This is a genomic window from Amycolatopsis alkalitolerans, from assembly GCF_006152065.1.
In the GTDB taxonomy this organism is placed as follows: Bacteria; Actinomycetota; Actinomycetes; order Mycobacteriales; family Pseudonocardiaceae; genus Amycolatopsis_E; species Amycolatopsis_E alkalitolerans.
Map to the genome: position 1 here is coordinate 1 of NZ_VDFW01000047.1, position 40,878 is coordinate 40,878.

Sequence of the window (40,878 nt, forward strand, 5' to 3'; positions counted from 1 at the left end):
TTGAGTTGGCTCGGGGCGTTATCGAGTTGGCCGGCTGCTGTCGCCGGGGGCACAGTCAGCGACCGGACCAGCCAACTCGACACCGCCGCAGGCAAACCCACCGACCCTACGGGCAAACACGGCAACGTAAACCGGACAGGATCACACGACACTAGTCTTGCAGGCCACTGACCAGCCGAAACCGCGGTCTTCCGCGTCCGTCCGGTCGGTGTCCATAATCGCGCATGGGACGCCCCGTCGCCAGCCGCCTCAGGTTTGGCGGGGGAGTAGTTCCGCCACGAAGGCATCGAGGAACTCGTCGAAGGGCTGCGGTCCGCGGTGGTAGACGACGAACTTCGTCAGGCCCGCCTCGAGGTACCCGTCCAGCAGGCGATGCAGGTCGGGCCAGCTCGCGGCCAGCAGGTCGGCGGGATCGGCGCCGGGGCGGCGGGAGCGAGCCGCCGCGGCCATTTCGTCGGTGATCCCGCCGTCCGCGAGGAGCAGGCTCAGGCCGTAGTGATCCGGCTCGATCTCGCGGCCCGCTTCGGCCGCGGCGGCCTCGATCGCGAGGCGAGCGGCGCGCGCGTCCGGGGCGGGGATGAAGCTGCCGAGCCAGCCATCGCCGTACCGGCCGACCCTGCGGAAAGCCGCGGGCGCCGCGCCACCGAGCCAGATGTCCAGCGGGGTAACAGGCAACGGCCCGACCCGCACGTCGTCGAGCTTGAAGAACTCGCCCGCGAAGTCACCGCCGCCTGTCAGCGCGGAGCGCAGCAGCCGCAGGGATTCGTCGAACACGTCGGCTCGGCGTCCGTCCGGCACGTCGAACAGTTCCCATTCGGCGCGCCGCGCTGGTCGTAGGCCGAACACCGGCAACACCCGCTTGGGCGCGAGCGCGGCCAGCGACGCGAGTTGTTTGGCCACCAGCACCGGCTGCCGTCCCGGCAGCACCGCCACCGAGGTGCCGACCTTCAGCCGAGTCGTCCTGGCGAGCGCGTGCGCCATGCCGATGAACGGGTCGACGGCGCCGGAATACACGTGCTCCGACAGCCAGAGCGAGTCGACCCCGGCCGTCTCCAGCCGGCCGACGATCCCGGTGAGGTCCTCCGGCGAGGTTTCCGCCCCCAGCCCGATCCCGATGCGGATTTTCATACCGCTCACGATACGTACCGAAAGCCGAACTCGGCGTCCCGAACGGAGATCTCAGGCGGCGGGGGCTAGGGCCGAGTGGTAGCGCGCGAGGACCAGGTCCGCCAGTCGCGGGTCCGGCGCGAGCGAGCCCGCGATCGCGACCGGGGGCTCAGCGGCCCGGGCCAGCGAGGCGATGCGGTCCGGCAGCAGGCCCGGCGCGAGGAACCACGAAGCGACCGCGAACCGCCGCGCGCCGCGGGCGCGGAGTTTCGCGATCGCGGCCGGAACGTCCGGCTTCGCCGTGGCGAAGGCCGGCGTGACGAGCATCGGATACCGCGAGTTCCACCGCCGGGCCAAGGCGACCACCGCGTTGTTCGCGGGGGCGTGCGACGAGCCGACCGCCGCGAAAACCACGCCCAGCGAAGGATCGTCCGGATCCGCACCGGCCTCGCGCAGGCGGTCCAGCGCGACGGCCTCCAGTAACGGATCCTGGCCGAGAACGTCCGCAATGGACACCCGCAGCCGCGGCACCTCGCGTACCAGGGAAGGCAGGTCGACCCGTGCGTGATAAGCGCGGCCGAGCAGCAACGGCACCACGACCGCCTCGCGATGCCCCTGGGCGGACAGCGAACGCAGCACATCGGTCAGCAGCGGTTCGGAAAGGTCCAAGAAGGACACCTGAGCGTCCAGAGGCAGCGCACGGATCGTCTCGGCGGACCGGGGATCCCGGCTGCCGTGTGCGACCACCACCAGCGGCGCGTCCACTACGCCGCCCCGCTCAGCCCGCGCGTGCGCAGCACCGCCCGTTCGAGCGGGCGGAACACCGCGAGCTCGATACCCACGCCCACCAGCAGGATCAGCACGATCGCCGAGATCACTGTCGGCATGTCCGACAGCGTGCGCCCGTCGTCGAGATACGCGCCGAGGCCCTTGCCCAGCAAAGGAGACGTCGCGATGATCTCCGCCGCCATCAGCGACCGCCAGGAGAACGCCCAGCCCTGCTTCAGCCCCGCCAGATACCCCGGCAGCGCGGCGGGCAGCAGGATATGCCACGAAGCCTGCAACCGGCCCGCGCCCATCACCTTGCCGACGCGCGGGAGAATGGGTGGCACCTGGTCGATCCCGGCGACGAGCCCGTTCGCGATCGACGGCACGCTCCCCAGCAGTAGCACGGCGTACATGCTCGTCGGGGTGACGCCGAACCACAGCACCGCGGCGGGCACCCACGCCACGGACGGCAGGCTCTGCAGCCCCGACAGGAACGGCCCGATGGCCGAGCGGACCACGCGGACCTTCGCCACCAGCAGGCCCAGCGGGGTCGCGAGCACGATCGCGATGAGGAAACCCAGTACCGCGCGGTGCACCGAGGTCCAGATGAACCCGAACGCCTCCGCGTCGCTGATCCGTGCCCACAGCTCATGCCAGACCGCGAGCGGTGCGGGCAGCTGGTACTCCGGCCAGAACGCGGCGGCCCACAGTGCCTGCCAGACCGCGATGAGGACGATCAGGAACCCGGCCGGCGGCAGCACCGACCACAGGATCCGCTTCCCCCGGCCGGTTTCCCGCTCCTGAGGGGTGTCGAGCGCGTCGAGACCCGCCTCGACCGCGGCATCGAGGTCGTCAAGCCGCGGCATGACTCGAAATCACCTCGCGCAGGCGCTCGTTGATGACGGCGACGGTCTCGGCTTCCTCCGCCGCGGGCAGGTCGCCGACCTGCCACTCCTCGACGACGCGGCCCGGCCGCGACGAGAGCAGCACGACCCGCTGCCCCAGCCTGACGGCCTCGCGCACGTCATGGGTCACGAACACGACCGCCGCGCCCGTCGAGCGCCACACACGCAGCAGTTCGGCCTGCAGCACATCGCGCGTGATCGCGTCGAGCGCCGAAAACGGCTCGTCCATCAACAGGAGAGAAGGAGCGGAGGATCCGGCCGTGTCGTTGCCTGTGTGCAGCGCCGAAGCCAGCGCCCGCGCGAGCGCCACTCGCTGCCGCATCCCGCCGGACAGCTCGTGCGGACGCTTGCCGCCGACGCCGGAAAGCCGCACGAGGTCCAGCAGTTCGACCGTGCGGTGCTTGCGTTCCTTCCGTGAAACCCCGGCCAGCCGCAAGGGAAGTTCGACGTTCGCGGCCGCGGTCAGCCACGGCATCAGCGCCGCTTCCTGGAACATCACGGCCGGGCGCCCGCTGCTGAGCTCGAGCTCGCCCGCCGAGGGCTCGTCCAGGCCCGCGATGATGTTCAGCAGCGTCGTCTTGCCGCAGCCGGACGCGCCGAGCAGGCAGACGAACTCGCCCGGGGCGACGTCGAGGTCGACGCCGCGGAGTGCGGTCACCGCGCCGAACGTCTTGTGCACCCCGGCCAGCCGCACGGCGCTGCCGGTCGCGGGGCGCACGGTCGATTCGTCCAGCGTGGCGGTCATCGGCTTCGCTCCTTGGTCATTGCTGATCGAGCCCAGCCGCCGAGACGGTCGGCCGGCCCGCTTCGGTGAGCACGGCGTTGAGCGGGGTCAGGTCGAAGAGTCCGCTGAGCTTCGGCGCGGTCGTGGTGACCCCGGCGGTCACCTGGTCGGCTGCCAGCTGCGGGAACCGCGAGGCGAGCGGATCGGTGGTCAGCTCGATGTTCGCGAACGAACGGTCCAGCGCCGGCTGGCTGAGCGTCGCTCCGGTCAGTGCCTTCAGCTGGCGGTTCACCGCGGCCTTGGCCTCGCCCGGATCCGAGGACGCGAGGTTTTCCGCGTCGAGGATCGCCTGCAGCACCGCCTGGACGGTCCGCGGGTGCTCGTTGAGGAACTGCGTGCGCACCACCAGGACCGTCGCCGGGAACTGCCCGTCCGGCCACAGGGTTTTCTCGTCCACCAGTACTTTCGCCCCGGCTTCGGCCACCAGCCGCGAGGACCACGGCTCGGGCAGCCACGCCCCGGCGATCGCGCCCTTGCGGAACTGATCGAGGGTGACCGCGTTGTCCTCGCTCTGCACGTTGACGCCCGTGAGCTTCTGGTTCGCGAGCCACTTCTTGAGCGCCACGTCCTGCGTGTTACCCGCCTGCGGATCGGCGACGATCTTGCCCTGCAGCTGCCGCGGGGTGCTGATCCCGGGCTGCACCACGAGTTGCGCACCGCCGGAGGTCGCGCCCGAGATGAGCCGGACCGTGTCGCCGCCTGATTTGGCGAACGCGTTGATCGCCGGGCCCGAACCGATGAACCCCATGTCGAGGGATCCGCCCAGCAGCGCGGAAACCTCGTCCGGGCCCGCGTTGAACATCGTCGGCACGACCTTGGTGCCGCTGCCCGGTTCCTGGGTGAAGTAGCCCTTGTCCAGCCCGATCAGCGCCGAAGCGTGCGTGACGTTGGGGAAGTAGCCCAGCCGCACTTCGGACGCGGGGCCCTGATCGGTCGCGCTCGCACCACTGGTGCCGCGATCCGCGCGGGAACACCCGGCCACCACGGCCAGCGACAGCAGCACCGCCAGGACGCGCACGGTTCTCACGGACAGAGGGCCTTTCGAGTCAGGAGGACAGCACGGACAGAGGGGCGCCGACGAGACCGGCGGCGAGCGTGGTGCCGTCGCCCGCGTCGATCACCAGGAAGGATCCGGTGCGGCGGTTGACGGCGTAGTCGTCGACCGGCAGCGGCTCCGCCGTGCGGATCCGGACCTGGCCGATCTCGTTGAGCTGTAACGCGTCCGGAGCATCCACAGTGGACAGCTTCTGCTCGTCGAAGCGGGCCGACAGCTCCTCGACGAACGCCTGCACCGTGCGGGTGCCGTGCTTGAGGAGTACCCGCGCGCCCGGCCGCAGCGGCTTCTCCGACAGCCAGGCCACCGTAGCGGCGAGTTCGTCCGTCGGCACCGGGGCTTCGCCGGCGGCCGCGATCACGTCGCCGCGCGAGATGTCGAGATCGTCGGCGAGCAGCAGCGTGACCGAACGGCCCGCAGCCGCCTCGTCGAGCGGGCCGTCGGCGGTGTCGATGCCCTCGACGGTCGTGCGCAGCCCGGCGGGCAGCACCACGACCTCGTCCCCGCGGCGCACGGTGCCGGCCGCGACCTGACCCGCGTAGCCGCGGTAGTCGGGATGTTCGGGGGTGCGCGGGCGGATCACGTACTGCACCGGGAACCGGAACGGCGCGTCGTGCGGATCCGGTGCGGCCGGCACGTTCTCCAGGTGCTCCAGCAGCGTCGGCCCGTCGTACCACGGGGTCTCGTCCGAACGGTCCACGACGTTGTCGCCGACGAGCGCGGAAACGGGGATCGACAGCACCGAACCCGCCGGGTATCCGAGCGAGGTCGCGTGATCGGTGAACTCCTTGGCGATCACCGTGAACGTCTCCTCGTCGTAGTCGACGAGGTCGATCTTGTTCACCGCCAGTACCAGCCGCGGCACGCCCAGCAGCGCCAGCACCGCGGCGTGGCGGCGGGTCTGCTCGATCACGCCCTTGCGCGCGTCCACCAGTAGGACCGCGAGCTGCGCCGTGGACGCGCCGGTGACGGTGTTGCGGGTGTACTGGACGTGGCCCGGGGTGTCGGCGAGCACGAAGGACCGCTTCGGGGTGGCGAAGTAGCGGTACGCCACGTCGATCGTGATGCCCTGCTCGCGTTCCGAGCGCAGCCCGTCCACGAGCAGCGAAAGGTCCGGAGTGGACAGTCCTCGGTCGACACTCGCGCGGGTCACCGCGTCGAGCTGGTCGGCCAGCACGGACTTCGTGTCGTAGAGCAGGCGGCCCACGAGCGTGGACTTCCCGTCGTCCACGCTGCCCGCGGTGGCCAGCCTCAGCAAGGAGCTCATTGGTCAGAAGTAGCCTTCCCGCTTGCGGTCCTCCATCGCGGCCTCGGACAGCCTGTCGTCGGCGCGGGTCGCGCCGCGCTCGGTGAGCCGGCTCGCGAGCACCTCCGCGATGACCTCGTCCACCGTGACCGCCTCGGATTCCACCGCGCCGGTGCACGAGCCGTCGCCGACGGTGCGGTAGCGCACGGTCAACTCCTTGACCTCCTCACCTTCGCGCGGGCCGCCCCACGGGCCTTCGGTGAGCCACATCCCGTCGCGGCGGTAGACCTCGCGCTGGTGCGCGTAGTAGATCGAGGGCAACTCGACGTTTTCGCGCGCGATGTAGTGCCACACGTCGGCTTCGGTCCAGTTCGACAGCGGGAACACCCGCACATGTTCCCCCGGCCGGTGCCTGCCGTTGTACAGGTTCCACAGTTCGGGACGCTGGCGGCGCGGGTCCCACTGGCCGAACGCGTTGCGCAGGCTGAAGATCCGCTCCTTCGCCCGCGCGCGCTCCTCGTCGCGGCGGCCGCCGCCGAACACCGCGTCGAACCTGTGCTCGGTGATGCTGTCCAGCAGTGGCTGGGTCTGCAACGGGTTCCGGGTGCCGTCGGGGCGTTCGGTCAGGCGGCCGTCGTCGATCCAGTCCTGCACGTTCGCGACGATGAGGCGCAGCCCGTACTTCTGCACGACGTGGTCGCGGAAGGCGATCACCTCGTCGAAGTTGTGCCCGGTGTCCACATGCAACAGCGGGAAGGGCACGGGCGCGGGCCAGAACGCCTTGATCGCCAGGTGCAGCAGGAGGGTCGAGTCCTTGCCGCCGGAGAACAGGATCACCGGCCGGTCGAACTCGCCGGCCACCTCGCGGAAGATGTGGATGGCCTCTGATTCGAGTGCCGCCAGGTTGTCCGTGGCGGCGTCGGTCGCGGGGATTTCGAGAGTGGTGGTCATCTCTTCCTCTCAGCCGTGCAGGCCGCACTCGGTCTTGGACTGTCCGGCCCAGCGGCCGCTGCGCGGATCCGCGCCCGGCGCGACCTTCGCCGTGCAGGGCGCGCAGCCGATCGACAGGTAACCTTCGGACACCAGCGGGTTCTCCAGGATGCCGTGTTCGGCGAGGTACGCGCGGAACTCCTCGTCGGTCCACGGGGCGATCGGGTTGACCTTCACCAGCCCGTTGCGCTCGTCCCAGGTGACGATCGGGGTGTCGGCGCGGGTGGGCGCGTCGACCCGCCGCACGCCGGTGACCCACGCCGAGTAGTTCGCCAGCGTTGTGCGCAGCGGCACCACCTTGCGCAGGTGGCAGCACCGGTTCGGGTCACGTTCGTGCAGTTTCGGCCCGTACTCGGCGTCCTGCTCGGCTACCGACTGCTCGGCACGGGCGTTGACGATCCGCACGTCCGGGTACACCGTCGCGACGGCGTCCCGGGTGCCGATCGTCTCGGCGAAGTGGTACCCGGTCTCGAGGAAGAGCACGTCCACATCGGACTTGACCTTCGTGGCGAGGTCGATCAGCACCGCGTCCTGCATGTTCGAGGCAACGATGAAGTCGTCGCCGAAGGTTCCCGCCGTCCATTCCAGCGCCTCGCGCGCGGTCGCGTCCTTCAGCTCCTCGGATGCCTTGTCCGCCAACGCTTTCAGGTCTTGGGTGACCGCGGTCATTTCGCTCCCTCGGGTAGCCGGATTCCCAGGAAATTCACGGAAAAGACGCGACGGCAGGCGCCGCACAGCCACGCGCGATCCTCGTCGGCCGGGCGCAGATCCTCGTCACCACAGTACGGGCAGTACAACGGCGCCGCCCGTTCGCTCATCGCAGGTCCGCCTCGTCGGCGCGCGCGGCCCACTGGGCGAACCGCTCGCCGTCGGTGCGCTGCTCGTGGTACCTGCGCACGACCCGCTCGACGTAGCCGGTCAGCTCGTCGCCGGTGACCTTGTGCCCGCGCAGTTTCCGGCCGAAACCGGCGTCGAGGCCGAGCCCGCCGCCGAGGTGCACCTGGAAGCCCTCCACCTGGTTGCCGTCGGCGTCGGTGACGATCTGACCCTTGAGCCCGATGTCGGCGGTCTGGATCCGGGCGCACGAGTTGGGGCAGCCGTTGATGTGCACCCTGACCGGATTGTCCACATCGGACTGGATAGCGGCGAGCCGCTCTTCGAGCGCGGCGACCAGTTCGGCCGCGCGGGCCTTGGTCTCCACGATCGCGAGCTTGCAGAACTCGATCCCGGTGCAGGCCATCACGCCGCGCCGCCACGGGCTCGGCTCGGTCGGCAGACCCAGCTCGGCGAGTTCGGCCTGGAGACCGGACACCTCGGCCTCGGGCACGTCGAGTACGACGAGCTTCTGTTGCGGGGTCAGCCGCACCCGGTTCGACCCGGCGCGCTCGGCGGCCTTCGCGGTGGCGATCAGCAGCGAGCCGGAGACGCGCCCGGCGATCGGCGCCGCGCCGACGTAGAACCTGCCGTCCTTCTGCCTGTGCACCCCGACGTGGTCCCGCTGCACCTCGGGTACCTCGGGCGCGGGGCCGTCGATCAGCCTGCGGCGCAGGTACCGCGATTCGAGAACTTCCCGGAACTTCTCCGCACCCCAGTCCTTGACGAGGAACTTGATGCGTGCCCGCGAGCGCAGGCGGCGGTAGCCGTAGTCGCGGAAGACGGCGAGGACGCCCTCCCAGACCTCGGGCACCTCGTCCCGCGGCACCCACGCACCGAGCCGCTGCCCGATCATCGGGTTCGTCGACAGCCCGCCGCCGACCCATACGTCGAAACCGGGCCCGTGCTCGGGATGCTGGACGCCGACGAACGCCACGTCGTGGATCTCGTGCGCGACGTCCGGCAGTCCCGACACGGCGGTCTTGAACTTGCGCGGCAGGTTGGCGTACTCGGGCCTGCCCAGGTAGCGGCGCTTGATCTCGTCGATCGCCGGCGTGCCGTCGATGACCTCGTCTTCGGCGATTCCCGCGAGCGGCGAGCCGAGGATGACGCGGGGGCTGTCGCCGCACGCGGAGATGGTAGTAAGCCCGGCGCCTTCGAGCTTCTCCCAGATCGTGGGCATGTCCTCGATCCGGATCCAGTGGTACTGCACGTTCTGGCGGTCGGTGATGTCCGCCGTGTCGCGCGCGTAGGTCTGCGAGACCTCGCCGATCACCGTGAGCTGCTCGGTCGTCAGGTCGCCGCCGTCGACGCGGACACGGAGCATGAAGTACTCGTCGTCCAGCTCTTCGGGCTCGAGCGTGGCCGTGCGGCCGCCGTCGATCCCCGGCTTGCGCTGGGTGTACAGGCCGTACCAGCGGAACCGGCCGCGCAGGTCACCCGGGTCGATCGAGTCGAAGCCGCCGCCCGCGTAGATGTTCTCGATCCGGTCGCGGACGTTGAGCGGGTGATCGTCCTTCTTGGCGCGTTCGTTGGGGTTGAGCGGCTCGCGGTAGCCGAGCGCCCACTGGCCCTCGCCACGCCGCTGCTTACTGCGCGGGGCGCGGGCGGGAGAAATTTCGCGCGTCGGCGAAGCCATGGAGATCCTCCGGATCATCGGAGGGCGTCGGCGCATGGCGGCGCGGCGCGATCAGGCCGCGGCGACCGACGCCCGCTTCCAGCAGAATGGTGGTGGGTGGCGTCAGGCGAACGTGCGGCACAGCGCGCTGGCGACACGCCGGAGGTCGACGTGGCGACGCGCCACGAGGAGCACACCGGCAAGAGTCACGTTTTCAGGCTGCCATGCGCCCAGAAGGCGGTCCAGCCGCGTCCGCATGCTGGGAGCAGCATGACGTCTCTTGACATGCCGTGAGGGGCCCCCTCATGCCCTTATCGGCCGTGAGGGGGTCCCTCACGGCACACTGGACGACGTGTTCGGCGTCTACATCCATGTGCCCTTCTGCGCCACGAGGTGCGGATACTGCGATTTCAACACCTACACCGCGGGTGAACTCGGCTCGGCGGCGTCGCCGGCGTCGTGGTTGGAAGGGCTGAAGCGGGAGCTGGACCTCGGGGTGCGGCGGATCGGCGCGCGCCCGGCCGAGACCGTGTTCGTGGGCGGCGGGACGCCGTCGCTGCTGGGGGCGGACGGGCTCACCGACGTGCTGGACGCGGTCCGTGGCAGCTTCGGGCTGGCGCCGGGCGCCGAGGTGACGACCGAGTCGAATCCCGAGTCCACCTCGCCGGAATTCTTCGCCGGGATCCGCGAGGCCGGGTACACGCGGGTTTCGCTGGGCATGCAGTCGGCCGCGCGGCACGTCCTGCGTGTGCTCGACCGGGTGCACACCCCGGGCCGTCCGGTGGCCGCCGCGAAGGAGGCGCGCGCGGCCGGGTTCGAGCACGTCAACCTCGACATCATCTACGGCACACCCGGCGAGCGCGTCGAGGATCTGCAGGACTCGCTGGACGCGGTGCTCTCGGCCGGTGTCGACCATGTGTCGGCGTACTCCCTGATCGTCGAGGACGGGACGGCGATGGCCCGGCGGGTACGGCGGGGCGAGCTGCCGATGCCGGACGAGGACGTGCTCGCTCAGTACTACGAACTGATCGACGCGAAGCTGTCCGCGGCGGGTTTGAGCTGGTACGAGGTGTCGAACTGGGCCGCTTCCGAGGACGCGCGCTGCCGGCACAACCTCGGTTACTGGCGCGGCGGCGACTGGTGGGGCGCCGGCCCGGGCGCGCACAGCCACGTCGGCGGGGTGCGCTGGTGGAACGTGAAGCATCCGGCGAAGTACGCGTCGCTGCTGGCTGCGGGCGAGTCGCCGGAAGACGGCCGCGAGGTGCTGACCGAGGACGACCGGTACCTCGAGCGGATCATGCTCGAGCTGCGCCTTGCCGAAGGCCTGCCGCTGGACGCGCTGTCCGGTGAAGGCCTGCGCGAATCCTCGGCGGCGGCCTCCGACGGGCTGCTCGACCTGCGGGACGGCCGCGCGGTGCTGACCGACCGGGGCCGCCTGCTCGCCGACGCCGTGGTGCGCCGGCTGGCCGCCTGACGATCTCATCGTCTCGAACGTAGATCTCGCGGTCAGCTCCAGATGGTGACGTACACCGGGGGTTTGAAGCGCGACGGCGGGACGCCGGCGCCTGGTGAGCGCATCACCTGCATCGCCGCCGGGGTGCCGAGGAAGTGCCGTAGCGAGGCCGCCGCCGTGGACAGGCGCTCGCGGGGGAGCGTGGTCAGATGCCAGCACAGCGTCGCCGGGGTGACGGGCGTCGGGATGACGGTGAGCTCGCCACGGCGTAGCTGGGGCGCGACCAGATGCTCGATCGCGATCGACACCCCGGTCCCGCTCGCGGCGGCGGACCAGGCCGCCGTCTGGTTGGGGAACACGCTGATCTCCTCGTCGGGCACGCCGAGCCGGCCCAAGAGCCGGGCGGGTTCGCTGTCCGGATCGGCGCCCGAGGGGTCGAGTAACCAGGGCCATTTCGCCGGGCTCCCACGGTAGCGGGACCTCGGCGACGTGACCGCGACGAGCGAGCAGCGGAAGATCGGCGTGCTGTCGAGGCCGCCGTCGAGTTTCGGCCCTAGCGTCGCGTCGGCGAGCCTGCTGCCCAGCAGGACCGGCATTTCCGCGGTGCGGGCGAGCCCCGCCGAGGCGTCGACCGGCAGGCCGGATCTGGCGCTGAACGCCTCCAGCAGCGGGTTCGCGACGAACTCGGCGAGCGTGCTGGTGACGGCGACCTGCAACCGTTCGGCCATCCCGTTGGCCTCGCGGACCGCGGCGTCCGCGTCCGCGCCGAGCGCGACCATCTGCGACGCGATCGGCAGCAGGCGGCTCCCGCCCGGGGTCAGCGTCATCCCGCCGGCGGTACGCACGATGAGCTTGTCGCCGTGGTGGTTCCGCAGCGCGGCGAGCGCCTGCGAGACGGCCGGTTCGCTCACCCCCATCGCCCTGGCGGCGTCGGTGACCGAACCGAGGCGGGCGACCAGAACGAAAGCGCTGAGCTGTCCGAGCGTCACGAACTGAGTTTAGGCGCGTTCACGCCAGGTGACTTGCCTTCATAATCGAACCATTATCCGGCGGTTGCCCATTCCGGCCTGTCGCGGAAACCTCGCCCCTATGCAGGTACCCGCCCAGTTCCAGTACGAGAAAGCGACGAGCGTGGCGCACGCGCTGAGCCTGCTCGGCAAATACGGTCCGGAATCGAGGGTCGTGGCCGGTGGCCACAGCCTGATTCCCATGATGAAGCTGCGGCTGGCCCAGCCGCAGGCGCTGATCGACATCAACGACGTCGAGGAGCTCGGCAGGATCAGCGTCGAAGGGCACATGCTGTGCGTCGGCGCGATGGTCCGGCATGCCGCACTGCTGTCCTCGGCGGTGGCCGGTGAGCATTTTCCGATCTTCCACGACGCCGAGCGCATGATCGCCGACCCGATCGTGCGAAATCGCGGCACGATCGGGGGTTCGCTGTGCCAGGCCGACCCGTCCGAGGATCTTTCCGCGGCGTTCGCGGCCGTCCGCGCGGAAGCGGTGATCCAGGGCGGTGACGAACAACGTGTCGTCCCGGTCCGTGAGTTCTTCACCGGCCCCTACGAGACGGTCGTCGGCGACGGCGAGCTTCTCGTGCAGGTCCGCGTGCCGATCCGGTCGTCGGCTTCCGCCTACCAGAAGGTCGAGCGGCGTGCCGGGGACTGGGCGGTCGCCGCGGCCGGCGCCGAACTGCGGCTGGAGGGGGACACCGTCGCGGAGGCGGGGATCGGGCTGACCGCCGTGGGCGCGCGGAACTTCGTCGCCCCCGAAGCGGAGGAGTTCCTCGTCGGCGGCCCCGCGACCGCCGAACGGTTCGACCGCGCCGGCGAGATCGCCGCCGAGCACTGCGAGCCGGTCGCCGACCAGCGCGGCCCGGCCGACTACAAGCGGCACCTCGCCGCGACGCTCACCGCCCGCGCGCTCGGCGCGGCGCTCTCGCGCTGGCACGGCCGGCACCAGGAGGCATGATGGAGATCAGCGTGACCGTCAACGGCACGGTCTACCAGCGTGACGTGGAGCCGCGGCAGTTGCTCGTGCACTTCCTGCGCGACGAACTCCGCCTGACCGGCACGCACTGGGGCTGCGACACCTCGAACTGCGGCACCTGCGTGGTGTGGCTCGACGAGGTCCCGGTCAAATCGTGCACGGTGTTCGCCGCGATGGCCGACGGGCACCGCGTGCGCACGGTCGAAGGCCTGGCGCAGAATGGTGAGCTCGATCCCGTGCAGCAGGGGTTCCGCGAATGCCACGGCCTGCAGTGCGGGTTCTGCACCCCCGGCATGATGATGACCGCCCGCTGGCTGCTCGACCACGATCCCGATCCGTCCGAAGAGGACATCCGGGAAGCGATTTCCGGTCAGCTGTGCCGCTGCACCGGCTACGAGAACATCGTCCGTTCGGTCCGCTGGGCGGCCGGGCAGGAGGTCCAGGCATGACCACCACCGAAGAGACGCCCATCGGCTACGGCCGCATGCACCGCAAGGAAGATGTGCGGTTCCTGCGCGGCCATGGCACCTATGTGGACGACGTCACGCTGCCCGGCATGTTGCACGGAGCCGTACTCCGTAGCCCGTACGCGCACGCGAAGATCGTCTCGATCGACACGAGCGCCGCCGAGGCGCATCCGAAGGTCCGCGCCGTCATCACGGGCGAAACCCTGGCGGGGCTGAACCTCGCCTGGATGCCGACGCTGTCCAACGACGTGCAGGCCGTACTGGCCACCGACAAGGTCCGCTTCCAGGGCCAGGAGGTCGCGTTCGTCGTCGCCGAAGATCGTTACTCGGCACGGGACGCGCTCGAACTGATCGATGTGGACTACGAGGCGCTCGAACCCGTCGTGGACGCCCGCAAGGCGCTCGATCCGGATGCGCCGGTGATCCGCGACGATGTCGAAGGCCGGACGGACAACCACATCTTCGACTGGGAGACGGGCGACAAGGCACGCACCGACGAGGTGTTCGCGAACGCGGAAGTCGTCACCACGCAGGACATGCTGTACCCGCGTGTGCATCCGGCACCGCTGGAGACCTGCGGTTCGGTCGCGGACATGGACCCGATCACGGGCAAGCTCACCGTGTGGACCACGACACAGGCCCCGCACGCGCACCGCACGCTCTACGCGCTCGTCGCCGGGCTGCCCGAGCACAAGATCCGCGTGATCTCACCGGATATCGGTGGCGGGTTCGGCAACAAGGTGGGCATCTACCCCGGGTACGTGTGCTCGATCGTCGGATCGATCCTGACCGGCAAACCCGTGAAATGGGTCGAGGACCGCTCGGAGAACCTGATGAGCACCTCCTTCGCCCGTGACTACCACATGCACGGCGAGATCGCGTCCACAAAGGACGGAAAGATTCTCGGTATCCGGGTGAAGGTGCTCGCCGATCACGGCGCGTTCAACGGCACGGCGCAGCCCACGAAGTACCCGGCCGGGTTCTTCGGGGTGTTCACCGGCTCCTACGACATCGAGGCCGCGCATGCGGAGGTGACCGGGGTCTACACGAACAAGGCGCCGGGCGGGGTCGCCTACGCCTGCTCGTTCCGGATCACCGAAGCGGTGTACCTCGTCGAGCGCCTGGTCGACGTGCTCGCCCACGAACTGGACATGGACCCCGCCCGGTTGCGGATGAAGAACCTGCTGCAGCCCGACCAGTTCCCGTACCAGAGCAAGACGGGCTGGGAGTACGACTCGGGCGACTACCCGCGCACCCTGGCCAAGGCGCTCGATCTGGTGCACTACGACGATCTCCGGGCGGAGCAGGCGAAACGGCGTGAGTCCGGCAGCCAGGAACTGATGGGCATCGGTGTCGCGTTCTTCACCGAGGCCGTCGGCGCCGGACCGCGCAACAAGATGGACATCCTGGGCCTCGGCATGGCCGACGGCGCGGAGTTGCGCATCCACCCGACCGGCAAGGCCGTGCTGCGGTTGTCGTGCCAGACCCAGGGGCAGGGGCATGAGACGACGTTCGCGCAGATCGTCGCCGAAGAGCTGGGCATCTCGCCGGAGGACATCGACGTGGTGCACGGTGACACGGATCAGACCCCGTTCGGGCTCGGCACCTACGGTTCGCGCTCGACGCCGGTCTCCGGGGCGGCGACGGCGGTGGTGGCGAGGAAGGTTCGTGAGCGCGCGAAGATCGTCGCCTCGGCGATGCTCGAGGTCGGTGCCGACGACCTGGAATGGGAGAAGGGCCGCTGGTTCGTCAAGGGCGACCCGGGGGCCGGGAAGTCCATTCAGGACATCGCGATGGCCGCACACTCCAGTTTGGAGCTTCCCGAAGGTATCGAGGGGCAGCTGGACGCGACGTGCGTCTACAACCCGCCGAACCTGACCTACCCGTTCGGCGCCTACGTATGCGTGGTCGACGTGGACGCGGGGACCGGGCAGGTGAAGGTGCGGGACTTCGTCGCCGTCGACGACTGCGGCGTGCGGATCAACCCGATGATCGTCGAGGGGCAGGTGCACGGCGGTCTCGCCGACGGGCTCGGGATGGCGCTGATGCAGGTGATGGCCTTCGACGAGGACGGGAACCACCTCGGCGGATCCTTCATGGACTACCTGCTGCCGACCTCGATGGAATGCCCGTCGTGGCGGCTGGACGAAACGGTCACGCCCTCGCCGCACCATCCGATCGGCGCCAAGGGGGTCGGCGAGTCCGCGACGGTCGGGTCCCCGGCCGCGGTGGTCAACGCGGTGGTCGACGCGCTGAAGCCGTACGGCGTGCGGCATGCGGACATGCCGCTCACCCCGGCCGCCGTCTGGTGCGCCCTGCGGGGCAAGCCGTTCCGCACGGATCTGGCGATCACCTGATGGCCGGCGAAGAACTGCTCGCGCAGGCCGACACGTTGCGAGCCGGCCGGCGGCCTTTCGTGCTCGCGACGGTCGTGCGGGCCCAGCGTCCGACGAGCGCCAAACCCGGTGACCGCGCGCTCGTCCTGCCCGACGGTACGGTCGAGGGTTTCGTCGGCGGCCACTGCGCGGAATCGACCGTGCGGTCCCAGTGCATCCGGCTGCTCGGCACCGGGCAGTCGGCGCTGCTCCGGATCACGCCGGAGGAGATGGCGGAAAAGGCGGAGGAAGGCGTCGTCACCGTCGGGAACCCGTGCCTTTCCGGTGGGGCGCTGGAGATCTTCCTGGAACCGCAGTTGCCGCCCGCGCTCGTGGCGGTGCACGGGGACGCGCCGGTGGCGAGGGCCCTGGCGTCGGTTGGCGGGGCGCTCGGCTATGACGTGCGCCCCGCCGACCCGCTGCCCGAGGACGCGGACGCCGTGCTGGTGGCCTCACACGGGTGTGACGAGGAGTCGGTGCTGCGTGCCGCGGTGGCGGCGGGCGTCGGCTATATCGCGCTCGTCGCGAGCCGTCGCCGGGGCGCCGCGGTGCTCGAAGCGCTCGGGCTGCCGCCCGAGGCGGTGCACACCCCGGCCGGGCTGGACATCGGGGCGCGCACGCCCGCGGAGATCGCGGTGTCGGTCTATGCCGAGATGATCGCGTCACGTGGTGCCGCCGATGGGTGAGACCGTTCCGGAGCTCGCCGCCGACCTCGCGGCGGCGGGCTACCTCACCGACGAGGCGCTCGCGACGGCGCTGTTCCTCGCGGTCCGGATGCCGCAGCCGATCCTGCTCGAAGGCGAGCCTGGGGTCGGCAAGACCGAGGCGGCGAAAGCGCTTTCGGCGGCGCTGGACACGAAGCTCATCCGGTTGCAGTGCTATGAGGGGCTGTCCGCGGCGGACGCCCTGTACGAGTGGAACTATCCGCGGCAGCTGCTGGGCATCCGGCTCGCCGAGGCACGCGGCGAGGCACTGTCCGAAGCGGACCTGTTCAGTGAGGACTACCTGCTGGCCCGGCCGTTGCTGGCCGCGATCGAGCATCCCGGGCCGCGGCCGGCGGTGCTGCTGATCGACGAGGTCGACCGCGCCGACGACGAGTTCGAGGCCTTCCTGCTCGAACTGCTCGCCGAGGCGACGGTGACGATCCCGGAACTGGGCACCCGCCGCGCGGTGCTCCCGCCGGTCGCGGTGCTGACCTCCAACCGGACCCGCGAACTGCACGACGCGCTCAAACGGCGGTGCCTGTACCAGTGGATCGCCCATCCCGGGCCCGATCGCGTCGCCGCGATCATCCGGCTGCGGGTGCCAGGGGTCGCGGGCTGGCTCGCCGGACGGGTCGCGGATTCGGTGCAGCGGCTGCGGGGATTCGGCCTGTACAAGCCGCCCGGCGTGGCGGAGGCGATCGACTGGGCGTCGGCGCTGCACGTGCTCGGCGTCGAGGTGCTCGACGAAGTCGCCGTCCAGCACACGATGAGCACAATCGTGAAGTACGAAGAGGACAGGGAGATCGTCGAGTCGGCCGGGAGCTGGTGGTGAGTGAGCTGGCCCTGCTCGCCGCGCGGTTCGCCGAGGTTCTGCGCGCCGAAGGGGTCGCGGTCGGCGCGGACCGGTCGGCGCGGTTCACCCAGGCGATCCTCCTTGTCCGGCCGGAGACCACGGACGAGCTGTACCGGTGCGCGCTCACCACGCTGGTGTCGGCACCGGACCAGATTCCCGTCCTGGACCGGGTGTTCGCGGCGGTGTTCGGCGGGGGCGATCCCGCTGACTTCCGAGGCGACCGTCCACAAGCGACTGTCGCGGGGAATAACCGCCAGGTGACCGCGAGCCGTGGCGAGCAGGGCCGGAAGGTCGAGCTGCCGACGTTCGGCAGTGCCGCCGAACATCTCGCCACCCGGGATTTCGCGGAACTCGAACTCGCCGAGCTCGCGCTGTTGCGCGATCTCATGCGGCGGTTCCGGATCGCGACCCCGCTGCGGCGGTCACGGCGCAAACGCGTCGCCTCCCGGGGCCGGCGCGTCGACGTGCGCGAGACACTCCGCCGGGCGCGGCGCAGCGGCGGCCAGCCGGCCGTGCTGCACCGGTGGGTGCCGCGCGAGAAACCACGGAAGCTCGTGGTGCTGTGCGATATTTCCGGTTCGATGGAGGCGCACGCGCGCGCGATGCTGCAACTGCTGGTGTGCGCGAACGTCGGTGCGAAGGCGGAGGTCTTCACGTTCGCGACCCGGCTCACGCGGCTGACGAAAGCGCTTGCCGCCGATCCGGCGAAGGCGATGCGGCAGGCAGGGGAGCAGGCACCGGACTGGTCGGGCGGCACCCGGATCGGCGCCGCGCTCAAGGAGTTCCTGGACTCGCACGGCGCGCGGGGGATGGCTCGCGGCGCGGTGGTCGTGATCATCTCCGACGGCTGGGAGACCGGCGGCACCGGGCAACTCACGGCGCAGATGGCCCGGCTCTCGCGGCTCGCGTACCGCATCGTGTGGGTCAACCCGCGCACCGCCCAGCCGGAATACCGGCCTCTGGTGGGCGGGATGGCCGCGGTGTGGCCGTACTGCGAGTTCGTGGTCAGCGCCCACCGCCTCGACGCGCTGGACGAGTTGCTCGCCGCCATCGGTGGCGCCTGTCACACTGACCCGCGCCCGGGAGTAACTCTTAGGGTAGCCTAAGTGTCCGGGACGAGGTGAGGAGCAGCGAATGGCGGACAAGCCCGCACGCAAGGGGCGGCCTGTGATCCGGCTCGAGGTGCTGCGCACGCAGCAGTTGACGCCGCACATGATCCGGATCGTCGCCGGTGGCGAGGGGCTCGCGGACTTCGAGCCGAACGAGTTCACCGACGCCTACGTCAAGGTGCTGTTCCCGAAGCCGGGCGTGCCGTATCCGCCGCCGTTCGACATGGGGATGATCCGGGCCGAGTTCCCGCGCGAGCAGTGGCCGGTGATGCGCAGCTACACGGTGCGCCACTACGACGCGGTCGCCGGCGAGTTGTCCATCGACTTCGTCCACCACGGTGAAGAGGGCATCGCCGGGCCGTGGGCGCGCGAAGTGAAGCCCGGCGACGAGGTGCTGCTGAACGGGCCCGGCGGGGCGTACGCGCCGGGCGGCGAAGCGGATTGGCATCTGCTGGTCGGCGACGAGGCCGCGTTGCCGGCGATCGCGACAACACTGGAAGCGATGCCCGCCGGAGTGCCGGTGCGGGCGTTCATCGAGGTCGAGGACGCGGCCGAGCAGCAGCCCCTCGCGACGAAGAGCGACGCGCAGGTCCGGTGGATTCACCGTGCCGCGGGGGAGGACCTGGTGTCCGCCGTGCGGGCGCTGGACTTCCCGGACGGGACCGTGCAGGCCTTCGTGCACGGTGAGGCCGGTTTCGTGCGGCAACTGCGGCGGTACCTGCTCGACGAGCGCGGGGTGCGCAAGGATCTGCTGTCGATCTCGGGCTACTGGCGCCGGGGCGCGACGGACGAGCAATGGCGCGCGGAGAAGGCCGCGGAACGGGCCGCACAGGAGCAGCGCGCGGGATAATCCCGCGCATGACGCTGAAAATGGACGCCGATCCGGCCGAAGCCGGTTTCGACGCGAACCGGCTTGCCCGCATCGACCGGCATTTCGCCCGCTACGTCGATGACGGCAGGCTGCCCGGCTGGCAGATCGTGGTGACCCGGCACGGGAAGCTCGTGCACGTGTCCGAATACGGGCAGCGGGACATCGAAGCCGCCAAACCGGTCGAACCCGGCACGCTGTGGCGGATCTTCTCGATGAGCAAACCGGTCACCTCGGTCGCCGCGATGATGCTGTTCGAAGAGGGCGCCTTCGACCTGCCGGACCCGATCTCGCGCTGGCTGCCCGAGTTCGCGCAGCCGCGGGTGTACGTCAAGGGTTCCGCGCTCAACCCGCTCACCGAACCGGCGACCGGGCCGATCCGCGTCTGGCATCTGCTGAGTCATACCGCGGGCCTGACCTACGGTTTCCACCACGCTCATCCGGTGGACGCGATGTACCGCCAGGCCGGGTTCGAATGGGGCGCGCCGCAGGGGCTGGACCTGGCCGCGTGCGTGGAGAAGTGGGCGGAGCTGCCGCTGGTGTTCCAGCCGGGCGCCGAATGGAACTACTCCGTGTCCACGGACGTGCTGGGCCGGCTGGTCGAAGTGGTTTCCGGGCAGCCGCTCGACGAGTTCTTCGCGCAGCGGATCTTCACGCCGCTGGGCATGACGGACACCTCGTTCGGCACGGACGATCTCGAACGCCTCGCCGCGATGTACGTGCCCCAGCCGGGCACGCGCCGGGCGGTGCGCAACGAGGCGTTCGCGAAGGTAGGAATCGGACGGCCGGACTTCTTCTCCGGTGGCGGCGGCCTGGTTTCGAGCGCAGCGGACTATCACCGGTTCACGCAGTTCTTGGTGCGGGGCGGGGAACTCGACGGCGTGCGGCTGCTCGGCCCGCGCACGGTGGCGCTGATGACGAGCAATCACCTGCCGGGCGACGCCGATCTCGAAGAGTACGGCCGGCCGCTGTTCGCGGAAATGCCGTTCAACGGTTTCGGTTTCGGGCTCGGCTTCTCGGTGCTGAAGGACCCGGTGAAGGCGAAAACCCTGTCCAGCCGCGGCGAGTACGCGTGGGGCGGCGCGGCGAGCACGGCGTTCTGGGTCGACCCGGCGGCCGGCGTGACGGCGCTGTTCTTCACCCAGTTGCTGCCCTCGAGCACGCATCCGATCCGGCAGCAGCTGCGGCAACTGGTGTATCAGGCACTGCTGGCGGCGTGAAAAACGGCTCGCACGGCGGCTTCGTCGCCTTCGATGTCCACGAGCGCGGCGGCTTCGTCGAGGGTGAGCCCGCCCGTTGCCAGCCCGAGGACGGTCTCGGTGCCGGCGTGTATCACGGCGTCGAGATGGCGGCCGTCGTGCGGGCTCACCTGGATGCCCGAGCGCGTCGTCCGGACCTGGAGCACGTGGTCGCCCACCGCGATGCCCACCGTCGATGACCGGCGCGCGGGCGCCTTGCCGGCGAGCAGCGCCGGGAGCGCGACGACGAGCCATTCGGCGCGGACCTGATCGTTGTCTGGACCGTGTGCCATCAGCGGCGTGGACCAGCGGATCAGGCTCTCGATCGGCTCCCGCAACCCGGCGCCCCACGGGGTGAGGCCGTACGCGATCGCGTTGCCCTCCCCGGCCAGGCGCCGCTCGACCACTCCGGCGTCCTCGAGGTCGCGGAGGCGGTCGGCGAGCAGGTTGGTGGCCACGCCGGGGAGCCCGCCGAGCAGCTCCCGGTACCGGGCGGGGCCCATCAGCAGCTGCCGGACGATGAGCAGATTCCATCGATCGCCCACGACGTCGAGCGCCCGGGCGAGACCGCAGTACTGGCCGTAGCTCTTGCTCATGTTCCGCCTACTTGACAATCTCAAGCGTACCTGAGGAAATCTACCACAACGGAGGGAAGGAGTTGTGGTGGCCAAGGACTGTGATGGCGCACTGGCCGAGGCTTGTGCGGCGTTGAGGGAGGTCGTCCCCAGCCTGGTCGCACTTGTGCGGAGCGTTCCGGACGCCGGATCCACGGCGATCGGTACGTGGACGGTGGGCGATACCGCGGCTCACCTGTCCCATGCCTTTCGCTTCGACACCGACGCCGCCGCCGGAAGACCGATCCCGGAGGCCACGGTGACGACGGCGGGAATGGCGAAGTTGAATGCCCAGTTGCTGGCCGAGGACGCCGAACGGGACCCGGCCCTCCTCGCGGACCGCATCCGCGCGCTCGCCCGCGAATTCGACGGAGTCGTGTCGCGCGCGGCAACCGTGGACTGGTTGCAGGGCGTTCGGCTCCCACCTTCGGCGGTGGCTTGTCATCTGCTCGAGGAATGTCTGGTCCACGGCCATGACATCGCCAGGGCCACGGGGCGTCCGTGGCCGATACGGCGTGCGCACGCCTTGCTCGCGATCGAGGGCGCCGCGTTCCCGCTCATCGGGGCTCTGCCGCCCACCGCTTTCGTGAACCAGCAGAAGGCAGCATCGTTCCGAGGCCGTTTCGACTTGCGCCTGCGTGGCGGTGGGCGCACGTCGATGGTCTTCGACCGCGGTTCGCTGACGCTCGAGGCGGGGTGCGCAGGTGACGCCGACGCCCATATCTGCGCCGACCCGGTCGCGCTCATGCTGGTGTTCATCGGCCGGCAGGGAATAGAAAGACCACTTCTTGGCGGCAAACTCGCGGCTTGGGGCCGCCGGCCGTGGAAGCTCGCCCGGATGCTGAGCGCGATCAGTCCCCCGTAGCGATGCTCAACGGGCGTCGTCATCGGTTGTACGGTGCAGGTGACCGGTTCCTTCCGGCTCCTCGTGATGGGGCCGTCAAGCGTATTCGGTTCGACAGCGTGGAGGCCGCCGAATGAACACCAGCTCAGCCACTCTCGACCACATCACGGGCGTCCGGATCTCCTCCGTGACGCTGCCCCTGGCCACCCCGATCAGCGACGCGAAGGTCCTCACCGGGCGGCAGAAGCCGATGACCGAGGTCGCGATGCTGTTCGCCGAGATCACCACGGCGGCCGGGCTGGAAGGTATCGGGTTCAGCTACTCCAAGCGCGCGGGCGGTCCGGGGCAGTTCGCGCACGCACGCGAGATCGCGCCGGTCCTGCTCGGGGAGGATCCCAGTGACATCGCCAAGATCTGGGACAAACTCGCCTGGGCCGGTGCGTCGGTCGGCCGCGGCGGGCTGTCGGTGCAAGCCATCGCGGCCTTCGATGTCGCGCTGTGGGATCTCAAGGCCAAACGTGCCGGGCTGCCGCTCGCGAAACTACTGGGCGCGCACCGCGATTCGGTGCGCTGCTACAACACCTCCGGCGGGTTCCTGCACTCACCGATCCCCGAGGTGCTCGACCGGGCGGCCGAGTCGATCGAGCGCGGTATCGGCGGGATCAAGATCAAGGTCGGGCATCCCGAACACGCCACGGACCTCGCCCGCGTGACCGCGGTCCGCGAGAAGATCGGGGACGGCGTCGCCCTCATGGTCGACGCCAACCAGCAGTGGGACCGGCCAGCGGCCCGCCGGATGTGCCGGGCGCTGGAGCCGATGAACCTGGTGTGGATCGAGGAACCGCTCGACGCGTACGACTTCGAGGGGCACGCTCAGCTCGCCGGAACCTTCGACACCTCGATCGCCACCGGGGAGATGCTGGTCAGCGCCGCCGAACACGCGGAACTGATCCGGGCCGGGGGCGCCGACGTCGTCCAGCCCGACGCCCCCCGCGTCGGCGGCATCACCCAGTTCCTCAAGGTGATGGCGCTCGCCGACCACCGGCACCTCCAGCTCGCCCCGCATTTCGCCATGGAGATCCACATCCACCTCGCCGCGGCCTATGCCCGTGAGCCGTGGGTCGAGCATTTCGAGTGGCTCGACCCGCTGTTCAACGAGCACCTGGAGATCGAGGGCGGGCGCATGCACCTGTCCGCGCGGCCCGGGCTCGGTGTGACGATCAGCGAGCAGGCGCGGGCGTGGACGTTCGCGGAGCACAAGATCCGTTAGGACGCCAGTTTCCCGATGATGTCCTCGTAGGCGGCGAGGGTGCGCTCCCGCTCGTCGTGCATCAGGTACACCGAGAACTGGTCCACGCCGAGCTCTTTGAGCTCCTGCAAACGTTCGATGTGCGCGCTTGCGGGACCCGTGAGGCAGAATCGGTCCACGATCTCGTCCGGGACGAAGTCCGTCGAGGGATTGCCCGCGCGGCCGTGGTGCGCGTAGTCGTAGCCCTGCCGTTCCCGGATGTAGTCGGTGAGCTCCCGGGGAACCGGACCCGAATCCCCATACCGGGCAACGAGATCCGCCACGTGGTTGCCGACCATGCCGCCGAACCACCGCAGCTGTTCCCGCTGGTGCGCGAGATCGTCCCCGGCGTACGCCGGTGCCGCGACGCAGATCGTGATGCCCGCCGGATCACGGCCCGCGGCGCGAGCGGCCTCCTGCACCGAACCGATGGTCCAGCGGGCGATGGCCGGGTCGGCGCACTGCAGGATGAAGCCGTCGGCGTGTTCGCCGGCCATGCGCAGGGCTTTCGGGCCGTACCCGGCCATCCACATCTCCAGCCGTCCATTGCGGACCCACGGGATGCGGACCTCCTGCCCGCTCAGGACGGCCGGACGCCCCTCGGCCAGCTCCTTGATGGCGTGCATCGACTCGCGCAGGGTGGCCAAAGTGGACGGTGGCTTGCCGACCACGCGGTGCGCCGAGTCGCCCCGGCCGATCCCGCAGACCGTACGGTTGCCGAACATGTCGTTCAACGTGGCGAACAGCGAAGCCGTCACCGACCAGTCCCTCGTGCCGGGGCTGGTGACCATCGGGCCGACCACCATCGACGAGGTGGCCGCGAGGATCTGCGAGAAGATGACGAACGGCTCCTGCCACAGCACGCACGAGTCGAACGTCCAGCCGTAGCCGAACCCGCGGTCTTCGGCGTCCTTCATCAGCCGTACGACCTCCCGCGCCGGCGGGTCGGTCTGCAGCACCACACCGAAATCCATGGCCACCTCTCAGTTCAGGTACTGGCACAGATCACGCGAGAGGAACTTCCCCCGCCCACCGCTGAACCCGCCCGGCGACACGACGACCTTTCCGCGGGAGAGCACCGTCTCCACCTTGCCGGTAAGCTCGAAGCCCTCGTAGGCGGAGTAGTCCACCGCCATGTGATGCGTCTCCGCGGAGAGCGTCTGCCGCGCGACCGGGTCGTAGATCACGATGTCCGCGTCCGAACCCGGGGCGATGACGCCCTTGCGCGGGTACAGGCCGAACATCCGGGCGGGGGTGGTCGCGCAGGCCTCCACCCACCGGCCCAGCGAGATCTCGCCGGCCACGACACCCTGGTGCAGCAGGTCCATCCGGTGCTCGACGCCCGGCATCCCGTTAGGGATCTTGGAGAAGTCGCCGCGCCCCAACTCCTTCTGGTCCTTGAAACAGAACGGGCAGTGATCCGTCGACACCACTGACAGGTCGTTCGTCCGCAGGCCACGCCACAGGTCCGCCTGATGGTGCTTCTCGCGCAGCGGGGGAGAGGCCACGTACTTCGCGCCTTCGAAGTCCGGTTTCGCGAGGTCCTCAATGGACAGGTAGAGGTACTGCGGGCAGGTCTCGGCGAACACGTTCTGGCCCTCGTTGCGGGCCTCGGCCACGGCGGAAAGCGCTTCCGCGGCCGACAGGTGCACGATGTAGAGCGGCGCGCCCGTCACGCGGGCCAGCGTGATCGCCCGCGAAGTCGCCTCACCCTCCAAATCGGATGGACGGGTGTACCCGTGCTGCACGGGATCGGTGCGGCCCGCGGCCAGCGACTGTGCGACGAGTTCGTCGATCGCGATGCCGTTCTCCGCGTGCATCATGATCGTCGACCCGGTCTCGGTGGCCTTCTGCATCGCGCGGAGGATCTCGCCGTCGGTGGAGTAGAACACGCCGGGGTAGGCCATGAACATCTTGAAGCTGGTCACCCCGGCGCCGATGCACGTCTCCATCTCCTTGAGCGTGCTGTCGTTGACGTCGGACACGATCATGTGGAACCCGTAGTCGATCGCGCAGTTCCCGTCCGCCTTCTCGTGCCACTTGTCCAGAGTGGACACCAGCGAGGTGCCCTTGGCCTGCACGGCGAAGTCGATGATCGTGGTGGTCCCGCCCCAGGCCGCCGCGGTGGTGCCGGTCTCGAAGGTGTCCGCCGAGAACGTGCCGCCGAACGGCATCTCCATATGCGTGTGCGCGTCGATCCCGCCTGGCAGCACGTACTTCCCGGTCGCGTCGAGCACGGTGCCCGCCGTCTCGAACACCCCCGGTTCGGTGACGGCCACGATCCGCTCGTCCTCGATGAGCACGTCCGCGGGAGTGCCGCCCGTGGTGGACAGCACCGTCCCGCCCCTGATGAGGGTGCGCATCACGGCTCCACGATCGATCCGTAGGAGTCCGGGCGGCGATCGCGGTAGAAGGCCCACAGATCGCGCACCCCGGCCAGCTTGTCCATGTCGAGATCCCGCACGACGACCTCGTCCTTGTCGTCGGAAGCGGCTTCCCCGACCAGCTCGCCACGCGGGTCCACGAAGTAGGTCTGGCCGTAGAAGTCGTTGTCGCCCAGGGGTTCTACGCCGACGCGGTTGATCGCGCCGACGTAGTACTCGTTCGCCACCGCCGCCGCGGGCTGTTCGAGCCGCCACAGGTACTGCGAGAGGCCGCGGCTCGTCGCGGACGGGTTGAACACGATCTTCGCCCCGGCCAGCCCCAGCGCTCGCCAGCCCTCCGGGAAATGCCGGTCGTAGCAGATGTACACGCCGATCCGGCCGACCGCGGTGTCGAAGACCGGATACCCGGTGTTGCCGGGGCGGAAGTAGAACTTCTCCCAGAAACCCTTCACCTGCGGGAGGTGGTTCTTGCGGTACTTGCCGAGGTAGCTCCCGTCGGCGTCGATCACTGCCGCGGTGTTGTAGTAGACGCCCGGCTGCTCCTGCTCGTACATCGGCGCGACGATGACGATCCCGTGCCGCTCGGCGACCTCCTGCATGAGCCTCGTCGTCGGCCCGTCCGGGATGCCCTCGGTGTAGGAGTAGTAGTCGGCGTCCTGCACCTGGCAGAAATACGGGCCGTAGAACAACTCCTGCAGGCACACCACCTGCGCGCCCTGCGAGGCGGCGGTGCCGATCGCCTCGACGGCGGCCGCGATCATCGAGTCCTTGTCACCCGTCCACCGCTGCTGTATCAACGCGGCCCTGACCAGGTTGCTCACTGATTTCCTCCCTTTCTCCGGACGCGCGACCCGGCAGGGTCAGCACGAGGTAGACCACGAACCCGCCGGCGAGCCCGGTGACCCAGCTGTAGTCGTAAAGCGGTTTGAGGAACGGGATGAGCCCGTCCGCCGGGAACGGCCCGTCCGAACCGGGCGCGGTGTACGCGCCGCCGACCGCGAGCACGGCGCCGGCGAGCGTCGCCACGAGCGCCTGCCAGCTCCAGCCCGCGCGGAACCAGTACCGGCCGCGCTCGGTGTACAACCCGGCCAGGTCGAGCGTGCGCCGCCGCTGCACCCAGTACCCGGCCACGAGCACCCCGGCGACCGCGCCGAGCACCCCGCCGTAGAAGCCGAGCCAGGCGAAGATGTAGATGTTCGGGTCGGAGTAGAGCTTCCACGGCTGGATCGCCACCCCGATCACGCCCGTGATGAGACCCCCGAGCGCGAAGGTGATCCGCTTGGGGAAGGCGTTGGAGAAATCGTACGACGGGCTCACCACGTTGGCCGCGAGGTTCGCCGAGATCGTGGCGAGCACGAGCGCGATCAGCGCCACCACGACGAGCACGGGGCTGTCGAACCGGTCGGCGAGCCGGGCCGGGTCCCAGATCGCCTCGCCGTAGAGCAGTTGCCCGCCCGAGGTGGTCAGGATCGCCACGATCGCGATGAACGTCATCGTCGTCGGCAGGCCCAGCAACTGCCCGCGCACCTGCTTGGCCTGGCTGCCGCCGAACCGCGTGAAGTCCGGCATGTTGAGCGACAGCGTCGACCAGAACGCGATCATCGCCATCAGCGAGGGCGCGAACACCTTCCAGAAGCCGGCGCCCCAGCCCAGTTTCGCGGGCTCGGACAGGATCGGGCCCAGTCCGCCCGCCTTGATCAGCACGTAGCCGAGCAGGATCAGGAAGCCCACCGAGACCAGCGGCGCGGTCCAGTTCTCGAACCGCCGCACGGCCTCCATCCCGCGCCAGATGATCAGCATCTGCACGACCCAGAACACCGCGAACGACAGCCACAGCGTCCACGGCTGCCCGCCGATTTCGGCCGCGTGCCGCCAGCCGCCGCCGGCCAGCTTCCCGACGAGGATGTAGATCGCCTCACCGCCGACCCAGGTCTGGATGCCGAACCAGCCGCAGGCGATGAACGCGCGCAGCAGCGCGGCGAAATTCGCCCCGCGAATTCCGTAGAAGGCCCGCGCGAACACCGGGAACGGGATCCCGTACTTCGTTCCCGCATGCGAGTTGGCGAGCATGGGGATCAGCACGATCAGATTGCCGAGCGTGATCGTGACGAGTGCCTGCACCCAGTTCATCCCGAGCGCGATCAGGGACGCGGCGAGCGCATAGGACGGGATGTTGTGCGCCATCCCCATCCAGAGTGCGAAATAGTTGTAGGTGGTCCAGGTTCGTTTTCCCACCGGGACGGGGGCCAGTTCGTCGTTGAAGAACCGGCTGCTCCTGATCGGTGCCGTGTCGCGAAGATCCACCCGGCCGTCCGGGTAGGAGATCTGCGAGGGTGCCATTGCGGAATCGTGCTCGCCTCGTCCCGGCGGTGGGCACTGACAGAGTGTTCACCGTTGCCCGCGCCCGCGCGCATTCTGTCGATTGCGCCTGGCACGGGCCGGTGCTGCGCGGCCGCGGGTAGCAGTCAGTTCACGAGCGGGTAACACGAATGTAGATCTCGGGGTCAGAAGTCGAAGACGTTCGCGGTTTGGGCGCTGGCGACGCAGCGGTTCGGGTAGGTCTGGTGGAACACCACGGGACGGGCGTGCCAGTGCCCCAGCGCGGTCGCGGTGACCGGCGCGTAGATCATCGGGCACAGGCGCTGCTTCGTCGGCAGCTTGCCGAAGTCCCCGTGCACGGCGGTCAGCGTCCTGCAGGCGCTCTCGGCGTGCGGGTGCGTCCCGCCGGGCGGCGAGCATTCGAGAGTCACCGAGGGGCCCTGCCCGGCCTCGTCACGCAGGGACAGGGTGATCGACGTATCGGCGTGGGCGGGTGCGGCCATGGCGATCATCGTGGCGAGGGCGGCGACTGAGGAAAGAGCCATACCGGAGGTATCGGCCGTTTCGGCCGGTGCTACGCCTACACGACCGGGTGATCGGTGGCATGGTCGAATAGCCGGGCAGCCGATCAGGAAGGTGGGCAGGCGATGCTCGTGCTCGGGGTCGACGTCGGAACCGGCAGCACGAAGGGCGTCCTCGTCGACGGGAACGGCACGGTGCTCGGCACGTCCGTCCGGCGCCATCGCGTGGACCAGCCCGCGCCAGGACATTTCGAGATGGATGCCGGGGTGTGGTGGGCCGAGTTCGTCGAGATCGCGCGGGAACTCGCGGACGGTCGCCAGGTCGACGCCGTCGGCGTCAGCGGGATGGGCCCCTGCGTGCTGGTCGCGGACGAGCGGGGGGAGCCGCTGCGCCCGGCCATCCTGTACGGGGTGGATACCCGGGCCACCGGGCAGATCGCGCGCCTGAACCGGGAACTCGGCTCCGGCGAGGTACTGCGGCGGTGCGGTTCGCTGCTGTCCACCCAGGCGGTCGGCCCCAAGCTGGCCTGGCTCGCCGACCACGAACCGGAAACCGCGGCCGCCGCACGCCGGCTGCTCATGCCCAGTTCGTTCCTCGCCTTCCGGCTGACCGGCGAATACGTCCTCGACCATCACTCCGCGAGCCAGTCGGTCCCGCTCTACGACTCGGTCGCGCTGGACTGGTACCGGCCGTGGGCGGCGCTGATCGCGCCGGACCTCGAACTGCCGCCCCTGCGCTGGCCTGGCGAGCGGGCGGGCACGGTCACGGCCGAAGCGGCGCGGGAAACCGGCCTGCCGCAAGGGATTCCGGTGCTGACGGGCACGATCGACGCCTGGTCGGAGGCGGTGAGCGTCGGCGCCCAGCGCCTCGGCGACCTCATGCTCATGTACGGCACCACGATGTTCCTGATCAGCACCGTCGCCGACCGGCTGCTCGTGCCCGAGTTGTGGTCGACCGTCGGCGCCCACCCCGGTGTCCGCACCCTCGCCGGCGGGATGGCCTCGTCCGGGGCGGTGACCGAGTGGGTGCGTGAACTCGCCGGAGCCCCGTCCCACGCCGAAATCCTCGCCGAAGCCCGCGCCTCCGGTCCGGGTGCGCGCGGGCTGCTCATGCTGCCCTACTTCGCCGGGGAGCGGACTCCGATCGCCGACCCCGCCGCACGGGGTGTGGTAGCCGGCCTGACCCTCGGACACGGCCGAGGCGACCTGTACCGGGCCGCGCTGGAGGCCACGGCTTTCGGCGTCCGGCACAACGTCGAGGCCCTGCGCGCGGCCGGGGCGTCGGTCGAACGTGTGATCGCGGTGGGCGGCGGGGTCGAAGGCGGGCTGTGGACGCGGATCGTGTCGGACGTGACCGGCCTGTCGCAGCAGGTCCCGGCCACGACGGTCGGCGCGAGCTACGGAGCGGCCTATCTCGCCGCCCGCCTCCTCGACGACGCGGACATCGACCAGTGGAACCCCATCCGCGAGACCGTCGTCCCGGACGAGGCGGTCGCGCCCACCTACGACGAGCTTTACGCCGCTTACCGTGAGCTCTACACCGGCACCGCCGACATCGTCCACCGGCTCGGATCCTGATCGCTTGCTGAAGATGCGCCGCCGTCCGTTGGCACCCGTCCCCGCCCGGGCGAAGATCGGCGCATGGTGCACCTCGACGAGCGGTCCGCGGTGCGCCGGCTGTTCGACCGGCTGGGCTTCGGGCCCCGGCCCGGCGAGCTGGACGCCGCCGCCTCCCGCGGGTTCGCCGCCACGGTCGACACGCTGCTGAGCCCGGCCGGTTCCGATGCGGGCGCGGGCGCCACCCCGTTGCCACGGCTGCCTGCCGAGCCCGCGCGGCCCGGCAAGGACCCGGCCGCGCGCAAGCAGTTGCTGGCGAGCGAGGCGACGCTGCTCACCTGGTGGCTGGACCGGCTGGCCGCCGCCGACCAGCCGCTGCGCGAGCGGCTCACCTGGTTCTGGCACGGGCACTTCGCCACGAGCGAGCAGAAGGTGCGCAGCCCGCGGCTGATGCTCCGGCAGAACGAGACGTTCCGGGCGCTCGGGCTCGCCGGGTTCGGCGCGCTCGCGCACGCGCTCGTCGTGGACCCGGCGATGCTGATCTGGCTCGACGGCGGGCAGAACAAAGCCGGTTCCCCCAACGAAAACCTCGCGCGCGAGTTCATGGAGCTGTTCGCGCTCGGCATCGGCCACTACACCGAGACCGACGTGCGCGAGGCGGCGAGAGCGCTGACCGGCTGGACGGTGAACCGGGCCTCGGGCACGGCCCGGCTCGTGCCGCGGCGCCAGGACCACGGGGTCAAGACCGTCCTCGGCGCGACCGGCGACCTCGACGCGACGTCCTATGTGGACGCCGTGCTGGCGCGACCGGACTCGCCGCGGTTCGTGGTCTCGCGACTGTGGTTCCGGCTCGTGTCGGCGGCCCCGCCGCCGCCGGACGTGGTGGACCGGCTCGCCGCCGCCTACGGTCCGGAACGGGATGTCACGGCCGTGCTGCGGGCGATCACCAAGGAGCCCGCGTTCACCGACTCCGCCACCACCCTGGTCAAGCAGCCGGTCGAATGGCTGACCGGGCTGCTGCGCGCGCTCGGACTACGCGCCTCGGCCTTGCCGGCCGCCCAGCTGATCGCGGGGCTGCGAGCGATGGGACAGGTGCCGTTCCTGCCACCGAACGTCGGAGGCTGGCCCTCGGGCACGGCCTGGCTGACCACCGGTGCCGCGCTCGCCCGCCTGCGCGTCGCGGAGCTGGTCGCCCAGCACGCCGACCTGAGCGGGCTCGGCGATCCGGCCGCCGTCGCGGCCCGGCTGGGGATCACCTTCGGCCCGCGCACCACGGCGGCCTTTGGTCCCGTCGCGCATGACCCGCGCCAGCTGCTCGCGGTGGCGGCCTGCGCCCCCGAATACGTCGTGAGCACCTGAGGGAGAGCCCGTGAACTCCTTGACACGCCGCCGTTTCCTGCTGTTCTCCGGGGTCACCGCGGCCACCGCGCTCGCCGCGGGCGCGACCCAGGTCGACTGGGGCGACCTGTTCTCGGCGGCACAGCAGAACCCGCTCGACCCGAAGGCGGGGGTGCTCGTCGTGGTCACGCTCTACGGCGGGAACGACGGGCTCAACACCGTCATCCCGGCGAGCGATCCGGCGTACCAGAAGGCGCGGCCCGATCTCGCCTACCGGCCCGAGGAGGTGCTCGACCTCGGTGACGGGCTCGGCCTCAACCCCGGGCTCAAGGGCTTGAAAAGCCTGTGGGACGGCCGTCGGCTCGCGATCGTGCGGGGCGTCGGCTATCCCGTGCCGGACCACAGCCACTTCCGCTCGATGGCGATCTGGCAGACCGCGTCGCCCGGCACCTCGGTGCCGACGGGCTGGCTCGGCCGGTGGCTGGACGCGACCGGCGACGACCCGCTGCGCGCGGTGTCGGTCGAACCGGTGCTGCCGCCCCTGCTCGCCGGGGAGCGCACGGCCGCCGCGAGCCTGCCCGCCGACGGCCTCCGCCTGCCCGGCGGCACGCTCGGCCAGTCCTTCACCGCGCTCGGCGCGGCCCAGCAGGGCGAGGACGAGCTGACCGCCAGGGCGGCCCGGTCCGTCGCCGACCTGCACCGTGCCGCGCAGGCGTTCGGGCCGGGCAAGGCGGCCAAGGCCGGCGGGCTCACCGCCCAGCTCGACCTGGTGGCGGGGCTGATCGAGGCGGGGGTGCCCACCCGCGTCTACTCGGTTTCGCTCGGCGGGTTCGACACGCACGCGGACGAGCGCGCCACGCAGCAGCGCCTGCTCACGAGCCTGGACGGCGCGCTCGCGCCCTTCCTGCAACGCCTGGCGAAGACCGACCGTGGCCGCCAGGCGGTGGTCCTGGTCTACTCCGAGTTCGGGCGCCGCGTCGCGGCCAACGCCAGCGACGGGACCGATCACGGCACCGCGGGGCCGGTGTTCCTGGCCGGAAACGGGGTCCGCGGCGGGTTCTACGGCGCCCAGCCCAGCCTGACCGATCTCGACCACGGGGATCTCAAGGAGAGCACCGACTTCCGCGCGGTCTACGCCACCGTGCTGGAGCGCGTGCTCGGCACCGACCCCGGCCGGGTGCTCGGCGGCTTCCCCGGCCGGGTGGACGCGGTCTTCACCTGAGATCGTGGGCCAGCAGCGCCACGTACAGCGAGAGCATCGACTCCGGGTCCTCCAGCGGGACGCCGAGAACCTGCTCGATGCGGGCCAGTTGCTGGTAGTAGGCGGTGCGGGAGGTGTGCGCGGCCGCCGCGGCCGCGGACTTGTTGCCGCCGTGCTCGCAGTAGTGCCGCAGCGCCTGCACGAGCCGGGTGCCCGCGGCCGCGTCCCTGGCCAGCAGCGGCCCGAGTTCCCGCGCGGCGAACGCCCGGACGCGTTCGTCACCGGCGAGCAGGTGCAGGAGGCCGCGCAGCCGGACGTCGGAAAGCCGGTGCACCGCGCGGTCGGGGCCGGCGTGCGGGGCCGCCGCCGCGACATGCGCCGCTTCGAGCAGGCTGCGGTGCACGTTCGACGGGCTGTCCACCGTCGTGCCCGCCGCGACGACCCGTGGCTGCCGGATCTCGCCCGCGAGCCGCTCCAGCACCGCGTCCACATTCGCCTTGGGGGACAAGGAAAGCAGCGCACGCACGCTCAGCTCGTCGACGACCGCGACGAGCGCGGACACCTTCGCCCGCCGCGCCGCGAGCGACACCGCCTCGGCCAGTTCCCGCAACACCACCGGCGCGGACAGGTTCGGCTGCCTGCCCTCGGCCAGCACGGGCCGGATCGCGACGCCCACCAGCCGGCGTCCCGGCAACGGCACGCTGAGCGCGGACGAGCGCGCCAGCAGCTCGGCCGAAGGCAGCGGCGAGGCCAGCAGCTCACCGAGCACCGCGCGATGCGCCTGCCGTTCGAGGCTGCCGGTGTCCCGCGCGACGAGCCTGTGCACGGCCAGCGCGGACGCGGCCCGTTCGACGACCACGACGTGCCGGTGCGGCGGCGGCTCGTCGGACACCACGATCAGCCGGCCCCAGTCGTGCCCGCGCGCCCCGACGACCGCGACCAGCCAGCCCGCCTCGGACGAGTACGCGGTGCGTTCGCCGACGTGCACCGACCGGGACCGCGCGAGCCAGTTCGCCAGCAGCTCACCGGGGTCGCCACCGGCCGCGTCGTAGGCGAGCACCTCGTGCGACAGGGTCTCCAGCACCACCGGCCGCTCGGTCAGGCGGACCACCTCGCGCAGCACGTCGGCGGGATCGGCGCCGGAGACGGTGAGCTCCGTGAACACCTTGTGCACCTGCTCGGCGGCGCGCAGTTCGGCCACCTGGGCGTCCACGATCAGCCCGTTGACCGTCTCGGTCACCGTCACGTACCGGGTCTCACGCGACAGGGTGATCAGCGGGACCCGGTTGCGCTCGGCCGCCGCGACCAGCGAGGACGGCAGCGCGTCGTTCCAGTGGCGCACCAGCTCCACGACGAGGCCGGCCACCCCGGCTTCGGCGAGCCCGTCCACGTACTTGGCCAGTGCCGACGGATCGTCGGGCAGGGCGATCCCGGTGGTCAGCACCAGCTCGCCGCCCTTGAGCAGGTGCCCGATGTCCGCGACCTCCGCGACGTGCACCCACCGCACCCGGGCGCCCAGTCCCTCGGCGCCCGCGACGACCCGGGGGCGGCCATGGCGCACCACCGGCAGCGCGAGCACGTCGGCGACGGTCGGGTACATAGGACACAGACTGTACGGGCGGATCCCGTTCTCCGTACACATTGCGGGTGTCGGCCCCCGGGCCCGCTCGCCAGACTCGGGGCATGACTGAATCGGAGCTGGCGGCCCGCCACCGCGCCGTCCTGCCGAACTGGCTGGCGCTGTACTACCAGGAGCCGATCGAGATCGTCCGCGCGAGCGGGCGGCGGGTCACCGACGCCGAAGGCCGCACGTACCTGGACTTCTTCGCCGGCATCCTGACCAACGCCATCGGTTACGACGTCGCCGAGATCTCCGACGCGGTCCGCGCGCAGCTGGACACCGGCGTGCTGCATACCTCGACGCTGTACCTGATCCGCAAGCAGGTCGAACTCGCCGAGCAGATCGCGGAGCTGTCGGGTATCCCGGACGCGAAGGTGTTCTTCACCAACTCCGGCACCGAGGCCAACGAGACCGCGCTCATGCTCGCGACCCAGTACCGCCGCAGCAACCAGGTGCTCGCGCTGCGGAACTCCTATCACGGCAGGGCGTTCGCCACGATCGGCATCACCGGCAACCGCGGCTGGGCGGCCAGTTCGCTGTCCCCGCTGAAGGTCAGCTACGTCCACGGCGGCTACCGCTACCGCGAACCGTTCGGCGGGCTGCCCGACGCCGACTACATCAAAGCCTGCGCCGAGGATTTGCGCGACGTGCTGCAGACGACGACGGCGGGCGACGTCGCCGCGCTCATCGCGGAGCCGATCCAGGGCGTGGGCGGGTTCAACGTGCCGCCGGACGGGCTGTTCGCCGCGTTCAAGGAAGTTCTCGACGAGTACGGGATCCTGCTGATCTCCGACGAGGTGCAGACGGGCTGGGGCCGCACGGGCGAGCATTTCTGGGGCATGCGGGCGCACGGGGTGACCCCGGACGCGATGACCTTCGCCAAGGGGCTGGGCAACGGGCTCGCGATCGGCGGCGTCGTCGCGCGCCGGGACGTGATGGACTCGATCACCGCGAACTCGATCTCGACGTTCGGCGGCAACCCGGTCTCGACGGCGGGCGCGAAGGCCACTTTGGACTATCTGCTCGACAACGACCTGCAGGGCAACGCGTTGAAACTCGGCAACCATCTGATCGCCGGGCTGCGCGATCTCGGCGAGCGCTACGACATCGTCGGCGACGTTCGCGGCAAGGGACTGATGATCGGGGTCGAACTCGTCGAATCGGGCGGAAAGCATCCGAGTCCGCCGAACGCGGCCGCGGTACTGGAGGAGACGCGCGAGCGTGGCCTGCTCATCGGCAAGGGCGGGCTGCACAACAACGTCCTCCGCCTCGCGCCGCCGATGACGCTCACCGGCGAGGAAGCGGACGAGGCCCTGGATATCCTGGACGCTTCGATCGCCGCCGTGCAGGAAGGAACCAGGTGACCGCGCGCATCTCCCACTGGATCGACGGCAAGCACTGGGCTGGGGTCGCGGAGCGGACCGGGGAGGTGTTCGATCCCGCCACCGGCGAAGTCCGCGCCCACGTGGACTTCGCCGGTGCCGGGCAGGTCGACGAGGCCGTCACGGCGGCCGCCCGCGCCTTCCCCGGCTGGCGGGACACGTCGCTCGCCGCGCGCAGCCGGATCCTGTTCGCCTTCCGCGAGCTGCTGACCGCGCGCAAGGACGAGCTGGCGAAGATCATCACGGCGGAGCACGGCAAGGTCGAGTCGGACGCGGCCGGTGAGGTCGCGCGTGCCATCGAGAACGTCGAGTACGCCTGCGGCGCGCCGCAGATGCTCAAGGGCGGCTTCAGCGAAAACGCTTCACGGGGCGTGGACGTGTACTCGATCGCGCAGCCGCTCGGCGTGGTCGGGGTGATCTCGCCGTTCAACTTCCCGGCGATGGTGCCGCTGTGGTTCGTGCCGAACGCGATCGCCTGCGGCAACACGGTCGTGCTCAAACCGAGCGAGAAGGACCCGTCCGCGTCGGTGTTCATCGCGGGGTTGCTCGCCGAGGCCGGGCTGCCCGACGGTGTGCTGAACGTCCTGCACGGGGACAAGGTGGCGGTCGACGGCCTGCTGGCGCATCCGGTGGTCAAGGCGATCTCGTTCGTCGGATCCACCCCGATCGCGCGCTACGTCTACGAAACCGGCACGAACCACGGCAAGCGGGTGCAGGCGCTGGGCGGCGCGAAGAACCATCTGGTCGTGCTGCCGGACGCCGATCTGGACCTGGCGGCCGACGCGGCGGTGTCCGCGGGCTTCGGCTCGGCGGGGGAGCGGTGCATGGCGGTCTCGGTGGTGGTCGCGGTCGAGCCGGTGGCCGGCGAACTGGTCGCGAAGGTCACCGAGCGGATGTCGCGGCTGAAGGTCGGCGACGGCCGGGACCCCTCGTCCGAGATGGGACCGCTGGTGACGGCCGCCCATCGCGCCAAGGTTCAGTCCTATGTGGACGCCGGTATCAGCGAGGGTGCGGAACTCGTGGTGGACGGGCGGGACATCGCCGTGCCCGGCGGTGGCTTCTGGCTCGGGCCCACGCTGTTCGACCGCGTGACCCCGGAGATGTCGGTGTACCGCGACGAGATCTTCGGCCCGGTGCTGTCGGTCGTGCGCGCGGAGAGCTACGACGCCGCCCTGGAGCTGGTGAACGCCGGCGCCTACGGCAACGGCACCGCGATCTTCACCAACGACGGCCGCGCCGCGCGGCGGTTCCAGAACGAGGTCGAGGTCGGCATGGTCGGGCTCAACGTGCCGATCCCGGTGCCGGTCGGCTACTACTCGTTCGGCGGCTGGAAGGACTCCCTCTTCGGCGACAGCCACGCCTACGGGCCCGAGGGCTTCCACTTCTTCACCCGCACCAAGGTCGTCACGAGCCGCTGGCCCGATCCCTCGCACGGCGGGGTCAACCTTGGCTTCCCCCGGAACTCGTGAGCTGGTCCGCCGGTTCTACGCGGACGCGTGGAACCGGTGGGACGACCTGGTCCCCGAGCGGATCCTCGCCGCGGACTTCGTCTTCCGCGGTTCCCTGGGCGACGAGGTCCGTGGCCGCGAGGGCTGGCGTTCCTACCGGGACCGGATGCGCGCCGCCATCCCGGACTTCCACAACGAGATCGTCGATGTCGTCGTCGACGGCGACCGGGCGGCGGCTCGCCTGCGCTACTCCGGCCACCACCACGGCGAGTTGCTCGGCGTGCCCGGTCGCGGTCGGCGCATCAAGTACGCCGGGGCGGCGTTCTTCACCGCTCAGGACGGGTTCCTGACCACCGCGTGGGTGCTCGGGGATCTCGACGGGCTGCGCCGTCAGCTTCCCTGACTCCGGCGACCCGGTTACCCGTAAACTCGGTGTGTAGGTGTACGGCACACGCGGAGGTGAACGGTGGCCAGCTCGGATGAGCGGCGCTTCGAAGTGCTGCGCGCCATCGTCGCCGACTACGTCTCCAACCAGGAGCCGGTCGGCTCCAAGGCGATCGTCGACAGGCACAACCTCGGCGTGTCCAGCGCGACGGTCCGTAACGATATGGCCGCACTCGAAGAAGAGGGCTACATCACACAACCGCACACGAGCGCGGGGCGGATCCCGACCGACAAGGGCTATCGGCTGTTCGTCGACCGGCTCGCCGACATCAAACCGCTGAGCCAGGCTGAGCGCCGCGCCATCATCAACTTCCTCGACGGCGCGCTCGACCTCGACGACGTGCTGCGCCGGTCGGTGCGGCTGCTCGCGCAGCTGACCCGCCAGGTCGCGGTGGTCCAGTACCCCACGATGTCGACCGCGACGCTGCGCCACCTCGAGGTCGTGCCGCTCACCCCGGCGCGGCTGATGCTCGTGGTGATCACCGACGCCGGCCGCGTCGACCAGCGCACGATCGATCTCGGCGACGTGGTGACCGACGAAAGCGTCGCCCGCATCCGGGACGTGCTGAATTCGAAGCTGTCCGGCCGCCCGCTCACCGACGCGGCCGCGCGCGTGGCCGAACTGCCCGACCAGGCGCCGGGTGACCTGCGCGACGCGCTCGTGCGGGTCTGTACGGTGCTGGTCGAACACCTCGTGGACCATCCGGAGGAGCGGCTGGTCCTCGGCGGCACGGCGAACCTGACCCGGAACGTCGCGGACTTCCCCGGTTCGCTGCGGCAGGTGCTGGAGGCGCTCGAGGAGCAGGTCGTGGTGCTGAAACTGCTGGCCGCGGCACGCAACCCCGGTACCGTGACGGTGCGGATCGGCGAGGAAAATGAGGACGCGCAGATGCGCAGCACCTCGGTGGTGTCGATCGGCTACGGAAGGGACGACATGCTCCTGGGCGGGATGGGCGTCGTCGGACCGACCCGGATGGACTACCCGAGCACGATCGCCGCGGTGCGCGCGGTCGCGAACTACGTGGGGCAGATCCTGGCCGGCAGCTAGCCGGCGAGCAGGGCTTTGCAGGAGGACTTGAGAGCGGTGGCGAGGGACTACTACGGCATTCTCGGCGTGGCCAAGAACGCGAGCGATCAGGAGATCAAGCGCGCGTACCGGCGGCTGGCGCGCGAACTGCATCCGGACGTGAACCAGTCCGACGACGCGCAGCACAAGTTCAGCGAGGTCACCACCGCCTACGAGGTCCTCTCCGATCCGCAGAAGCGCAAGATCGTCGACCTCGGTGGTGACCCGCTGGACAACGGCGCCGGCGCGCGCGGCGGCGGGGGTGACCCCTTCGGCGGGTTCGGCGGCCTCGGCGACATCATGGACGCCTTCTTCGGCGCGGCGACGGGCGGTGGCCGGGGGCGCGGGCCGCGCAGCCGGGTGCAGCCCGGTTCGGACGCGCTGATCCGGATCGGCCTGACGCTGGAGGAGTGCGCGACGGGCGTCGACAAGGACATCACGGTCGACACCGCGATCCTGTGCGACCAGTGCCGGGGCAACGGCACCGCGCCGGGCGGCACCGTCCAGACCTGCGACACCTGCAACGGCCAGGGCGAGATCCAGTCGGTGCAACGCTCGTTCCTCGGCCAGGTGGTCACCGCCAGGCCGTGCCCGGTGTGCCACGGCTACGGCGAGGTCATCACCGACCCGTGCCGCCAGTGCGGCGGCGACGGGCGGGTGCGGGCCCGCCGCACGGTCACCGCGAAGGTGCCGGCCGGGGTCGGTGACGGGATGCGGATCCGGCTGTCCGGTCAGGGCGAGGTCGGCCCCGGCGGAGGTCCGGCCGGTGACCTCTACGTCGAGATCGACGAGGAACCGCATGAGGTGTTCCTGCGCGAAGGCCACGACCTGCACTGCAACCTGCGCGTCCCGATGACGACGGCCGCGCTGGGCGCGACAGTGCCGCTCGAGACGCTGATCGACGGCGAGTTCGAACTCGACGTCGATCCGGGCACGCAGCCGGGCGCCGAGTTGTTGTTGACCGGCAAGGGAATGCCGCGGCTGCGCTCGTCCGGGCGCGTGGACGGCCGCGGTGACCTGCACGTTCACATCGACGTCACGGTGCCCACCCGGCTGGACGAGTCCCAGCGCGAGTTGCTGCGCGAACTGGCGCAGCAACGCGGCGAAGAGGTGCCCACGCTGGCCACCAACGGCCGCTCCGGCGGGCTGTTCTCGAAACTGCGCGGCGCCAAGAGCCACCGGTAATGCCGGCCGCGACAGCGCCGGTCTTCCTCGTCCCGGAACTGCCGGCGGGTCCGCATCCCGTGCTCGACGGCGAGGAAGCGCGGCACGCGGTGACCGTCCGCCGGATGCGGGCGGGGGAGCGGCTGGTGCTGACCGACGGCGAGGGCACGGCGGCGGACTGCGTCGTGGCGGCCGTTCATCCCGGCCGGGACGCCAGGCTCGAGCTGACGGTCGAGCGGCGCTGGGCCGAACCGGCGCCGCGGTTGCGAGTCACCGTCGTGCAGGGCCTCGCGAAGGGCGATCGGGGTGAACTGGCGGTGGAACTGGCGACAGAGGCCGGTGCGGACGCCGTGCTGCCCTGGCGCGCCGAGCGCAGCGTCGCCCGCTGGGAAGAGGGGGCCCGTGGCGCGAAAGCCCTCGCGCGCTGGCAGAGCACCGCCCGGGCGGCCGCGAAACAGGCCAGGCGCGTCCGGGTCCCACGCGTCGCCGACCCGGTCGACACGCCCGGGCTCGCCGCGATCGTGAAGACTTCCGCTGCCGCGTTCGTCCTCGAAGGCACCGCCGAGGAAGGGCTTGCCCACGTCGACCTCCCCTGCGCGGGGGAGGCCCTTCTCGTAGTCGGTCCCGAGGGTGGGATCACCGACGCCGAACTGGACATACTACGCACCGCCGGTGCCGTTCCGGTGCGGCTCGGGCCCAGCGTGCTGCGCACTTCCACGGCCGCGGCGGTCGCGCTCGGCGTCCTCGGCGCGCGCACCGGCAGGTGGGAATGAGCCCCTCCCCGCACCGGAAAAATCAAGATGCAATATGGCGTTAAGACGGGCCAAGCCAGTACCCTGATCTCCAGCACCTGGGGCGAGTAGCTCCGGGCACGTGACCCCGCCGGACACCTCCCCCCTCGGTCCGGCGGAGCCGCGGAGGCGGTGGGGCGACCCCCAGGTTCCACCGCCCCGCGGCGCCTTCTCCTGCTCACTCGCCTTCGGCTCGTTTCGCGCGGGCGCGGGCCGGTCCTTGTCTGGGGGTCGAACCCCCAGGTCCCCGCCAGGGAGGGCTCCGCCCCCCTGGACCCCCCTGGACCCCCGGTGGGGGCTCCGCCCCCTGTCCCCCCCTTGTCGGTGCCGGTTGGGGACGATCAGATCCCGTTGGGGACGATCAGCTCCCGCTGTGGCTGTTGCTGCGCCGCGACAGTCTCGGCGCCACCGCCTGTCCGTCTAGTGTCGTGTGATCCTGTCCGGTTTACGTTGCCGTGTTTGCCCGTAGGGTCGGTGGGTTTGCCTGCGGCGGTGTCG

Annotated in this window: 39 protein-coding genes; 20 read left to right on the top strand and 19 right to left on the bottom strand. The window is 70.5% G+C overall.

The genetic code is table 11. The features are described from left to right. Positions 1-249: 249 nt before the first annotated feature. From FG385_RS31680 to FG385_RS35755, 11 genes are all read right to left on the bottom strand, one after another. Positions 250-1,128, bottom strand: a complete 879-nt coding sequence (locus FG385_RS31680) for a TIGR03854 family LLM class F420-dependent oxidoreductase (protein WP_139100488.1) — start codon at positions 1,126-1,128, stop codon at positions 250-252. 51 nt (positions 1,129-1,179) lie between these two features. Further along, a complete protein-coding gene (locus FG385_RS31685) occupies positions 1,180-1,872 on the bottom strand; it encodes a sirohydrochlorin chelatase (protein ID WP_139100489.1) in 693 nt (230 codons plus the stop codon). Further along, on the bottom strand, positions 1,872-2,741 hold the full coding sequence (locus FG385_RS31690; RefSeq protein ID WP_139100490.1) for an ABC transporter permease: 870 nt from the start codon (positions 2,739-2,741) through the stop codon (positions 1,872-1,874). Before FG385_RS31690 ends, FG385_RS31685 begins: the two co-directional genes overlap by 1 nt. Continuing rightward, the gene (locus FG385_RS31695) at positions 2,728-3,525 is read right to left on the bottom strand and encodes an ABC transporter ATP-binding protein (RefSeq protein WP_139100491.1); all 798 of its coding nucleotides are present in this window, start codon (positions 3,523-3,525) and stop codon (positions 2,728-2,730) included. Before FG385_RS31695 ends, FG385_RS31690 begins: the two co-directional genes overlap by 14 nt. 16 nt (positions 3,526-3,541) lie before the next feature. Next, on the bottom strand, positions 3,542-4,591 hold the full coding sequence (locus tag FG385_RS31700) for an ABC transporter substrate-binding protein (protein WP_407645574.1): 1,050 nt from the start codon (positions 4,589-4,591) through the stop codon (positions 3,542-3,544). 19 nt (positions 4,592-4,610) lie between these two features. Beyond that, the gene (locus FG385_RS31705; RefSeq protein WP_139100492.1) at positions 4,611-5,885 is read right to left on the bottom strand and encodes a sulfate adenylyltransferase subunit 1; all 1,275 of its coding nucleotides are present in this window, start codon (positions 5,883-5,885) and stop codon (positions 4,611-4,613) included. Between the two features lie 3 nt (positions 5,886-5,888). Continuing rightward, a complete protein-coding gene (gene cysD / locus FG385_RS31710) occupies positions 5,889-6,815 on the bottom strand; it encodes a sulfate adenylyltransferase subunit CysD (protein ID WP_139100493.1) in 927 nt (308 codons plus the stop codon). Positions 6,816-6,824: 9 nt separating this feature from the next. Beyond that, on the bottom strand, positions 6,825-7,523 hold the full coding sequence (locus FG385_RS31715; protein ID WP_139100494.1) for a phosphoadenylyl-sulfate reductase: 699 nt from the start codon (positions 7,521-7,523) through the stop codon (positions 6,825-6,827). Beyond that, complete coding sequence (locus FG385_RS31720) at positions 7,520-7,672, bottom strand: Insertion element protein (protein ID WP_139100495.1); 153 nt, start codon at positions 7,670-7,672, stop codon at positions 7,520-7,522. Before FG385_RS31720 ends, FG385_RS31715 begins: the two co-directional genes overlap by 4 nt. Then, positions 7,669-9,366, bottom strand: a complete 1,698-nt coding sequence (locus FG385_RS31725; protein WP_139100496.1) for a nitrite/sulfite reductase — start codon at positions 9,364-9,366, stop codon at positions 7,669-7,671. The genes FG385_RS31720 and FG385_RS31725 overlap by 4 nt, the downstream gene beginning before the upstream one ends. A 102-nt stretch (positions 9,367-9,468) precedes the next feature. After that, a complete protein-coding gene (locus FG385_RS35755; protein WP_407645575.1) occupies positions 9,469-9,603 on the bottom strand; it encodes a putative leader peptide in 135 nt (44 codons plus the stop codon). An 85-nt stretch (positions 9,604-9,688) separates the two neighbouring features. Here FG385_RS35755 and hemW point away from each other — a divergent pair, with 85 nt between their 5' ends. Next, positions 9,689-10,819: a radical SAM family heme chaperone HemW gene (gene hemW, locus FG385_RS31730; protein WP_407645576.1), complete on the top strand. Its 1,131-nt coding sequence runs from the start codon at positions 9,689-9,691 to the stop codon at positions 10,817-10,819. A 32-nt stretch (positions 10,820-10,851) separates the two neighbouring features. On the opposite strand, the gene FG385_RS31735 is transcribed toward hemW, so the two are convergent. Next, the gene (locus FG385_RS31735) at positions 10,852-11,787 is read right to left on the bottom strand and encodes a LysR family transcriptional regulator (protein WP_139100498.1); all 936 of its coding nucleotides are present in this window, start codon (positions 11,785-11,787) and stop codon (positions 10,852-10,854) included. 100 nt (positions 11,788-11,887) lie between these two features. Between FG385_RS31735 and FG385_RS31740 the strand changes: the two genes are divergently transcribed. Genes FG385_RS31740 through FG385_RS31775 form a run of 8 tightly spaced genes read left to right on the top strand, consistent with a single transcriptional unit; the run spans position 11,888 to position 20,380 of the window. After that, positions 11,888-12,766, top strand: a complete 879-nt coding sequence (locus tag FG385_RS31740; RefSeq protein ID WP_139100499.1) for an FAD binding domain-containing protein — start codon at positions 11,888-11,890, stop codon at positions 12,764-12,766. Next, positions 12,766-13,233 carry a (2Fe-2S)-binding protein gene (locus tag FG385_RS31745; protein ID WP_139100524.1) on the top strand — a complete coding sequence of 156 codons (468 nt, stop codon included), beginning with the start codon at positions 12,766-12,768 and terminating at the stop codon, positions 13,231-13,233. The genes FG385_RS31740 and FG385_RS31745 overlap by 1 nt, the downstream gene beginning before the upstream one ends. After that, a complete protein-coding gene (locus FG385_RS31750; RefSeq protein ID WP_139100500.1) occupies positions 13,230-15,608 on the top strand; it encodes an aerobic carbon-monoxide dehydrogenase large subunit in 2,379 nt (792 codons plus the stop codon). Before FG385_RS31745 ends, FG385_RS31750 begins: the two co-directional genes overlap by 4 nt. Further along, positions 15,608-16,312, top strand: coding sequence for an XdhC family protein (locus tag FG385_RS31755; RefSeq protein ID WP_139100501.1), 705 nt, complete (start codon positions 15,608-15,610; stop codon positions 16,310-16,312). Before FG385_RS31750 ends, FG385_RS31755 begins: the two co-directional genes overlap by 1 nt. Continuing rightward, positions 16,305-17,162, top strand: a complete 858-nt coding sequence (locus FG385_RS31760; RefSeq protein ID WP_139100502.1) for an AAA family ATPase — start codon at positions 16,305-16,307, stop codon at positions 17,160-17,162. The genes FG385_RS31755 and FG385_RS31760 overlap by 8 nt, the downstream gene beginning before the upstream one ends. Then, on the top strand, positions 17,159-18,289 hold the full coding sequence (locus FG385_RS31765; RefSeq protein WP_139100503.1) for a vWA domain-containing protein: 1,131 nt from the start codon (positions 17,159-17,161) through the stop codon (positions 18,287-18,289). Before FG385_RS31760 ends, FG385_RS31765 begins: the two co-directional genes overlap by 4 nt. A gap of 28 nt (positions 18,290-18,317) precedes the next feature. After that, positions 18,318-19,142, top strand: a complete 825-nt coding sequence (locus FG385_RS31770) for a siderophore-interacting protein (RefSeq protein ID WP_139100504.1) — start codon at positions 18,318-18,320, stop codon at positions 19,140-19,142. Positions 19,143-19,150: 8 nt separating this feature from the next. Further along, positions 19,151-20,380: a serine hydrolase domain-containing protein gene (locus FG385_RS31775; protein ID WP_139100505.1), complete on the top strand. Its 1,230-nt coding sequence runs from the start codon at positions 19,151-19,153 to the stop codon at positions 20,378-20,380. On the opposite strand, the gene FG385_RS31780 is transcribed toward FG385_RS31775, so the two are convergent. Then, the gene (locus tag FG385_RS31780) at positions 20,359-20,994 is read right to left on the bottom strand and encodes a winged helix-turn-helix transcriptional regulator (protein WP_139100506.1); all 636 of its coding nucleotides are present in this window, start codon (positions 20,992-20,994) and stop codon (positions 20,359-20,361) included. The genes FG385_RS31775 and FG385_RS31780 overlap by 22 nt on opposite strands. 67 nt (positions 20,995-21,061) lie before the next feature. Here FG385_RS31780 and FG385_RS31785 point away from each other — a divergent pair, with 67 nt between their 5' ends. Then, positions 21,062-21,877 carry a maleylpyruvate isomerase N-terminal domain-containing protein gene (locus FG385_RS31785; protein ID WP_160148939.1) on the top strand — a complete coding sequence of 272 codons (816 nt, stop codon included), beginning with the start codon at positions 21,062-21,064 and terminating at the stop codon, positions 21,875-21,877. A 112-nt stretch (positions 21,878-21,989) separates the two neighbouring features. Then, the gene (locus FG385_RS31790; protein WP_139100508.1) at positions 21,990-23,126 is read left to right on the top strand and encodes an L-talarate/galactarate dehydratase; all 1,137 of its coding nucleotides are present in this window, start codon (positions 21,990-21,992) and stop codon (positions 23,124-23,126) included. Here the strand turns inward: FG385_RS31790 and FG385_RS31795 are convergent. The 5 genes from FG385_RS31795 to FG385_RS31815 all read right to left on the bottom strand — a co-directional run bounded on the left by FG385_RS31795 (position 23,123) and on the right by FG385_RS31815 (position 28,392). Then, on the bottom strand, positions 23,123-24,118 hold the full coding sequence (locus tag FG385_RS31795) for a TIGR03842 family LLM class F420-dependent oxidoreductase (RefSeq protein WP_139100509.1): 996 nt from the start codon (positions 24,116-24,118) through the stop codon (positions 23,123-23,125). The genes FG385_RS31790 and FG385_RS31795 overlap by 4 nt on opposite strands. Before the next feature lie 9 nt (positions 24,119-24,127). Next, positions 24,128-25,507, bottom strand: coding sequence for a dihydropyrimidinase (gene hydA, locus FG385_RS31800; RefSeq protein WP_139100510.1), 1,380 nt, complete (start codon positions 25,505-25,507; stop codon positions 24,128-24,130). Next, a complete protein-coding gene (locus tag FG385_RS31805; RefSeq protein WP_139100511.1) occupies positions 25,507-26,349 on the bottom strand; it encodes a nitrilase-related carbon-nitrogen hydrolase in 843 nt (280 codons plus the stop codon). The genes hydA and FG385_RS31805 overlap by 1 nt, the downstream gene beginning before the upstream one ends. Further along, positions 26,300-27,868: an NCS1 family nucleobase:cation symporter-1 gene (locus FG385_RS31810; RefSeq protein ID WP_139100512.1), complete on the bottom strand. Its 1,569-nt coding sequence runs from the start codon at positions 27,866-27,868 to the stop codon at positions 26,300-26,302. Before FG385_RS31810 ends, FG385_RS31805 begins: the two co-directional genes overlap by 50 nt. A gap of 164 nt (positions 27,869-28,032) precedes the next feature. Beyond that, positions 28,033-28,392: an SSI family serine proteinase inhibitor gene (locus FG385_RS31815; protein WP_235022915.1), complete on the bottom strand. Its 360-nt coding sequence runs from the start codon at positions 28,390-28,392 to the stop codon at positions 28,033-28,035. Positions 28,393-28,494: 102 nt separating this feature from the next. Between FG385_RS31815 and FG385_RS31820 the strand changes: the two genes are divergently transcribed. From FG385_RS31820 to FG385_RS31830, 3 genes are all read left to right on the top strand, one after another. Beyond that, entirely contained in the window at positions 28,495-29,946 is a 1,452-nt protein-coding gene (locus tag FG385_RS31820) for an FGGY-family carbohydrate kinase (protein ID WP_139100513.1), read from the top strand. A 63-nt stretch (positions 29,947-30,009) separates the two neighbouring features. Beyond that, positions 30,010-31,284 carry a DUF1800 domain-containing protein gene (locus FG385_RS31825; protein ID WP_139100514.1) on the top strand — a complete coding sequence of 425 codons (1,275 nt, stop codon included), beginning with the start codon at positions 30,010-30,012 and terminating at the stop codon, positions 31,282-31,284. Positions 31,285-31,294: 10 nt separating this feature from the next. Then, entirely contained in the window at positions 31,295-32,485 is a 1,191-nt protein-coding gene (locus FG385_RS31830; protein ID WP_139100515.1) for a DUF1501 domain-containing protein, read from the top strand. Here the strand turns inward: FG385_RS31830 and FG385_RS31835 are convergent. Continuing rightward, positions 32,478-34,064 (bottom strand): PucR family transcriptional regulator, encoded by a 1,587-nt coding sequence (locus FG385_RS31835; protein ID WP_139100516.1) that lies wholly within the window; start codon positions 34,062-34,064, stop codon positions 32,478-32,480. The genes FG385_RS31830 and FG385_RS31835 overlap by 8 nt on opposite strands. Before the next feature lie 83 nt (positions 34,065-34,147). Between FG385_RS31835 and FG385_RS31840 the strand changes: the two genes are divergently transcribed. The 6 genes from FG385_RS31840 (at position 34,148) to FG385_RS31865 (ending at position 40,362) form a co-directional block, all read left to right on the top strand. Continuing rightward, the gene (locus FG385_RS31840; protein WP_139100517.1) at positions 34,148-35,449 is read left to right on the top strand and encodes an aspartate aminotransferase family protein; all 1,302 of its coding nucleotides are present in this window, start codon (positions 34,148-34,150) and stop codon (positions 35,447-35,449) included. Next, entirely contained in the window at positions 35,446-36,936 is a 1,491-nt protein-coding gene (locus FG385_RS31845; protein ID WP_139100518.1) for a CoA-acylating methylmalonate-semialdehyde dehydrogenase, read from the top strand. Before FG385_RS31840 ends, FG385_RS31845 begins: the two co-directional genes overlap by 4 nt. After that, the gene (locus FG385_RS31850) at positions 36,914-37,318 is read left to right on the top strand and encodes an ester cyclase (RefSeq protein ID WP_160148940.1); all 405 of its coding nucleotides are present in this window, start codon (positions 36,914-36,916) and stop codon (positions 37,316-37,318) included. The genes FG385_RS31845 and FG385_RS31850 overlap by 23 nt, the downstream gene beginning before the upstream one ends. A gap of 63 nt (positions 37,319-37,381) precedes the next feature. After that, a complete protein-coding gene (hrcA, locus tag FG385_RS31855; RefSeq protein WP_139100520.1) occupies positions 37,382-38,407 on the top strand; it encodes a heat-inducible transcriptional repressor HrcA in 1,026 nt (341 codons plus the stop codon). Between the two features lie 36 nt (positions 38,408-38,443). Then, positions 38,444-39,610, top strand: coding sequence for a molecular chaperone DnaJ (gene dnaJ / locus FG385_RS31860; protein ID WP_139100521.1), 1,167 nt, complete (start codon positions 38,444-38,446; stop codon positions 39,608-39,610). Continuing rightward, complete coding sequence (locus FG385_RS31865; RefSeq protein WP_139100522.1) at positions 39,610-40,362, top strand: 16S rRNA (uracil(1498)-N(3))-methyltransferase; 753 nt, start codon at positions 39,610-39,612, stop codon at positions 40,360-40,362. The genes dnaJ and FG385_RS31865 overlap by 1 nt, the downstream gene beginning before the upstream one ends. Positions 40,363-40,878: the final 516 nt, after the last annotated feature.

Coding starts and splice junctions, on each gene's coding strand:
- FG385_RS31680 (WP_139100488.1), bottom strand. CDS start 1,128: ATGAAAATCCGCATCGGGATCGGGCTGGGGGCGGAAACCTCGCCGGAG.
- FG385_RS31865 (WP_139100522.1), top strand. CDS start 39,610: ATGCCGGCCGCGACAGCGCCGGTCTTCCTCGTCCCGGAACTGCCGGCG.
- FG385_RS31695 (WP_139100491.1), bottom strand. CDS start 3,525: ATGACCGCCACGCTGGACGAATCGACCGTGCGCCCCGCGACCGGCAGC.
- FG385_RS31815 (WP_235022915.1), bottom strand. CDS start 28,392: ATGGCTCTTTCCTCAGTCGCCGCCCTCGCCACGATGATCGCCATGGCC.
- hydA (WP_139100510.1), bottom strand. CDS start 25,507: ATGCGCACCCTCATCAGGGGCGGGACGGTGCTGTCCACCACGGGCGGC.
- FG385_RS31810 (WP_139100512.1), bottom strand. CDS start 27,868: ATGGCACCCTCGCAGATCTCCTACCCGGACGGCCGGGTGGATCTTCGC.
- cysD (WP_139100493.1), bottom strand. CDS start 6,815: ATGACCACCACTCTCGAAATCCCCGCGACCGACGCCGCCACGGACAAC.
- FG385_RS31795 (WP_139100509.1), bottom strand. CDS start 24,118: ATGGATTTCGGTGTGGTGCTGCAGACCGACCCGCCGGCGCGGGAGGTC.
- FG385_RS31835 (WP_139100516.1), bottom strand. CDS start 34,064: ATGTACCCGACCGTCGCCGACGTGCTCGCGCTGCCGGTGGTGCGCCAT.
- FG385_RS31725 (WP_139100496.1), bottom strand. CDS start 9,366: ATGGCTTCGCCGACGCGCGAAATTTCTCCCGCCCGCGCCCCGCGCAGT.
- FG385_RS35755 (WP_407645575.1), bottom strand. CDS start 9,603: ATGCGGACGCGGCTGGACCGCCTTCTGGGCGCATGGCAGCCTGAAAAC.
- FG385_RS31745 (WP_139100524.1), top strand. CDS start 12,766: ATGGAGATCAGCGTGACCGTCAACGGCACGGTCTACCAGCGTGACGTG.
- FG385_RS31780 (WP_139100506.1), bottom strand. CDS start 20,994: ATGAGCAAGAGCTACGGCCAGTACTGCGGTCTCGCCCGGGCGCTCGAC.
- FG385_RS31715 (WP_139100494.1), bottom strand. CDS start 7,523: ATGACCGCGGTCACCCAAGACCTGAAAGCGTTGGCGGACAAGGCATCC.
- FG385_RS31690 (WP_139100490.1), bottom strand. CDS start 2,741: ATGCCGCGGCTTGACGACCTCGATGCCGCGGTCGAGGCGGGTCTCGAC.
- FG385_RS31840 (WP_139100517.1), top strand. CDS start 34,148: ATGACTGAATCGGAGCTGGCGGCCCGCCACCGCGCCGTCCTGCCGAAC.
- FG385_RS31790 (WP_139100508.1), top strand. CDS start 21,990: ATGAACACCAGCTCAGCCACTCTCGACCACATCACGGGCGTCCGGATC.
- FG385_RS31705 (WP_139100492.1), bottom strand. CDS start 5,885: ATGAGCTCCTTGCTGAGGCTGGCCACCGCGGGCAGCGTGGACGACGGG.
- FG385_RS31740 (WP_139100499.1), top strand. CDS start 11,888: ATGCAGGTACCCGCCCAGTTCCAGTACGAGAAAGCGACGAGCGTGGCG.
- FG385_RS31775 (WP_139100505.1), top strand. CDS start 19,151: ATGACGCTGAAAATGGACGCCGATCCGGCCGAAGCCGGTTTCGACGCG.
- FG385_RS31825 (WP_139100514.1), top strand. CDS start 30,010: ATGGTGCACCTCGACGAGCGGTCCGCGGTGCGCCGGCTGTTCGACCGG.
- FG385_RS31755 (WP_139100501.1), top strand. CDS start 15,608: ATGGCCGGCGAAGAACTGCTCGCGCAGGCCGACACGTTGCGAGCCGGC.
- FG385_RS31760 (WP_139100502.1), top strand. CDS start 16,305: ATGGGTGAGACCGTTCCGGAGCTCGCCGCCGACCTCGCGGCGGCGGGC.
- FG385_RS31720 (WP_139100495.1), bottom strand. CDS start 7,672: ATGAGCGAACGGGCGGCGCCGTTGTACTGCCCGTACTGTGGTGACGAG.
- FG385_RS31750 (WP_139100500.1), top strand. CDS start 13,230: ATGACCACCACCGAAGAGACGCCCATCGGCTACGGCCGCATGCACCGC.
- FG385_RS31770 (WP_139100504.1), top strand. CDS start 18,318: ATGGCGGACAAGCCCGCACGCAAGGGGCGGCCTGTGATCCGGCTCGAG.
- FG385_RS31820 (WP_139100513.1), top strand. CDS start 28,495: ATGCTCGTGCTCGGGGTCGACGTCGGAACCGGCAGCACGAAGGGCGTC.